Here is a 49654-nt window from a genome sequence, read left to right as displayed (position 1 = left end):
CGCCTGTAAAATATGGCCTTTCAAGATATACAGGAATCCTGAGTATGGAAGGGGTGAGGAGGCCTACTACTCCCACAAACTGGGCGAATTCTACGTTTACGTCGATCAGAGGTGCCCAGGGATAAAGCTAGGCAGACCCACACCTCGCCTCGTGAAAGCCGTGGAGGAGGCCATAGAGGTCTGGATTGGCGTCAGGAGGGATCAGCTATACACTACGGCCTCCCTTCCATCTCTAATCAAAAAGTTTTAACAAGTTTGCGAAAAATATGATACGGAAGGTTTATTAGTTACTGCCGGTAAGTTCTCCTTGCCGGGAAAGGGGAGGAGTAGGCGGTCGGGGTTAGCCTTGACCGCTGAAGTTCCGGTCGCCTCGGGAGGGGCGATCGGAAGTAACCCGGCCGGAAGGTCGGGGATCCCCCCGAAAGCAATTTTCGGGTTTATTCTAGCTGTAGACTCCACAGTGCCTCGATGTTGTTGAGTCAGCGCCTCAAGTGTTTGCGCGTTAGTAGTCCAATTCGTCATTACGTACTCCTTTAAAACATATTTCATCACGTAATACCGATGAGCTCGGTAGTCACAGTTCGGGTTCCGAGAGAGCTGAAAGAGAAAATGAAGAAGCTGAAAGTCAACTGGAGCGAAGAAATAAGGAAGTACATAGAAGAAAGGGTCAGAGACTACGAATTACTGGAGATAATAGACAGAGTTAGGAAAGAGGCCCGAAAAAGGAAGATAAGGACGGATTCAGCTCGACTCATCAGAGAGGACAGGGAGAGCAGATGAAAGTCTTGGATTCATCTTTTCTCGTTAAGCTGTTGCTGGATGAGGAGGGATCCGATGAGGCCGAGAGATCCATCAAGGCTGGATATTAGGTGGTGAAAGGGTATGCACCCTCAATCTCGCACTGCCAGAGTCCGCCAATGCCATATGGAGGAGAAATCTTCGGGGAGAGCTCGATGAAGAGGAGTGCAGGAAGGCTGTTGAGGATCTGCTCAGCATCCTTGAGTAGAATGAAAGTATATCCAGCAGGCGAGCTGATCATGGAGGCTCTGAGCATAGCGATGAGGTATGAAATTACGGTGTACGATTCTCTTTATCTGGCTCTAGCCGTCATGAGGGGAGCGGATCTCGCTACATTCGATCAAAAACTGAGAGATGTGGCCTCAGAGGTTGGGGTGAAGACATTCCCCCTGGATAAAGTAGAGCATTCACCATATGGGAAGTGCATCCTCCCTGCCTTGTCCTTAGATTAGATCGGAACGGCTGAATACTGGGAAGTCACCCTACATTCCCGTATTATGCCTTGTAATCAGAGATCATGTCTCTAGATGTACTTAAATAGGTTGAGATAGGCCTCAGTGCTGAGCTCTATCACTCTACCTTCATCTACGTAGGTCACAAGAATCCCATTGAGCTTGGCCCTCCTCAGCAGCTCCATGGGTATGGGCGGATTTCTATAATACCTGTCCAGCAATTCCTTCCACTTCCTCAGCTCTATCTCGGACCTAGCGTGGGGCGGGGTGAGGAGGAAAGGGGGTATCTCCATCAGATAGGTGGGGGGCGCCGCTAAATAGAATCTATCCGCGTGCTGGCTATACCTAGCGATCTTGCTTGCTATCCTCGCCCTGCAGAAACTGTCGGGATCCAAGGCATGGTCTGGAGGCACGAAGCCTGTCTCCACCTCTACTATCACCTTCCCCCCGTTCGTGCCCATCACATCGCATCTGATGTCGTTCACTTTAACCTCCACATCCACCTGATACCCCTTCATGATCAGGTGAGCCGCTATCACAAGCTCCATGGCCGAATGATTTATCTTCACGGCCCCAGCTATGTAGAGGTCAGTCAGCCTGTCGATAAGAGGTCTCAGCCTGCCGGTCGGTAAACCTCCCCTCCTCTCTATCCTCTTGGCCAGCTCCTCCAGATCGGACCTGAACCTCCGGGTATCTGGCACTGGATTGTCGAGCCAATATTACTTATTACCATACATGATTGGCATAACCCTTACACCGTATCAGCCATTATCCACACAGTAAACTATTTGCTGATTCCATGAGTTCAATACATCACTGAGAGAAAAACTAGAGTCTGCCTGAGGGAATTCTGAAAAGGAGCATGAGCAGGTGAGTTGCGGCCCTTCCTCACGCCAACCAAGTTTAAACTCATAAAATAATCCCCAGATGCCGATACCGCGTGTAAGAGCACCTATTCTCTCCGACCAGGTGATCTCAATTACCCGATCAGACTAGGTAGGAAGGGTCCAACCTTCTCACTTCGGGAACATTATCGTAAGCGTTATCAGAGGCCACTATTTTACCATCATACAGCATGGCTGTGGCACAGTGCAGGGAATCGAAGTAGGTGAGGAAATACTTCTCTCTGAGTGAGGAGGCCTTCACGATCACCTCGGATGTTAGGGGGGCCTCTTCTAAGTTGGGGATCAGTTTGAAGGCCTCTATATCTCCTCTAATGTCTTTCTCACCGTATCCGCGGGATCTCAGCACCAGCTCGTACTCCAGAAGGGCTGAAGAGGCTAACTTCATTTCCTTCAACCTCCCCGAGGCGATAGCCTGAAACAGCCCGCTTGCCACCTCGTGCAGCTTGTCCGATTTGTTGACCAAGGCGATCAGCATATCCAGCTCAATTACCGGCATTCAGCTCCCTCTCAATGAGACTATCAGCAGTCTCCTCAACTCTGTCGTAGGTTAGATCTGGATCATCGTACTTCCCCTTTAAGTGCTTCAGCGGGTCCTTCACGATTCGCACTCTTATGATCCCTCTACCCTCCACCTCCCATATCATGAGATCTCCCTCCTCTATTCCAGCTTCCCTCCTCACCTTCGAGGGTACGTTGGTGAGCCCCTTTCTGCTGACCTTGCTTACTCCCATCAAGCCCACCTTCGTTCTAGGAAATTTTAATTTTTCTAAGAAACTATTCAGGTGATAAGACCGGAGATGCATTGGATTCTCGGGACCTCTGCTGCCCACTTTTAATGGATCACTGTACTAGGCCAGGATGGCCCGCACCAAGATAGTAGCGACAATAGGCCCGGCTTCCTCCACCATGGAAGTGGTAAAGGGGATGATAGCGGAGGGCATGTCCGTTGCTAGAATGAACTTCTCCCACGGCACCCTAACTGAGAAGGCCAACCACATAGACTTGGTTCGTAGAGCCGCTCACGACCTTGGACTGAAGATAGGACTTATGTCCGACCTTCAGGGACCGGAGGTCAGAACCCACATGGGGAGGAAGGAGCTGAAGGTAGAGGAGGAGGATGTGGTAACGGTCAGCGGGAAGGAGGGCTTGGGAGAGATCAAGATAAAGCCTTCCAGCGTCCTCAGAAACTTGGCAGAGGGGGACGAGTTATTCATCGATGAAGGTAGGATCAGGCTTGTGGTGGAGGAGGTCGGAGATGTCCTGAAGTGCCGGGTGGTCCATGGAGGAGTGATAAGGGACAAGAGGTCGGTACATGCCTCTAAGCCCTTCGACCTCAAGGGGCTTACTGAGGAGGACAGGCTAGCCATGAAGCTCTCTGTGGAGAAGAGAGTAGACTTCATAGCCCTCTCATTCGTTAAGGCGGTGGAGGACGTTATAGAGGCCAAAGAGTTCTTGAAATCGCTGACTGACGATCCTCCTTCTCTAATAGCGAAGATAGAGACAAGAGAGGCAGTTGAGAACGCAAAGGAAATTCTGGAGGAGTCCTATGGCATAATGGTGGCCAGAGGGGATCTAGGCGTTGAGCTTCCACTGGAGGAGGTACCCCAGATCCAGAAGAGGCTGATAAGACTGGCTAACGAGGCTGCCAAGCCCGTGATAACCGCCACCGAGATGCTGGAATCTATGACCTCGAGCCCCGTCCCGACGAGGGCAGAGGTAACCGATGTTTACAACGCCATAATGGACGGGAGTGACGCTGTCATGCTATCAGCGGAGACGGCTGTGGGTAAGTACCCTGTGCTGAGCGTCAGGTGGATGAGGGTCATAGCAGAGAGCGCTGAGCGTTCCCTAACCCCGAGGATGGACTTTCCCCTCACTTCGAAGGCTGCTTTCATAGGTAAGGCGGCTGTGGAGGCGTCCGAGATGCTGAAGAGCCCCGTCATACTGTGCTTCACCTACACAGGATTCACCGCTAGGCATGTAGTGAGGCACAGGCCCAAGGCCAAAATACTAGCTCTCCTGAGCAGGGAAAAGACAAGAGGTTTACTGACCTTGAGCTGGGGAGTCGAGAGCCTCCTCGTCTCCCAAGACTTGGACGAGGCCGTGAGGCAAGCGGTTAACCACTGCTTGGAGAGAGGGGCGTTGGACATTGAAGATACCGTAGTTGTGACGTTCGGACATCCCCACGGGAGGGCCAAGACGAACTCGCTCAGGATACTCAGCGTCGAGGAGGTGCTTCAAGCGGGGGAACCGAATCCTTCCTCCACCACTGGCCCACTATCGTAGGCAAGCTTCCCCCTCAGGTAAACCTTCTCCACGACCCACCCCACCTCCCTTACGGGAGTGGACCTCGCCTTAGTGTATATGTCATCCCCCCTTATCGTCCACGATTCCTTCCTCAGGACGACTAGGTCAGCAGCGCTGCCCGGTGATATCTTCCCTCTCTTCAGCCCAAGGTGAGCCGCTGGCCTAGAACTGTACATGTCGATCACCCCGGCCGGGAAAATTCCCTCTTCTATAACTGTCATGAGCAAGGGGGCCATCAGGTCGAGCCAAGGGATCCCAGGAGGCATCTCCTCATAGGGTCTGGACTTCTCCTCTGGGCCGTGAGGTGCGTGATCCGTGGCTAGGAAGTCCGCCATCCCGGCGTGGACCATGCGCCTGAGCTCCTCAACAACCGGCTTGGATCTGAGCGGGGGATTGACCTTGGCTAGGGGCCCTAAAGTGGGTGAGTCCTCGATGCTGTACAGGATGTGGTGCGGCGTTACCTCGGCGCTCGCGTCCACACCCCTCACCTTGGCCTCCTGCACCAGTCTCAGGGTTATAGGGAGGGTGGAGTGGGCTATCCTAACCTTGGTGCCGTGCTTCTCGGCCAGCCAGAGGGCCCTCCTCACCGCCACATCCTCCGCAAGCTCCGGGTGGGCCCTCCAGTGGTCCTCCACCCTACTCGGCTTTTCCGCCTCCTGAAGGATTAGGGGATCCTCCGCGTGGACCACCACTACCTTTCCCAGCTTCGAAGCCCTTGAAAACACCTCATTGAGGTCGTTCATCAGGTCGGAGGGGAAGAGCTTCACCCCGGCCACGTAGCTCTCATCTGGAAGGAAGGGATAGGCTGTGTAGAGCATGAAGTCCACGTAGCTCTCCCTATCAGCCTCCTCAAGCTTCCTCCTGAGGATTTCTAGGTTGTCCACCCTCGGAACGTTGTTCGGCATGTCTACCACGACGGTCACACCTCCGTGCAACGCGGCGAGGGACTCGGTCCTCCACTCTCCCTTGTGCCTCTGCCCTAGGCCCCTCATGTGGACATGGAGGTCCACGAAACCGGGGAGTACGACATCAACCTCATTACAGGGGACATCAGATGCTTTGGAGACCTTGAGAATGGTGGACCCGAACTCGACACAGATCCTCTCAAATCCCAAGGAGGGCAGATACGCGAGACCACATAGGCATGTCATTTCTATTACACCCTCTCATCCGAGCAGTTCATCTAGAGAGGGCTCCCAGAGGGATTTTCCTCCCATCGAAATCCCTCCAGTACTTCCCGAAGTCCTCGGAGGCCATCAATACAGCACCATCGAAGACAGGACCGTCTCTACACACCAGGAGGCCCTGTGGATCGAGGACGCACGCCCCGCATAGTCCAACGGCACACCTGATCAACCTCTCCAAAGAAGCCTCCACCCTAATTCCTCTCCTGACCGCCTCGGATACCACCTTCACCATCATCGCCTCCGGCCCAGCAGTGTAAACGAAATTCAACCCCTTATAGTCTATGTGTTCCGTGATGAATCCGCTGAGCCCGTATGACCCGTCATCCGTGCTCACCACAAGCCTGTCCGAGAGATCCCTCATGAGGTCTTCGAGCATCACCTCCTCCGCGCTCCTGAACCCCGCGTAGAACTCGATCCTCACCCCCCCTCTGCTCGTGAGTGCGTCAGCTAGATGTATGAGGGGAGCTATGCCGTAGCCCCCTCCCACGAGAGCGACCTTCCCCTCAACCTCGGTGGTGTAGCCCCTGCCGTAGGGCCCCCTTATCCAGAGCCTATCTCCAGCTTTAAGAGAGTGGATGGCCGAGCTCACCTTCCCTACCCTAGCCACCAGTAGCCAAGTCTCCCCGTTTCCCTCCCTAGCCACGCTGACCGGTATTTCCCCCACCTTGGGGACCCAGACCATCACATACTGACCGGGCAGCGCTCCGATCTCGCCTTTCAGCACAATCCTCCTCACCCTCGGGGTGAGGGGCTCGCTTTCAGCTACTGTGTGGGGTCTATGTCCCCGCAAGCTGCGCAATGACCTCTTCCTCCGTCAGGTACTCACCGCAATACTCGCAGACCAGCTTAAGGGGCTTCCTAGATATCACCCTGAACGATGGATGGACCGCTTCCCTAGGAGCATTTGTTACGCATTTGGGGTTTACACACCTCAATATTCCCTCTATCCTGTCAGGGAGCTCTACCTTCCTCTTCTCTACAACTTCGTAATCCCTCACTATGTTGATCGTGGCAGTAGGTGCAACCAGCGCTATCTTGTTCACCTCCTCACTGCTGAGTTCCCTCCCCTCTACCTTCACGATGTCCTTCTTCCCCAGCTTCTTGCTGTAGACATTCATCACCATGGATACCATGTAGCCCTCCTCCCCCGTGATCCCCAAGATGCGGAGGACCTTGAGAGCCCTTCCGGAGGGGATGTGGTCTATTACGGTACCGTTACTTATCCTCCTGACCACCAACTCCTCACTCATGGTACCACCTCCCTCAGCAGGGCCATCCTGATGGGGACCCCATAAGCGGCCTGCTTGAAGTAGAGAGCGTGAGGCGTGGAGTCCACATCCAAGGCAATCTCATCTACTCTCGGGAGGGGATGTAGGATTATCATGTCCTCTTTAGCATTCTTGAGCAGGGCAGCATCGATTCTGTAGCTCCCCTTGACCCTCTCATACTCGGCCGGGTCGGGGAACCTCTCCTTCTGTATCCTAGTCACATAGAGGACATCCAGTTCCGGTAGCACCTCCTCCAAGTTTGAGAACTCCCAAGGTATTTTCAACGTGTCTAGGAGCTCCTCTTTTGGGCGCAAGCTCTTAGGAGCTATCAGGTACACCTTCTTAGGTGAGTAGAGGTTCAGGGCTCTGAGGAAGCTGCTCGATGCCCTCCCGTATCTGAGATCACCCAAAACTCCGTACACCAGATTATCTATTCCTTTTTTCTCCCTCCAGACCGTGTAAAGATCTATCATGGCCTGCGTGGGATGCCTTTTCGACCCGTCCCCGGCGTTTATTACCGGGGCCTTGGCCAGCTCCGCAGCCAGCTTGGCAGCTCCCTCCAGACCGTGCCTCACGACTATCACGTCAGCGTACGCGTCGAGCATCCTTATAGTGTCGGAGAAGGTCTCCCCCTTAGCTATCGAGGTGCCCTGAATGGCATCGAATCCTATGTACCCACCCCCCAGCCTGAGGGTAGCGGTCTCGAAGCTGAGCCTCGTCCTAGTACTGGGTTCGAAGAAGGCTAGGGCCACCACCTTCCCCTTCAGCTCGTCCCCCTCGAACTTGGAGGAGGCTATTCTGAACAACCTCTCCAGATCATTACGGGTGAAATCCAGTATGGAAAGAACATCCTTCCCTCTAAAACTCAATATCCCACCTCTTCAAGGTAGATCTCCGCATATTTCCTCTCCTCAGGGGAGAGATCCGGGAGAACGGACCTGACTATATCGGGGAGGGTAGCAATGCTCCTCAACTCTACGTCCAACTCTTCCAAGGACTCTCTCGCACCCTGAAGCCTGTCCACCACGACCCAGGCCTCCCTGACTGCAGCTCCTGCCTCCCTGACCGCCTCAACGGCCCTCCTAAGTGACCCACCGGTGGTCGCCACATCGTCTATCACCACGTACTCCCGTTCGCTCACCACCCCTTCCATCCAGCTCATTGTCCCGTGTTCCTTTCTCTCCTTCCTGATGTAGATTAGGGGCTTGGAGGTTAGCAGGGCCACCGCTGTGGCTAGAGGTAGGCCCCCGACCGCAACCCCGCATATCCCACCATCGCCTATCCTCCCAGCCAGCTCCTCTGAGATCGCTTTGAACTCCTTCGGGAATGAAGGAAGAGGCCTCAGATCCACGTAGATGGTGCTCCTCCGGCCCGAGGTTAGCAGAAAGTCTCCGAACTTGAGCATGCCCTTACTCACGAGGATTAGTCCTAACTCAGCGCTTTCCATGAAGGATCACCCTCTGAGCCTCCACCACACTCCTCGCGGCCTTAACAGGATCCTCGTTCCTCAGAATGGACCTGCCCACTATCTCGAAGTTCGCACCGGCCTCCAAGGCAGATCCTGGCTTGGCACCTTGGAATCCCACACCTGGGGAGAAGATCCGGACGTCGGGAAGCCTTCTCCTCGCCTCCCTGATCATCTCCGGTCTAGTAGCTCCGACGACGATACCCATGACGTTGAGTAGCTTCGCTTCCTCCAGCAGCTTAATGAAGTTCTCCCTGATGAGTTTAGCTTGGGGGTGACTCATGCCCGCCACTCCGATCAGTTCCAGTCCAGTCTCGTACCTCCTGTGCCCTGTGAACAGGTGTATTATAGCGGCATCCATGCCCATCTCCCTGAACCTGTCTAGGATGTGCTCGACCACATCAGGTATATCTGCCAGCTTGAAATCTGCGATCCAGTAGTAATGTTCGTGTCTACTCGCTAGCTCCGCTATTCCCTCCCATCCTATGGTCAGTGCTAGGGGAAAACCCACCTTCACGCCCACTACGTAGTCCCTCAGCCCATTAAGGAGTTCATCCAAGTCTCCAGATGGGAAGTCTAACGCGAGAATCAACCGGGAGTCCAGAAAAGAGGATCTCTCGAAGAGCTTGTTCCCTATTGGAACCCTTCCTTAGGTCCTTCTTCTAACTATATAAGTTGATGGGGGTTATGCCATCTCCGTCACATGGAGAGGAGGTCCTCCAACGCTGGTGTGGGGACGGTCATCTCCCTCTCTGGCCCGACCCCAATCATGACGGCTTTCGCGTTCACCTCTTTCTCCACAAATTCCACGTAGGCCTTCACCTCCTCAGGGAAGGAGTCCCAGCCCTCTCTGACGAGCTTGCCCCAATTCTCCACCCTCCAACCGTCGAGCTCCTCGTACACTGGCTTCGCCCTTTCAAGGGCTCCCACGTAAGGGGGAGCCACCCGGTACTCCTCACCATCTATCTCATAAGCCACGGCCACTTTCACCTTGTAGAGGCCCGAGAGGACATCCACTTTCCTTATGGCTAGGTAGCCTATTCCGTTGATCAGGGCCGAGTACCTCAGCATGGGCAAATCTAGCCAGCCTACCCTGCGTGGCCTTCCTGTGGTGGTGCCGTATTCTCCTCCCTTGTCCCTGATGTACTTAGCTAGGTCTCCAGCCAGCTCCGTGGGAAAGGGACCCTTTCCCACCCTAGTGGTGTAAGCCTTGCTGACCCCAACCACAGCATCTATGGCGAGAGGACTGACCCCCACCCCCGTGCACGCCCCACCGGCGATCGCGTTGGAGGAGGTCACGAAGGGATAGGTGCCGTGATCCACATCCAGCATTGTGCCCTGCGCTCCCTCGAAGAGGACGAACTTTCCCTCGGCTATGGCCGCGTTGACCTCCAAGTGGTCATCACCAACAAACGGCTCCAATACTTCCCTCCAGCCTTCGGCCCTTTCGATCAGCCGCTCGTAATATTCGTCCAGATCGCCCATGAGCACCCCAGCTCTCCTCAACTCCTCCTCTTTGATCTCGAGGACCTCCCTCAGCCTTTTGGGGAAGTTGGAGCTGAACAGATCACTGACCTTCAGTCCGGAGACCCTGGCCATCTTGTCTTGATAGGCCGGACCTATCCCCCTCTTGGTCGTGCCAAGCTTACCTCCAGCCAGCGCGGCGTCAAGTTCCTTGTGATAGGGAAGGAGAAGTGTGGCCTTCAAGGATATTAGCACATCGACCCCCTTCCCCCTAGATCTGAGGTCCTCGAGCTCCCGTATGAATACCTCCGGATCGAAGGCCACTCCGGCGCCGAGGACCCCTCTCTTACTCCTTACGACGCTGGAGGGCATCAGGTGAAGTTTGTACTTCTGCCCCTCCGCCACGACCGTGTGTCCCGCGTTGCTACCCCCGTTGTACCTGACGACGAGATCGGCCCACTCTGCTAAGTAATCCACCACAGCACCCTTGCTTTCGTCACCGAACTGCATGCCCACGACAATCACAGCAGGCATCTGCTATTACCTATCCGCGGGACCTGGATTAGATATAACTGTAGGGTCGGTTGAACCCCTCCACTACCTTGAGCCTCGAGGAGAATCCTACGGATTACCCTCATAATTTTTCCCTCAAGCCCACGAAGGGAGGCTATTTGAAATCGAGCACAAAGAGGGGAAGTACTGTGGGAAGGGAAACTCACTCCAAGAGCTCGCTGATCTCCAAGACCTCAAAACCCTCCAAGTTCATCCCTTTGGAGGCATCGTTGAGCATAGCGTAGCAGAACGGGCATGCCACCACCACAGCCTTCGCCCCAGCTTCTAGGGCTTCTTTTACCCTCTCCTTAGCCATGGTCCCCTCCCCGGTCTGGTACCAGTAGTTAGCGCCTCCCGCACCACAGCAGAAGGTGTTCGCGCCGTGTCTGTCCATCTCTCTGAATCCATTTACTCTCCTCAATATTTCCCTCGGCTCCTCCACCACCCCATTGAATCTGGAGAGGTTGCACGGATCGTGGAACGTCAGTTCCCTGTTGTGACCTACCTTCAACTGTCCCTCTCTCACCAGCTTAGCCAGCAGCTCCACATGCGAGACCACTTCCACATCCCAGTCCTCGACTACCTTGGGATACTCGTGCCTGAACACGGTGAGGCCGTGCGGGCAGAGAACTAGGAGCCTCTTCACTCCTAGCTCTTTGAAGAGCTCGGCATTGGCGAGGGCGAACTCTTGGAACATGCCCTCCTCTCCTAACCTCCTAGCAGGCTCGCCGCAGCAGGTCTCCATCTCCCCGAAGATCGCAATCCTGATGCCCACCTTCCTCAGCAGGTCTACGAGCCTAGAAACGATTCTCTTACCCACGGGATCGAAGGAGTACTGGCAGCCCACCCACAGGTAATAGTCGGGATCGTCGTCGCTCTCAATCCAGCTCAGCCTCCCCCTCTGCGGGACGGAGAGGGAGTTGTGGTATCTCCTCAGCCCGTTCAGCAGCTCACCCATCTTCTTGTCTATCCTGCCCTCCGCCACGAGAGAGCGCCTCCTCTCCATAAGGAAGATGAACGGGCTTATATAATTCGGGCAGGCCGTCGAACAGGCTCCACAGGAGACGCATGACCAGACAGCGTCCTCAGCCAGCTCGTAAGTGCCTCCCAGCAGTGAGACCTTCAATCCCTGAACCACGTCCTTTGGTGAGAGGGGCCTGCCCGTCAGGTTGGCGGGGCAGGAGTCGGTGCACCTCCCACATTTCACACAGGCGGCGAGCATGTACTTCTCGTACCACGGAAGTTCAGAGGCTTCATAGAAACCCAGCTTGATCTCCTCGACATCCTCCAGCTCCCGCAGCCTGAACGGTTCCTTCGGAAATCTGACGACCTCCTCCTCCAAGGAGGAGGTGAGGAGGGCGGTGAGGGAGTGGAGCAGGTTACTGTAGGGCAGATAGGCTACCATCGAGAAAGCTAGGAGGGCGTGACTCCACCACAGGCCCGTGTAGGAGGGGGGGATGAGGGGACCAACCGTTCCGGAGAGCAGGGAGCCCACGAGCGAATAATGGCTGGCAGCGTTAGGTTGAGCGTAGATCCTAGTTGATTCTAGGAAGAAACCCGTCACCCCTATATAGAGGAGCCCCAACAGGAGGACCTTACCCTCTCTATCCCTGGTGGGAAAGAATGAAAGGGCTCCAATTAGGAAGAGGATGCCGAAACTGTCCATTATCAGCTCGAAGGCTGAGTAGGTCCCGTCGAAGAGTATTCTGACACCGAGGTGCTCGAGGATATCCGTCTCGAGGAACACCGTGAGTGTGCCTAGAAACAGGACAAGGGTGCCCGCGAAGAGGAGCGCGTGAAAAAAACCTCTACCCCTCTCCAGAACTCTCTTCTGAGATAAGATCCTTATCAGACCCCTCCGCAGCTTTCTAAGGTCAAGCTCCTTCAACGCCCTGACCAGCTCGAATTTCCTCGAGATCCTCCAGAGGCCGTACAGGAAGATTAGCGCAAATGGTACGAGGATCGAATACATGACTACGGGGGTCCAGCTTGGGAGGAGGGGGAAGCTCTCTCTCACAACCAATGGTAACACCGTTTCACCAAATCAGGATAACTTTTTCATTTTTTCCTTCGTGAGAACAGGGTGAAGCTCCTTGGAGGCCGATGTGCTCGTTGTGGGAGCCGGTATCTTGGGACTGGCTACCGCTTATCACGTTTTGAGTAGGGATCCCGAGGTTAACGTACTCATCGTCGATAGGATGGGAGATGTGGGTCAGGGAGCTACAGCAAAGAGCGCTGCCGGCTTCAGGGCTGGACTCTTTACCTCCTCAACCAACAGGCTCCTATCCGACACATCCGTCGACTTCTACCTCTATGTCCAGAGGGAGGAGGATTACGACTTGGGGATGGAGCTAGTGGGCTACCTCATATTGAGGAGCAAGGAGCAGTTCGAGGAGATAGCCGACGTAGCCCACGCGCTGGAGAAGAAGGGGACCCTGAAGATCTACCGGAGGGCTGAACTGAAGAAGGTACTCGAGATGAACTACGAGTTCGACGGGGATGAGGAGGCCGAGATCCTAGGGGTGAAGAACGTAGACTACGGGCTGTTCGGTGTCAAATGCGGCTACATAGACGCTGACAAGCTTGCCTACTACTACAGAGACAAAATCAGAGAGATGGGAGGGAACTTCCAATTCAACACTAAGGTGGAGAGGATAATAGTAGAGCCCGAGATCAAGCTCGGCATCCCTAGGGAGCCTAGAGCCTGGCAGAAGGTGAGGTTCGCCGGCGTGGAGACGAACAAGGGGATAATGACCGCGAAGAAGCTCGTGATAGCTGCAGGCGGATGGACCCACCTCCTGCTCGATCCCCTAGGCATAGACTGCATTTCCAAGCCGAAGAAGAGGCAGATATTCACCTTCAGGCCCAGGACTGAAGCCCAGAAGGCTCTTCTGAACACGAAGGGGTTCAACGAGGAGGGCATACTCCCATTCACCTTCCTCCCGACCGGTCACTACATAAGGGCTGATAGGAGGGATGGAACCTTCTGGTTCGGTTTTTCGGACGAGATAAGGCCCTTCGCCCCAGACGAGGAGCCCGAGGAGAACTACTACTACGATAACATCTACCCGATAATGGTGAAGTACTTCCCGCAGTTAGAGGGAGCCAGGGTGGACAATATGTGGGCCGGCCTGTATATGCTGAACTCCGTCGATCACAATCCTGTGGTTTTCAGGAGATCAAACATGGTCGTGGCTACTGGAGCTAGTGGAAGCGGGATCCTCAAGGGAGATGCGATCGGCAGGATCGCTGCGGCTCTCCTATACGGGGAGACTTACGCCGATCTGTACGGCGGGGAGAAGATACCCACCAACAAGCTAGAAGTGGTTGGAAGATCCTTGGAAACGGAGAGCTTCGTCTTCTGATAATCCCTCACCCCTCTTTCATTAGAGAGCTCGCCAAAACTTCTATTGGTCGATCGTCCGTTCAACTATCTAAGCGTCCAAACTTTTAAGCTGAGCCGTCGGGCCCCCACGGAGGTGACTCCCTTGGTGGATATACTCGAAAGCCCCCCTGAGTTCAAGAAGCTCAGGCTGCCCGAGGAGGGCGAGAAGGTAACGGTTAAGAACGGCAAGCTGGTCGTCCCCGATGAGCCAATTATCGTGTATATAGAGGGCGATGGCATAGGTCCCCAGATCGTGAGTCAAGCCCGAGCCGTGATGGATGCGGCTATAGAGAAGGCTTACGGGGGTAAGAGGAGGATAGTCTGGTGGGAGGCTTACGCCGGAGAGAAGGCCATGGAGCTCTATGGCGAATTACTGCCCGAAGATACGGTGCTAGCGATAAGGTACACTGTCCTAGCCCTCAAGGGTCCCCTGACGACCCCCGTGGGCACCGGTTTCAGGAGCCTGAATGTAGCCCTGAGGAAAAAACTGGACCTATACGCCAACATAAGGCCGGTCCAGTACTTCGGCCAGCCCGCCCCTCACTGCCATGCGGATAAGGTGGACTTTGTGATATTCAGGGAGAACACCGAGGACCTTTATGCCGGTATAGAGTGGACTTACGACAGTCCAGAGGCCGAGAAGCTCAGGAACTTCTTGAAGGAAGAGCTGGGCGTGGAGATAAGGCGCGATGCCGGTATAGGGATAAAGCCCATCTCCATATTCGGAACCAAGAGGCTCATGAGGAAGGCGATGAGGTACGCGATAGAGAACGGGAGGGGCCCCGTCACCATCATGCATAAGGGCAATATAATGAAATACACGGAGGGCGCTTTCAGGAACTGGGCCTACGAAGTCGCTACAGAGGAGTTTAGAGAGTACGTGGTGACTGAGCAGGAGCTCTGGGAGCAGTATAATGGAGAGATGCCCGAGGGCAAGATACTGGTGAACGATAGGATAGCAGATAACATGCTCCAACAAATAATAACCAGACCTTGGGACTACGATATAATAGTAGCACCAAATGTCAACGGCGATTACATTAGTGACGAGGCCAATGCCCTAGTCGGCGGGATAGGAATGGCCGCCGGAATGAATGCCGGTGATTACATGGCCCTAGCCGAGCCGGTACATGGAACCGCTCCCAAATATGCTGGTAAGGATGTCGCGAATCCTACTGCCGAGATACTGAGCGGCTGCCTGCTTCTGGAGTACATGGGATGGAAGGAGGCCAGCGCTCTCATAAAGAATGCTATAAAGAAGGCTATAGCGGAGAAGAAGGTCACTCAGGACTTGGCTAGGCACATGCCCGGGGTCCAGCCGCTGAAGGCCAGCGAGTACACAAAGGTGCTAATAGATAACATAAGGGGCTCCTGAACAACTTCCCCCTTATCTTTTCGTATTGAAACGCTTTTTAAGGCATGCAAGTAGTTATAACCGATGAGGAAGCCTCTAACTATCATTCTACTGATCTCTTCCCTCTTCATAACGCTCATCCCAGTTAACGCTTGCATCCCCACGGGTGGGGTCATAGGCTCACTGTATGAGGGTAAACTGAAGCTAGACCTCATCTATCGGGCCTTCAAGGACATGGGTTTGAAGGCCGTTATATCTGAGGAGAGGATCCAAGGCCTCACGCTGAGCAGGGTAGAGGTGATGCTCGGGGATCTGGTCGGAAGGGGCAGGAAGGTACTGCATGGATACATCTACCAAGGTCACAAGAAATCACTGGTTCTAACTGAGACGGATGAGGGCCTCTCAGACTCCCCCCTCAAGTTAATGAAGCTGCTGCTCGTCTCGGCCGGTCTCGCCGAGTTAAACAAGTTCTCCAATCCCATTAAGAGTAGCGGTAACAGGATACCGCCTGCTGCCCTCGTGAAGTGGTTGAGGGAGGAGAAAGGGGTCGATGTGAAGCAGGAGACGCTCAGGTGCATAAGCGGAACCGTGGAGATCTGGGTGGAGGAGAGAGCTGTAGCAATCTTATCTAATGAGATAGACAGGAATCTCTCCTTCGGTGTGATCTCTAGGGCCCTAGGGGAGGTGGGTTTAGGTGCCGTCTGGCTCGATGCCACGGATCCTAAACAGGTAGCTAAGGTCCTGAACTATCCCGCGGTTATAGTCTTAGGAGGCCCTCTCAGCCCTGGATCCGGCTATGTAAGTGAGATTTATATGCCTAAGGACGATGCTATGAAACTCCTCCTCAGAATGAGGGAGGGTAGGAGGGGTGGCGTGATATCCGAGGATGAGCTCCCTATGGATAGGCCCCTGCTGGTGATAGCTGGAGTCGATAGGAACGACACGCGTGAAACCGCCCTGGCCTTCGCCTCCTCTGAGCTACCCTCTCGAATGAAGGAAGCCGTGCTCTCCCTTAAATATGAGAGGGAGAGAGGCTTATTCGAGCTTAGAGCTAGCAGTTCAGCCTCATGCGGATCTACGACTGGGAGGGATGTCACGGTAGCTGTTGGATACAACGACCTCCTCATCCTAATGAGGGAGGGCGCGCCCGACCCCTGCTATAGGCATGTGATCCAGTGGTATGAGCTTGACTTGGAAGATAAGGTACTCAGGATCGTGATAGACTTGGAGAGAAGCTCTAAAGTCTGCATACAGTGCTTAGCCGTCGTGGAAACGAGGATAAGTGCTGGACCTCTACCCGAGGGCGAGTGGACCGTCATAGTAGATGGATCATCGAGGAGGGTCGTGCTGGGATCATGAAGGGGTGCAAGGTTTGCGGTAGCGAGAGGATTAGCCAGTCCCTCTCCGTTTGCCTCGAATGCCTCAGGAAGAGACCAGGTTCTATAGAGATCGTGAGAGAGAGGAGAGAGAGGTGGAGAACCTCAACGGGCCTTCCACCCTATCCTCCGAGGGGAGGAAAGCTCAGATGCCCACTCTGTGTTAACGGCTGTGAGCTAGACGAGGGGGATAGGGGCTACTGCGGTACCGTGATCAACAGGAACGGGCTCAGGCCGCTGACAGGTAGCTGGAACTTGGCGATAGGCCTCTACTACTTGGATCCACTCCCCACCAACTGCGTCGCCACACCAGTATGTCCAGCGGCTACCTGCCGTGGATACCCGGAGTTCACCGATGTGTGCGGTCCGGAAATAGGAAGATACAATCTGGCAATCTTCTACGGGTCATGCAACCTAGATTGCTTCTTCTGTCAGAACGCAGAGCATAAGAGGATGGCGTCCATGGGAAGATCCCTCATGTCCCTGAGCTCCCTACTCAGGGAAGCCCTGAGGAATGATGTGACGTGCATATGCGCCTTCGGAGGGGATCCCAGCCCATGGACGCCACAACTCTTCTCACTCTACAGGAAGGTCAGGGATGCAGCGCCTAGCATCAAGAGGATGTGCTGGGAGACAAACGGGCTTCAAGATCCCGAGATATTCCTGAAGATGGCCGAGGCCTCCTTGGAGAGCGGGGGGATAGTAAAGGTGGACCTGAAGGCTTGGACTTCCGAGGTTTACGAGGCTCTCACTGGAGTGAGGGGAAGGGACAGGGTAGTAAGGAACTTGAGGGAAGCCTCAAAACTAGCTAAGATGAGGAACGATCCGCCTCTCATTGTGGTAAGCACTCTGATGGTTCCTTACTATATAGATCTGAGAGAGATAGAGAGTATAGCGGACTTTCTCTCGTCCCTCGATGCAGACATCCCCTATGTGCTCTTAGCCTTTCATCCAGAGCATCTAGCCAGAGATCTCCCACTCACCACCAGGGAGTTCGCTGAGGAGGCGGTCAAAGTGGCTGAGGAGTCCGGGCTGGAGGTCTACATCGGTAATGAGTGGCTCCTCTCCTGACCGCAATAAGAATATATTGGAATATCCCCACCCACTACCGATAACAATGAACAAGCTCCTCGTATCGGTACTGATAATCCTAGCGGCTCTATTCATCTTAGGACTCTATCTCTTATCAGAAATGACTGGAGGCACGTCATTCAAAGAGAGATATGCCTCCATAGACAAGCTAACGTTCTCTGTAGGTGAGGGGTCCATCCTGAAGCAGGAGCTGAGGATCCTCATGAGCTACGGCAATAGGAGTGTCGAGATCCAGAGAGTTAACAGGACGGTGAGGGTGGATGGGTTCTCGTGGCCCACCTACCACCTCTGCCCTGTCAACGAGACCGCCCAAGTTCCCTGTTATGATGCTCCATTCAGCCTGATAGCCATGCCCAAGGAGCTGCTGGGTGTCGACTCTATAGAACTCCCATTCAATGTAGGTAGGGGAAGAAATAGGATATCCCTCAAGTACGAGGGAATAACGAACATAGACATGCCTTGGGGACAACATCCGGTCGTGAACTACACGAATCAGACAGCTGGTTATCCCCAACCAAACATAAACACCACCACTAAATTCTACTTCGACACTACAGAGGGCTACATGGTGAGGATAGAAGTAGTCATAACGGATGGGAACACCACATCTACAGCGATATTCCAACTCATGGACGTACCGAAGCTCAACGGACCGCTCGAGGTTAATAAGCCGGAGAAGTGGAACTGGGGGAGCCCCGGTGGGTGAAATTTCCGGTATGTCCGTGGAAAACTGGCTCCAGTGAGATCACCGCTAACAATCCCACGAGGCTTGGCGTCAGGGAAGAACCCCTAACTATTTATTTATTGGGGTCGAGTCCAGTGCGAGGAAGTGAGCGTGATACCCGAGGCCATAGACCTGCTCTGTATCCCCGTACTGATGAATGAAGTTCCCCTCAGACCTCTAAGAGATGACGAGGCACGCAGGATAGCGGAAGTAGCCCTCAAGACCCTACCCACCCTTAGGGACATGAAGGTGATCGTCGTGACCTCACTCTACTACGTCAGTGATCTCTTCAGCAGACCCCTGCTCGATGAGATCCCGGTCAACTCGGTGGCCTTGGCCGGCCTACTTGAGAGGAGGGGTAAGGGAAGTAGGGTATACGCGTTCAACCCTTTCACCTCTAACGGGCTAATCCCCACACCAAACGGGCTGGACGACGGCAGCGGGAGACTCACATGGGCAGTTATTCCAGTAGTGGCCTTCGGCGACGGTTATGTGGACTTAGATGAGTACTTTCTCGAGCAAGGAAATGTAGAAGGGGGCATAGAGGAGTTAGAGCGGGTACTAGCTGAGATCTACTCACTCTCATACATTAGGGTATTCCCCCCGGTGATGACCGAGGACCTACTAGAGGAGATAACTTTACTTGAGGAGGATACCTATCAAGACTTGGGAAGGGTCTCCTCGGCCGGCTAGGCGAGTGGGTCTGAGCTAAGGAGATCCCTCTCAGCCCTTATCTTTTCCTCCTCATAGGATGTAAGATCATCCACATCGTCCCTGAGGAGCTTCCTCCTAGATAATAGCTCTCGTCTAACTAGGTCTGGATTAGGAGCTCCCCTCCCCCTACTGTTCAGGATCTCATCCACTCTAGGAGTGTCAATCCCCAACCTCTCGCATGCTTGAAGTAAGTCCCATTCCGACTCTCGGAGGGCGGACGCGAGAATAGAATGGGCCTCCCTGTAGGTGATTCCCCTCTCCCTGACCAGCCTCTCAGCCACATCTTGGGCGAGGGTAGACGGGATAATCACCTCCCTAAATCGGATCCTCCTCATCAGATCGGCCATCACCCTCACCGACTCGGAGGCCTCCTCCACCGGCTTGAGTATATGCGGATTGGCCTCCTGCAGGTCGAGGTCATAACCGCTGGGGATCCCCTTCACCACGGTGAGCAGGGAGACGAGGGAACCAATTATAGTCCCGGCCTTAGCTCTGATGAGCTCCAAAGTAACCGGATTCCGCTTCTGGGGCATTATGCTGCTGGTGGATGCATGCTCCTCAGGTATCTCCACCAGCGAGAACTGGGGGGTAGACCATACTATTAGGTCCTCGGCGACCCTGCTCAGAGTGGCCATTAGGCTGGCCACTATACCGACAGACAAGGTGGCAAAGGTCCTGCTTCCTGTGGCCGATATGGTGTTGCTTTCCACCCCAGAGAAGCCAAGGAGTTCCGCTAGCCTGCCCCTATCTAGGGGTACTGAGCTCCCAGCCGAGGGCCCCGAGCCCAAGGGACAGAGATCCACAATTTCCCTCAGTACATTCCATATGGCCCTGTAATGATGGAATATCTCGTTCTCTAGGTAAAGGAGATAGTGAGAAGCTAAAGTCGGCTGTGCTGGCTGCATATGGGTGAAAGCTGGGATCTTGACGAGGAGGTGCTTCTCAGCCGAGTCGAGGAGAGATCTCCTAAGCCTGTTCATCTCCCACAGAAGCCCTATGAGCCTCCACCTCAGGGCCAACCTCAGAGCCGTCGCCACCTGATCATTCCTGCTCTTCCCGTAAGCCAACCAACCCGCAATCTTTCCCTCCCTCTCGAGGAGCCAAGCCTCGAGGGCCTCGTGGACATCCTCGTACCTCTCGGATAGTATCTCTTCCTCCCTATCTAAGGCTTCCCTGAGCCGCTGTAGGAGGGAGGATGCCTCTTTCGGCAAGACTCCCCTCTCAATCAGGTGGAATACATGGGCGTATGCCGTGAGTACTACAGCCCTGAAGATGGCCCTATCGGATTTCAGCGATGAGATGAACCTAGTGAGCCAGTCCGGCTGGTCACCTAGCCCCGGCCTTCGATACACCCCTCCTCGCCGCCCTAGCCATCAGGGTGTGTAGCCCCCAAGCCTGTATGAATCCCCTAGCCTCCTCGTCGGTGGGGTACCAGCCCTCATCGTATCCGGCAACCTCCAAGCTGTAGGAGGCATACTCCGATCTCCTCCCTACCACAATTGCGCTTCCCTTATATAACTTCAACCTGACCTCGCCGGTGACGAACTCGTTCATCCTCTTGATCATCTCTTGGAGACTCTCCCTCAGGGGATCGCCCCACAGCCCCTCGTAAACCAAGTTGGTCCATTCCCTATCAGCCACCTCCTTAAACTGCAGCTCCCTTCTCGTCAGTATCAGCTTCTCCAAGTCCTTATGGGCCTTCAGGATTACTACGGCAGCGGGAGCCTCATATACCTCCCTGCTCTTGAACCCTATGATCCTGCTCTCCATGTGATCTATCCTCCCTATACCATGCTTCCCAGCCAAGGAGTTAAGCTCGGCTATGAGCTCGCTCAGACCAAGCTCCTCCCCATTGAGGGAAATGGGAAGTCCCTCCTCGAATCCCAGTGTCAAATACTCGGGGTACTCGGGGGCCTTCTCCGGCGAGACCGTCCACTCGAAAGCGTCTTCGGGCGGCTCGTTCCAAGGATCCTCGACCGGACCGCCTTCTATGCTCCTGCCCCAGAGGTTCTGATCTATCGAGTACTTGCTGTGGCTTTCCGGTATCCTCAATCCCCTAGACTTGGCGTATTCAATCTCCTGCTGCCTCGTCCAGCGCCATATCCTAGTGGGTGCCACGACCTTGAGATCAGGATTTAGGGCTCTTACTGTTATGTCGAACCTCACCTGATCGTTGCCCTTGGAGGTGCAACCGTGCGCGACCGCATCCGCACCTTCCTTCTTGGCTATCTCGACCAGCTTGGTAGATATCAGTGGCCTGGAGAGGGCGCTGGAGAGGGGATACTCTCCCTCGTACTTGGCATTGGCCCTTATGGCCGGGGCCACATAATCTTTGACGAACTCATTCACCAAGTTCAAGCCATAGTGCTTGATGGCGCCGGCCTCGTATGCCCTCATCTCAACGTCCTTCAAATCGGTTCCCTGCCCGATCTCAGCTGTGAACGTGACTACTTCGACCCCCTGCTCGGTGAACCACTTTATGGCGACCGTCGTATCTAAACCGCCTGAGTAGGCCAAAACCACCTTGGAGATGCTCTCATTCAAAGGAGGAATCTCCGGTAACGCACACTACTCACCTTAGGGGTCGAATCTCAGCCTGATTATAAAGTTACCTGTGGGAAGCTATGAGAACATTCGACACGGAGGATCAGATATCTCATGTTTTGGTGCCGACAGGGCCGGATAGGAGCCACTTCCATAGAGGAATCAGTTCAATTCTCCTACCGCCCCACTCCTCTACACCCTCCTCTTCTCCCGTTATCACCTTCAGATTCTTACAACCGAGAGCCGTTGAAGCAGTAGAGAGAGCTGTGAATTCCCTCCTTCTAACATCGTGGTCAAGTGAGGCTGAGACCTGTATCAACTCTCTGATCTCTCCACCCTCTTTCACAACGAAGTCCACCTCCTTTCCCCGGGATTCCCAGTAATACACCTCCATGAGAGGTCTCCAGTAATACTTCCTCCTCAAGAGTTCCACCGCCACCAAGTTCTCCATCCTGAACCCGTCATCCTTCACGCCATATATGGTAGGGAATCCATTGTCCATGAGGTAGAGCTTAGGAATGGTCCTCATGGATTCTATATCGCTGGCCTCCAGCTTCCTGATGGGTAGAACGAATCCTACATCTTCTAGATAGGAGAAATACTCGTAAACCTTGTTGACGCTTATTCTGGCACCCATGGACAGAAGCATCGTATGAAGCCTTCTCACAGAGGATTTTCTGGCGAAGTTCCTGACTGTTGCCCTTATTAGCGCCCTCAAAGCACCCAACTTTTCTATCCCGTATCTCTCGACTAGATCCCGGTAGATCACGAGATCTAAGTATTCTTGGAGGGTTCTCACCTTCAGGATCTCGTCGTACATCACCAGCTCCGGAAAGCCCCCATACACCAAGTACTCCCTCAAGTAACTTCTTACAGCACCTCTATCGTCCTCTGTGAGTACTTGAGGGATGGAGAACCCCTTAAACAGGAGAAACTCCCTGAAGGAGAGGGGAAAGAGCTTCTGCGTCAGGCTCCTCCCCCTGAGGGTTGAAGCCAGTTCGTAGCTGAGCAATCTGGATGAGGAGCCCGTAACAAATATGTGGACGGACCTTCTCTCTAGGAGTCTCCTTACGAACCTCTCCCAACCCGGAACTACTTGGACTTCGTCTAGGAAGAGGTACATCTCACGACTGTGGGGATTTCTCGAGGCATATACCTCCACTAAGTACGAGAGGTCCTTGCTAGTAATCCCCTCAAGTCTATTATCCTCTAAATTTACATAGAGCAATTCTTCAAAGTTTTTTCCAGAATTCAAGTACTCCCCCATCGTCTGGTAGAGCAAGAACGTCTTTCCCGCTCTTCTTAAACCTGTTACGACTACTGCTCTTCCTCTGGGCCTAGGTAGGGAGACCTCCCTCCTCTTCAAGTCGGGAATTCCCAGTCTTAGGAACTCCTCTACCACCTCCTCTAGGGACGCCCTTATGCCCATATGTATCAGTAGTATATGACAAATTCCATAAATATATATTACTAGACTGAGAAACTTAGGTAACGCGCATGGTATCAGGCTAGCTCGCACCGAGCGTGAGTGATGGTATGAGCCCTCCTTCATATGATGACATAGCTCGACGAATGGCAGTCGCTCATGGCGATTTATCGTTAATCAATATCGGATAACGAATATAAGTTAACAGAAGCCAATTCATCTGATGCCCCCATGCGCACCAAGCTCATAACCGCAACAGCTGTTGTGCTGGTCCTAGTAATCACCTCTCTCCTCATGCTGGAGAGTGGGCCCGTCAGGGTCAGGATAACCACTACTACCAGCCTCTACGCCACAGGACTCCTCGACTATCTTGGAGATCAATTCAGGAAGGATCACCCCAACGTCGAACTTGACTTCATAGCAGTAGGAAGCGGTGAGGCCTTGAGGAGGGCGAAGCAGGGTGATGCGTGTATGGTCCTCGTGCATGCTCCCAGCTTAGAGAAGAGGTACATGGAGGAGGGGGCCATGGCTGAGGGACATATCTTCGCATATAATTACTTCATCATAGCCGGCCCTCCATCGGATCCAGCCAAAGTGAGGGAGGCTAAGTCGCCGATAGATGCCTTCAAGAGGATATATGAGGCCGGAGAGAGAGGAGAAACAAGCTTCGCCAGCAGAGGAGATAACTCCGGCACCCATGTCAAAGAGCTGAGCGTATGGAGAGCTGCTGGATTGGATCCCAAAGGAAGACCTTGGTACATGGAAACTGGGAGCGGGATGGGCGCGACCCTACTGGTGGCGAACGAGAAGGGAGCATATGTGCTCTCAGACATAGGCACATTCCTCAAATACAGCAAGGACGGTAAAGTTCCCGACTTGTTCATCCTGTTCGAGGGTGGCGACGAGCTCCTCAACATATACAGCGTTTACCTCGTGCCCTCCTGTGCTGGGGAAGAGGCCAAGTATGCTAGGGCCTTCACTGATTTCGTGGTGAGGGATGCCCAAGATCTGATTGCTCGCTACGGTATCTCCAAGTACGGGCAGCCCCTCTTCTATCCCGCAAAGGATAAGTTGGATTGGCTCAGGGAGAGGTGGCAGGCGCTGGCTGAAGGGTGATCCGGTGAGGGAGGTCTTGGAGATCGTAGTCAGGAGCTTGGTGGTGTCGGGAACGGCGACACTACTGGCCTCCACTTGGAGTATCGTCCTAGCTTACCTGCTTGTGCGATCTCCCAAGGCCTCCCGACCAATCATTCCCCTTCTAGAGGGCATGGTGGGCGTGCCCACCGTTCTGATAGGGCTCCTCCTCTATCTACTCCTCAGCAGGCAGGGCCCTCTCGGTGTACTGAGGCTACTCTACTCCCCCCAAGCCATAGTGATTGGGCAGGCCATCCTGATAACCCCTCTAATAACGTCAGTCGCCTACAGGGTCCTCACCCACTCTTGGGACATGTACGGGGAGCTGGCCCTCTCCTTGGGCGCTGCTGAGGGTCAGGCGGCCAAGATAGTGATATCAGAGTCCCTCTCAGGGGTAGCTGCTGCCGTGGTGATGGGCTTCTCTAGGGCTCTGGGGGAACTGGGCGTCGCCTTGATGGTGGGAGGTAACATAAGGGGTTACACGAGGGTCATGACCACCGCCATAGCGCTCGAGGTGTCCAAGGGGGAGTTTGAGCTGGCCGTGTCGCTGGGCATCATCCTGCTGCTCATACTGACCATGATCTCCCTCACCCTCAGGTTCTTGGGGAGGCTCAGAGAATGAACGGGATAGAGTTGAGGGAAGTCTGGTTCAGGTACCCAAGATCTAAGGAGTGGGCTCTGAGGGGGGTGAGCTTGGAGATCAGGCGGGGTGAAGTGCTCGCCTTGGTGGGTCCCAATGGTTCCGGGAAGACCACCATCCTGAAGTTAGCTGGGGGTCTCTACAGGCCCTCGAGGGGAGAGGTCACGTTCTGGGGATCGAATATATGGGAGGTGAATGGATCCAAGAGGCTTGAGCTAAGGAGGACGGTGGTTTATGTTCACGAGAAGCCTATCCTCCTGAGGGGAACGGCCTTGGATAATGTGACCTTTGCCCCTCTGCTGAGGGGCGTGCCTAGGGAGGAGGCGATCAAGATTGCGGAAGAGCTGCTCAGTGATACGAGCTCGGCCTACCTATCTCGGAAGGATAGGAGAGAGATGTCTGCAGGGGAAGCGCAGGTGGTGTCGATCCTCAGAGCAGTGGCTGCTGGCCCAAAAATACTTCTACTGGATGAACCTACGGCTCATCTTGACAGGGAGAAGAGGGTTATCCTGACGAACCTCATAGGAAAGTTGAGATCGGAGGGTATGGGGATAGTCATTGCCACTCATGACCACTTGCTAGCCCTGAGGACGGCGGACAGAGTTGTGATCGTTGAAAATGGAGTGGTAGGGTCCATAGGTAGACCTTCAGAGATCCTAGACTGCTGTTAGGGTATATCAAGCAAGAATGGATCATACGATTTTTGAGAAGCCATAGGACCCTCATTCTATCGGCAAGATCCTTCGACTTGGGTTTGAGTGCTTCAGCGAAACATACATAAATAAATAGTAAGTAATTACACAATAAAAAGTTGGTGGGTATGGGGACCTTAACCGTCGTGATACCCGATGATCTGCTCCGGAGGTTAAGGAAGCATCTTAAGGAGAGAGGGGCCGGAAGAGGAGCGCTGTCAAAGTTCGTCTCATCGGCTATAGAGAGGGCTCTACTAGAATCTGAGTTTAAACGAGTATTCATAGCTGAAGTGGGGGGAAAAGAAGTAGCTAGGGCACTTTCCCTCGAAGAACTCGCTGAGATTCTAAAATCCAAGGGTATTGATCCCAGTACCGTTACGGTGAGGGCCCTACCTCCCCCTAAGCCCTTAGCTCGGGCAGGTGCTAGGGTACTTGAGCGTGGTTGATCAAATCCCCTACATTAGAGTCAAATTCTACAATCCTCTCAGCGGGAAGGTATATCCTGAGTTGGGGGAGGAGTGGGGTGTTCTAGATACGGGATATGAGGGCTTCGCTCTGGTACCAAGCGAGGTTCTCCACAAGCTAGGTATAAGACCTTCTACCGAGAGGCACTTGGTCCTGCCGGATGGCAGAGTTATCAAATCTATGGGAGGTTATTCCACGCTTATCTCAGGTGATTACAAGGTTGACGGACTGCTAGAAAGTTATGAGGGGTTAAACGAGATCATAATAGGTGGAGAAGCTTTAGAAAGAGCCAGAGTGGAGATAGATTACTGCATTAAGTCCGTAACAGTGATTAAGTGCTGATTCTCCGCTTCACTTCAAAATACTTCATCTTCAGCGGATACCATCAGGAAAGTTCAATCCCTCTTTGAATCACTTTCTCTGGCGCTTCAGGAGCGCTATACACGTACCTGATTCTAAAGAGCTCCGCTAGATCCCTGTTAAGGGCACCGACATCCTCCTTGGACAGCCTATCCATGTGGTACTTTCCTAGGGCGGAGGTGAGCATCTTGATCTCGTTCTCCACGCTCTTCAAGTAGTTCACCACGCCCTTGGTGCAGCCCTCTCCCCTTACTCCCCACCTCAGGGCTATCTTACCCAGTTCCCTCAGCAACGGATTCCTGAAGAGCTCCCTCCTAATGAAAGTGGGAGCGAGGGGTATGCTGCCCATGCAGGCGTATACCAAGGGCCTCCCGAACGCCACCGCGCTGGCTCCCAGTGCTAGGGATTTGACCACGTGGGAGCCGTCATACAACCTGCCCGATATTATGAGGCTGGTCCTTATCTCCCTATCTCTAGCCCTCGTGATGGCCCCTAGGCAGGCCACGGTGGGGAGGCCCAAGTCCCTCATGCCAGCAATGGGGCTCATCCCAGTTCCTCCCTCCTTACCATCTATCGTTATTGCGTCCACCCCCTCCCTGCTCGCTATCTCTATCACCCTATCCAAGTCCCTGTAAGGTCCCGTCTTCAGGAACACCTTCACGCGGGGGAAGTTGTTCTTGATTAGCCTGATCTGACTGGCCAGTATGTCCTCGGTAAATGTTCCAGGTGCTGAATGCCTCTCGTAGTAGTCCTTGACCACCTTCTCCGGGTCCTCCGGTATGTAGTAGTGATCCTTTATTCTCAGGGCCACCTCCCTGCTGACTAGCACCTCCCCGCCTAAGCCGGGCTTGGCGCCCTGTCCCGCCTTGATCTCGAAGGCTATCAACCCCTCCTCCACGTATCGATCGAAGTCCGGATCCGTGTAGACCTTCTCCCAGAGCTTCAGATTCTCATCCTCGACGCTCTGCTGTATGACGAGCCCCCCGTACCCGTCTTTCAGGTTCTCCAAGTAGGCCAAGGCCCTCTCCTTGAATGATGGCTGTTTGGTGAGCCTCTCATCGTATCCCCTGATGGCGGCTATGTTCTCCCCAAGCGAGTAGACGACGCCCATCTCGGCGCATCCCCTAGCTATCTTGGGACCTATCAGGTTGGCGATGTGCGTGCCCCCCATGGCCGCGCAGACGACGGGCATCCTCACCCTGAACCCGCCTACAGAGGTTTCTGAGCTCACATCTGTGTAGAGGGGCTCCCTGAGGAGCTCAATCCCCTTTTCAAGCCTCTCAGGCGTGAACTGGGGCGGAAGCAAGACTATGTCATCTAGAAGGAGGAACCTCCTCGGCCTCGTATAGACGTCAGCTCCGAAGACGTTGTAACCGAACTCGTCCTTGGGAGGATAGACAGCTTGCTCACCCAGCTTGGCCCTCCTAAATATCTCGTCTATCGGGTAGTCGGTCATGGCGAGTGCACCCCCGGTATCTTGGGAGCCGGTCTGGCGAGGTGCACGGACGGGAGATCGCAGATGTATTTCACCAATCTCTCCATTCCTATACCGAATCCCGCCGTCGGCTTTCCGTGATCGCGGAGGAACTGGAGGTACCAGCGATAGAGCTCGGGGTTCTCGTTGGTCTCCCTCATCCTGGCGAAGACTCTCGACACCTCGTACTCCCTCGCCGCGCCTGAGGAGAGCTCCCCGTGACCTTCTGGAGCGAGCAGGTCGAAGTCCATCAGTATGCCCGGTTTGTCAGGGTATTCACGGTCGTAGAAACCTCTCGCCCCCCTCGGATAGTCGTGGATGAAGAAGGGCTGGTCGTGTATCTTTGACAAGTACCACTCCCACTCCCAGGGAATCTCGGCCTTGAAACTAAGCCTATCCTGCGGTCTCTTGACGTCAAACCTGCTCTCCAGCTCTTTGAGGACCTTATCATCCTTAGCATGCTTCATCAGAAGCTCTACCGCTTCTCTATGGGTCATCCTCTTCAAGGGGAGCTTCACATCTGGTAGGCTCTCCCTCTCAGAGCCGAAGAACTCCCATATCTTTCGGAGGCGGTCCTCGTACCTCTTCATCTCATCGATAACGTGCTTGAGCAGCCTCTCTGCTATCTTCATCACTTGGAAGTGATCCGCATCCCTGACCTCCAAGTCTATCTGGACGAACTCCACGAGGTGGCGCCCGGTCTTGGCGGCATCTATCGGTTCATGCCTCAGGTTTGGGTAGAAGAAGTAAATCTTACCCTCCTCCATTGCCGCGGCCAGGAGCTGCTTATATAGGATACCGCTCCTCATTAACCTGTACTCCCTGCCGTAGTAGGGGATCCGGAACTCGAACGCGCCTCTCGTGCCGGGATCCGTTACTGGACCAACCATTATGGGATCGAACTCCACAAAGCCCTCTCCATCCAAGAAGTCCCTCACGGCCTTGGCTATGAGGTGCCTGAACCGGTAGACTTCCTGCATGACGGGATGGCTCACTATCCTGAATATGTCCTCAGCGAAAGCTTGGGGTTCGAGGGGCAGCTCGAGCTTCTGAGACGTGCTCATCCCGCCGTCATCCCGGCCGACAATAAAAAAATTACTATCAGTATGACTTTCACTAGTGAAATAATAGGTATAAAAGACTATAAACTCACAGTTATCAGGTATAATATCCAATTAAATACGATACAATGGGGTCGAACTGACTTTATAAAGGGAGCTTTCGATATACCGCTATACTAATATAGGTATAGGGCTATAGAGAGAAATCGGATGATGGGTAAAGTAATCTCGGTTAGGGAGGACACCTACAGGAGGCTCAAATCTCTCAAGGAGAGAATGAGGGCTAAAAGCCTAGGTGAGACCATAGACAGGCTTATAGACGAATATCTGAAGAGGAAGAGGGAAAGACTGAAGGATCTCGTCAGGAGCTCGAGACTGAGTGAAGAAGAGGCCGATAAAGTTGAGGAGATCGTCAAAGAGGTCGAGTCACGTGAGTGGTGGTAACGTCGTTTTGGACACATCCTTCCTGATCGAACTGCTGGACAGAGGCCGGGAAGAACTCGTTGATCTGATCGCTGAGTATGAGAGGATAATGATCCCTGGGTAGTGGCCTACGAATACCTCTTCGGCCACTATCTGGCTAGAGGATCTGATGCAGCAATGGGTAGGAAGGATCTACTTCACGAAATTGGGATGATCGTGGAACCAGACCAGGACATCCTGGTCAGGGCCTTAGAACTTGATACCAAGCTGAGGAGGAAGGGGAGACCGATACCCTTCAGCGACATATTGGTGGCCGCCACCGCGTCCGTTTCAGGATCGGATCTAGCCACCATGGATAGGAAGCACTTCAACGGACTCGGGATCAGGTTGATCCCCTGACGATCTCCTGAACTGTCTCGAGACCAAGCTTAAGGATGTTATCAGAGGCCTAGTTCTCTGAAGGGTCTCATGCCCCATGATTCAGGAGTCACCACGTAGATGGTCAGCAGCTGCAACAGGCTAGCTATCAATATAAGCAGGAAAGCCCTGACCCAACTTGTGTCGTACCAGTACTTAGCGACCAGCGTCCACACCAACAGGACTGAGGCTACTCCGAAGAGGGACGGTAGCGGCAGTGGATGAATCGTGACCACTCTCACGACGGTGAGGTAGGCGAGGCCAGACAGGAAGTTTCCCGTGACTACAAGGCCCATCAGGGAGAAGAAACCTTTCCTCTCTTCCATGACGAATATCTGAGCAACCCAGAAGTAGAAAGCTTGGGCGGCTATGGATAAGAGAGCGGCGAGGATAAAACCCAGCATCCCGGAGAAGGCTCCGCCTACGGCATGATGAACCATTCCCAGTCACCATGGTAGAGCCCATACCGCCCATTTAAGGTCAGAGGGCGCCCGCACGGCGTCTACCACTCACTCCAAGTAGGTGAACCCTCTCAGGAAAACTTTAGTAGTTTGACGAAAACACAAATACCTATGGGACATCTGGAGCAAATCGAGGAGATACTGAGGGAGGAAGGGATCAACTACAGAAGGGTGGAGCAGGCCATCATATCATCCTTCCGGGAGGGCGAGGTCTCCTACAACATCATCGTTCTGGCCGATGAGGACATGACTGTGATCGTGGGGAGGACCGATCCACCCCTCATCCCTACGGCCGAAATGGCCAAGGTGCTGCTGGAAGAGAATTTCAAGATGAACTTCGCTTCCTACCAGCTGAGCGAAGATAATGAGGTCATAGTAACGTCCTTCTTGAGAAGCGAGTGCATAGGGGTGTCCTTCAAGAGGAACTTCTACATAACGCTCACGTTCTTACGGAAACTGGGTGAGAACCTTGCTTCTTGACGAGATAGAGTCCATGCTCAGAGAAGCGGGCCTGACTCCCCTCAGGGAGGAGGGCATGCTCGTGCTCATGATAGGGGAGGAAGGGAAGGATGTGGTCATCTACATAGTTGCTGAGGAGGAAAGGGGCGTCGCTTACGTCCTGGCCACCGCTTACCCACCCCTGAAGGCGGAGGGAAGGGAGCTAGATCTCATGAGGACCTCTTGGGATCTCGTGGACAAGGGAATACCGTGCAAGGTCGCTGTGGACAGGGGCTCTGCGGTGGTGGAGATGGACCTAGACAGGTGCCACCTGAAGAAGGACTATCTCCTCGAGAGTATATACTACGTGGCGGAGAGCATGCTAACCCTCTTGGAAAGGATGACCCATGTTGGTGAAGGTTCGAGTGATACCAAGGGCTAAGAGGGAAGAGGTCACCCTCGAAGGCGACTTCCTAGTGGTTAAGGTCAGGGAGCCTCCCGAGAGGGGGAGGGCCAATAAAAAGGTAGTGGAGCTTCTGGCCAAGCATTTTGGCGTGCCCAAGTCGCACGTGGAGATAGTGAAGGGTCGCAGGTCTAGAGAGAAGCTGGTGAAGGTGGGCGAGTGAATGAATGCCCTCGTGGAAGCAGCCTTGGCGGGTTTAGCTCCTTCGCGTAAGAGGAAGTACAGGCTCGTTTTTACCTCCTTCTTGGAGATGGTACCATTAGAGGAAGCTAAACCGATTCATGTGAGGATATGGGCCTCTAAGAGGGAAGAAGAGGTGAGCAGACGCACCTTAAAGCAGCAGCTTTACATGCTCAGCAGGCTCTTCAAGGTGGCGGGGAGAAAGGACTTGAGCGAGGAGGCCAGGGCCCTCGCGAAGGAGATAAGGGTCCCCCCTCCCCTTCCTAAGGTCAATGAGGACCTTCTGAAGACTTACGAGGAAATAGACGGTATACTCTCGACGGCAAAACCCCTCCAGAGGGCGGCAATAATGATGCTCGCAGAGACTGGCATGAGAGTGGGCGAACTGGTCTCGTTAAGATGGGAGGATGTGGACCTAAACGGGAAGAGGGCTAGGGTGAGGGGGAAGGGAGGAAAGTTAAGATACGTCTACTTCACCGAGCGCACCGCTGAACTGCTGAGGGAGCTACCTAGGAATGGGAACGGAAAAATCTTCCCTGTGACGGACCGCACCATCAGGAGGTGGGTTTCCGAGCTGCTGAAGACCCATCCCCACGCTGTGAGGCACGCCTTCGCGGTCTGGTTCCTCTCCAAGGGAGGGAATCCCCGAGTATTACAGCGCATCTTGGGACACAGCAGCCTTCGAACCACCGAGATATATTTGGATCTGGCCCAGAGCCTCGTGGAGAGGGAGTACAGGAAGGTAGCTGGGAGGGGATGAGGATTCCCACGGTTTTTAAGGTCTACTCTCCAAACGGCGTATGAGTAAATCCCCTGTACTCGCTCTGATACTCGCGCTAGCTCTCCTATTACCAGTTCTACCGGTCCACGCCCAACCCATGGGCAAATACCGGTATTACGTAGACGTAAAGGGACCCGGAAACTACGAGCTAGCGGTGGATATAGTGAATCACGGTTTCCCGTCCAATGGGACCCTGAACCCCCTCTCCGTCGAGGTGATCGCCCCGGATGGATCTCCCTTACCCATATCGACGTCTTTCGAGAAGGAGACCGTGATAAAGTGGGAACTCGAGCACAAAAATGCTGCCTCCTTCATCGTGAACGATGAACTCTGTTTCTTTGCCACAGGACCAGATCCCTCCATCAAGGTTATGGTTGACAGGTCTGCCCTCGACGATGCGATGGGATTCGCTTTCTCGGCCAAGGGCAGGTTCAGAGTGGCGTTGAGGGATGCCTCCCTCATGAGGGTCGTCTCCGAGACTGAGGTTTCCTCAGATGGCTACACCGATGTATTCTTGGGGTATTCCCGCTCCTTACTGGAGAGAGATAGACCCTACGCCTTCTTCATATTGCCCGGCCCCGAGCTAGCTTGCATGTCAGATCTCAAGCTGGTATCGGGGAATCTCCTGATCAGGTGGAGAGCTGACTCTCCCGGGGAATACGTGATCACCTTAGACAAACCTCCGGCCAATTCCAAGAGGATAGAGATAACCTCAGCGAAGAGGGTAGAGCCCAAGAGGGTGGAAGCATTCGTAGTAGTGCCGTCCTTCCCGAGTAACTTAAGCGGAGTGGTCGATCTATCTGTGGAGGTGTCGGGCAACCTCTCACCCGTCACGAGGGTGCAGGCCAGGCTCGACTATGAGGGGCAGTATAACTGGACCGATGATAAGGGCGTGCTGATAGATTTCAAGCCCTCAGGCGGATCGTGGAGGGCCAAATGGGACACTCTAACCACTTGGGACGGGAGACACGTGATGGTGATAAGGGCATATGACTCCAACGGCGGGTACGCGGAGTTCAGGAAGCTCATCTGGGTCGAGAACATCAGGAACGGGACTAGACTCTTCCCTGATAGGAACGCATTCTCATTCATCGTTCTAGGAGATAACAGACCGTCCGGAGGTGCGAAACAGCCGGAGGTTTACAGGCAACTGTTAGAGTACATTATCGAGGAGAACGCGGATTTTTACGCTAACGTGGGCGATATAGTCTACAGCGGAGAGCTCAGGGAGTATGAGGACTTCGTGAGGATCACCAGCGCGATAAGGATGCCCCTCTTCATAGCTGAGGGCAACCACGAGAACCAGATCGGGAAGATCGCTCAGAGGAACTTCATGTCATTCTTCGGCAAGCTCTTCTACTCCTTCGATTACGGGAACTCCCACTTCGTCTTCCTGAACGCCAATGTGCCCGGCTTCAGGTACTCGATGAGTGACGAGCAGATAGAGTGGTTCGCGAAGGACTTAGATGCTACGGAGGCGGAGCACGTCTTCATCTTCATACACCAACCCATCTATCCCTATGCCCACGGGATCGAGGACAAGTCAGTTCTCGAGAGGCTCAGAGCAGTGTTGAGACTCCATAAAGACAAGATAGATGCCATATTCCAGGGCCACGAGCACATGTACTACAGCGGTGAGAATGAGAGCATCAAGACCTTCATCTTGGGAGGTGGGGGCGCCGAGCTGGATAACCAGTATCCCAAGGAATACCTCTTCTTCCACTATATGGTGGTGAGAGTGAACGGAGGCGATGTGAGCTACCAGCTGGTCAAGCCTCCTGTGCTGGAGGTCAACGATCTACCCGATGTGGTAGATACGCCCTCGCTCGAGGTGAGGGGTAGGGCCCAGCCCTTCGCCTTGGTAAAGGTTAATGGCCAAGAGGTCAGGCCATCGAACATCGGGACCTTCTCTTCAACAATCAGCCTTACTCCAGGGGAGAACGATGTCATAGTGGAGGCCCTGTACAACAGCACGAGGTTGGAGAGGAGGTTCAAGGTGACCTATCTCCCTCACGCCCAGATTCTACTTCCGGATGAACTGGAGGGGAACACAGGGGTATCGATACGAGTGACATGCCGTGGAGGGCCTGCTACCGGTCTTTTAGTCTTCAACGGGACCGTATATGAGCTTGAGAATGGCGAGACTAGACTGAAGGTTCCTGATATCGGTGAAGAGATTCAGGTCAAGGTAGCCGCCTACGCCGAGGGCTGCTTCCCGTCAGAGACGTACACTTCCGTTAGACCGAAGCCTCCATTCATATTAATCGGTGGCGTGGTGGCACTAGCGATTCTAATCGCGGCTATCCTCCTATACAGGAGGAGGTTTTCAGCGCGACGATGAACTTGGATACCGATCTCCCCTCACTTTTTGGTACCTTTAGATATCATCCCATAAGCACGATTAGCTGTGGTTATCCAGAAGGTCTTTGGCGTATAACGGCGAGCTATTATAAATGGAACCCTAGAAGGAGGTTGATGATGAAGAGAGCGATCATACTACTTCTGCTGTCGATGCTCTGTCTGTATATCCTCTCTACCTCCGCTTCCGGGTTCGAGGCCCCGATCTATGGGGGAGGGACCTTCAAGCTCTCCGATTACAGGGGAAAGATCGTCGTTCTCATATTCAGTCAGCCCACCTGCTCTCACTGCAAGAAGTTCATACCCTTGCTTGCCGATGCTTGGAGGACCGACCCCGAACTCTCCAGTGGTCGTTACGTCGCGGCCGTCGCCATGTATTCACCCTCTAATCCTCAGGCTGTACTGCCAGCCTTCAGGAGCTATAATCCTCCGTCCAGTTGGATCCTCCTGAAGGTCTCGTGGTCCCATTTCCTCTACTTCGGCATCCAGTACACAGCCACGGTGGTGATAATAGACCCATCTGGCAACCTATTCGCCAAGATAGAACCTGAAGACGTCCCTTATATCCCTGATATGGTCTCATTCACCGTTGAGAAGGTCAAGGAGGCCTATCACCGACCGGTAGATCTAGAGGTGGACATCCCGGGCAGGGTGGGAGTGGGAGAGCCCCTGGTAGTTAGCGGGACCGCCTTCGGAGTGAACGGCGTCAGGATAGTCTTGGTTTCTCCTGATGGGGTTGAGGAGGAATACTCAGCCACGGTCTCGTCAGGACACTTCCAGATATCCCTTACCCTTGCGGAGCTTGGGGAGTGGATCGTGAGGGTGATCGCTGGCTCCGCCGTCGAGGAGCGCAAGGTCAGAGCCGAGGTGTCATCTAGTGTACATTTCAGAGTCCTCTACGGAGAGCATGACCGTGAGGCAGCCTCGATTCTAGGTATGGAGACTATGAGATCCGGGGATGAACTGCCAGACGGCGACCTCATAATCCTCGGCGGCCCCAAGGCCAATGAGCTAACGGCTCAACTCAATGAGGAACTGGGAATAGTGGTGGACATCAGCGGGTCGAGAGGGATCATCAAGGCGAGAGACCGCGTGTGGAGGTTTCAAGTGGAGTACGGCCGCTCAGACTACGCCCTGATCGCATCCCTTGAGAGATATGGGAGGAGGATAGTGCTGGGAGAGGGCCTCACTAGGTTCGGAACCCGGGCGGCGGCGATCAAGATAGCAGATGGAGAAATCGACGGAGTCATCATAGTTAGGTGGGTGGACGATAACGGGAACGGAGAAGTGGATCCGGAGGAGGTCGAGGTCATCTTCAGGGGATCATGGCCTTGACACGTACCTGTTGCCCTTCAAGTAGAACCTAAAGGGTAGGTCCGCGTGCCTGCCAGCGTAGTCCACCCCCACCCTCTTCGTGGCCACTATCTCCCGCTCGTCTACCCACCTGTACTCCTCGAAGTAGAGAGGTCCGTCCCCGACGCTCAGGCCGTTCATATTTAGGGTAATACCCAGTGCCTTGGTGAGCTTCCCAGGGCCAGAACACAAGTTCCTCACATCATCAGTTCCCCTGTTCCCCTTCATGAGATCCACGCCCTCCACGGGCTCCAACGCCCTTATGAGGACGGCTGTGGGCTCTTCGGGTGGCGCAGTTGTTACATTCAACATAGCGTAGCCGTGAACTGGGTAGATGTAGAACAGGCCGCATCCCTCGTATAGAGGCCGCATCCTAGGCGTCCTCTTTCCACCGAAACCGTGAGAGGCCCTGTCGTTTCTCCCCAGATAGGCCTCGGTCTCCACCACAACTCCAGATATCCTGTCCCCATCAAGTTCCCTGACGAGCAGCTTTCCCAAAAGATCCTTGGCCACGATCACGGGATCCCGGCAGAAGAAACTCGTCTTGAGGCGCAAGGTTCAACCCCTACTTACGAGGTAGCTGAGATTCAGCGTATAAGTTAGTACCATATCTCCCACAGTAGGCAGGGATACATTGGGCCTGTAGACCTTCACCGTCTTCCCCCTATATCTGTCACTGCCAACCGTAATGAGGAAACGCTCTATCATCTTAGGTAGGACATCCCTCCAGAGATAGGCCTTGTCGATCCCTAGGACATGGGAGATCTCACTCAATGTCAGGCCTTCCTTGGACTCCCTCTGTAGGAGGGACTTAACCAGCTTTCTCCTGTCGAAGATCTTAGACCTCAGACCCAGCAGCTCTGAGAGCAGTATCACGACCTTCTTCTCATCTAGTCCATAGAGCCTATCTATCGCCTCCTTGGCTGTGAGGGCATTCAGAACTTTTATCTCCACAGGAGAAAGCTGATCCACGTAAAAGAGGTCTCTCTTGCTCAGGGGTGGAGCAATGCCCATCACAGCGAGGGCTTTGAGGGCCCTTACCATCTCCGGCAGGTGATCTAACTGGCTCAGAAAGTGAAGGGCCTTCACGAAGGATTCATATCTCCTCTCCAGTTCCAGCCCCTCTGAGATCGCTGAAAATGCTGCAGCCAGTTCTATACCTGAGATCGCAGGATCTGACCACACACGAGGGTTGAGGTAGAATATCCCAGCAACTATCAGATCCTCCCTTAAACACATTAAGGGGTTCCTGTAGAGGTATAGAGCGAGAGCCGCTAGTTTCGAGGCCGTGAGCAGGGTCTCCCTATCCCCCTCCCATTTAATCTTGACGGATTTTCCGAGAGTACCGATCTTCACTTCTCCATTATTCAGAAACTTCAGATTAATGATCCAACCATTTATTGGTTCAGAGCTGAGGGTAACGCCCAAGCCGAAGCTGAATGCGGTCTCCTCATTTTGATCTTTGGTCAACACATTCCAATTCTCACCTAGCCTCTCCGCCAATATCGAGGAGACCGGCTTCAATGGCTCAGCCTCATTGTCGGAGAATTCCCTTACTATGTACGCCGAGATGTAAAATGCATCATCAATCTCTTCCCTATTCCCCCTATGGGTCATCCTAAAATGGAAGCAGCCCTCACCTCCATAAACATTGTGCTCCGACATTTTTTTCAATTATAACCGAAAGAAGAGAAAACCGATAGATAAGAAAATATGTGAAGGAGAAGTTACTTTACAGGGGGATTGGGCGGAGCTATTGGCCCGATCATCATATTCACCAACCTCCTTCCTTCTTTACTACCTACGTAGACCAAGCCTATATGGCCTGTATCTGCTCATTTTATTTAGTAGACTGATGAGAACACTCATTACTGGTATAATAAGTGATATCACAACAGATCTCATTTGAAGAAAAACTTTATTAGCTCTAACGACACTAATTGGTGTGCAACAGGAAGGACTTGAAAAAAATGAGGATCTGACTAAACTTTTCAAAGAGGAGGTTAAGAAGATCCAAAAAGAACTGAAAGCTAATCCTGTAAGGAGGATCCCGAAGAGGGTTATGCTAGCAGATGTTAAGATAGAGAAGAACCTTAGGAGCGGTGTTAAAGAGGAGGGCGGCGATCTTCTCATAAGCAGAGACCTTTCGCCTGACAAGGTAGAAGCAGTAATCAAGAGAGAAGCATTCATTCTTTTTTTACCCCCATCGGGTTTCCCCCATATCTACGACTTGGCGTGGGCATACTCTAACGCCGACCCATCTTGGTGGTTAGAGTGCACTCAGAAGGTAGAACTGCCCACGGCCCCTCCCTACTACGCACCCAAAATATTCCAAGTCTACAGTCTTAGGGAGAGGATTAGTATCATTAAAAGCGTCACGAAAGCAATAAACTTGATTTACTCCAAGAAGGGTGAAAAGTTCGGGCTGGACGATTACTTACTTCTCCTGTTGATAAGCAGGAGTTATCCATCCCTAAGATTATCAAAAAGAGAGCTTCAGGTCCTAAAATCCTTAATCCATGTGACTAAGACCCAAGACGCTAAGTTGGAAAATTTGGCTAAGTATACGGGCCTCTCGCTCGCCTCCATCTCTAGAGCTTTAAGAGACCTCATCAGTAAGGGGATAATACACGGTCCCTATGCTGTCTCCCCGCTTAAGATGGGGCTATTGACGTACATAATGGAGCTCGAAGATCCTCTCCCTGAAGAGGTAAGTTTCCTGAAAACTTTCCCATTTACATATAATGTCTATGTGTCTGAGGGGAATACATACTATGTTCTCTTCCTGGTACCTCTCAAGTATGAGAGGGCCTTTGTCAAATTATCCGGGAGTGGTCTCCGTATAGGGAAACTAACTCTCTTCTCGTTTGATCTCCATTCTTTAGATGAGATCCGGCCTGAGGAGGTACTGGGGCTCATGGTCGATGGTTACTCTGGGTCACCAGATACCCCTCCCACATGGAGAGAGGTCTATAGAGGGAAAAAACCCCCAATAAAATTGGATAAGAGGGATGTCTTAGCGCTCAGTGTGATCAACAGTAAGGGCAAGGCCTCTAGGTCCTACCTAAGGGGGATCGGCGTACCTAATGCAGCGGAGAGGTTCGCTAAATACAGGAGAAACGGGCTCGTCGTTAAAGGATACTTTCCAACAGGAGTAGGTCTCGGGGAGGCCCTTCTGGCGAGATTCGATGCCCCATATAAGGACTTCCTGAGGATAGGCGAGGCCCTTTCCAAGATATCATCGCCTATCATGTTTTACACAGAGGGTCCCCTCGCGGGAGTAACCAGCGTCATCTTGGTCAATGAAAGGATTCTGGGGACGCTCATCAAATCCCTGAGAGCCCTCTTCAGCGATCAGCTGGTAAAAGTCGAGCATCTGCTGGTTGCGGGCCCATCCAACTGGCGGATACCAGTTGATCTTTGGAACGAGGAGGAGCAGACTTTCGAGATGGATGTAAACTCACTGTTCGAAGCCTTCTCCAGTAGACTGGAGGATGAAGTTAAGGAGCAGCTCCTGGGGTGATCATGGGCAGTATCTCCCTCAGCTCTGCCAACAATGAATGAACATCCTCCTCCTTGATTCTAGCCATAGTGGCGACTCTCAATATCTTCCCCTTCAGGGGACCCTGACCTCCCGCTACCATTATACCCCTCTCCGCAAGCTTTTCCCTAACTACCTCAGGCTCGGGGACCCTGAAGGAGGTCACAGTGTCTGATAGCTTGCCTAATTCGCCGGGATTAGCGAAAAGCTCAACTCTAAGATCCTCCAATCCCTCCCTAAGTAACTTAGCCATCCTCCGGTGCCTGAGGAATCTAGCCTCAAGTCCCTCCGAGTGTATCTCTCGAATCGCGGCCCTGAGAGCCGAGAAGAGTGGGAGCGCCGGGGTAAAGGGTGTCTGCTTGAGGTTACCCATAATCAAGCTTCTGTACCTCTTCAGGTCGAGGTAATAGGGGGCTTCCCCATAGCCGTCCCACTCCCGTATCATCACGGGAGCCAAGCCAGGTGGGGCACCTATGCACTTCTGGACTCCTCCTATTAGGGCCTTAGCTTCCCATTTATCTCCCCTCACCTCAATACCACCTATAGAGCTCACAACGTCCACCACAAGATCTACTTCTCTATCTGACGCTAGATCCGCTATTAGGTCCATGTCATGCTCGACACCCGTTGATGTCTCATTGTGGACGACCACGAGGAGGTCGGCACCGTTTAAAGAGGCTTCCAACTTCTCCTGAGGTGGGGTCCCGCCCCACTCCGACAGGACCCTCCTGACCTCCTTGGCGTAAAGCGACGCTATCTCGGCTAGCCTCTCTCCGAACTTACCGTCGACTACGGCGACCACTTCCTTACCTCTCGCGAACCCCGCCAGTGCCGATTCGAGACCAGCTGTGGAGGATCCGCTTATGACAACGACATCCCCATCAGCACCGAAGAGGGGCTTCATCCCCTCAATGATCTCACCGTACATCCTCGAGAACCCCTCTCCCCTGTGGTAGGGCATCGGCTCACTGAGTGCTTTCATAACCTCGGGACTCGGATTTACTGGTCCAGGAATGAAGCTAATCGTGGAACCACTTGCCAAGGATCCCAAGCACCTCCCTAACGATCCTCCTGTCCGATTCCCTCGTGTTCCCGCCTATATGAGGCGTGAGGACGACGTTGTCCAGATGGCTTAATCTATCATAGGCATCCTCTCCGAAGGGTGGCTCCTTAGGGAACACATCGAGGGCCGCTCCAGCAAGCTTACCACTCTCCAGGGAGTCAATAAGGGCTTCCAGATCGACGAGCTCCCCCCTACCAACGTTGACCAAGTAGGCCCCCTCCTTCATGAGAGAGAGCTCCCTCCTCCCTATCATTCCCTTGGTCTCCTCCGTCAGGGGTGAGGCGAGGACTACTATATCACTCTCTTTGAGCAGATCGTCCAAGGGCTTCCCCCCGTCCTTGTACTTGTCGTAAAAGCTTACCTCCATCCCCACGGCCCTGAGCAGGCTGGCTATCTCTGATCCGACTACACCCATGGAAATTATGCCGACCTTCTTGCCGGAGATCTCGAATCCCTTAAGCCTCCTTTTGGCCCACTCTCCCTCTCGCATTCTCCTATCTCCCAGACTGATGCCCCTGGCCAGATCGAGAATGAGGCCCAAAGTGAGCTCAGCCACAGCCCTAGCCCTCACAGGAGCTCTTTCTACTATTATGGCTCTCCTCTTGGCCTCTGACACATCTATATGATCCAGACCATGGGTCGCGGTGATCACGAGCTTGAGGCGGCTCGCCTTCTCAAACTCCTCGGATCCTAGGCTCCTACTAGTCCTTACCACGATGATCGTGGCCTCATCCAGCCTGTTCCAGTCTCTAGTAACTTCTCCTAGGTTCTCTAGCTTGTTATCTAGCTCCTTAGGGAGGTTATCAGCTAATAGGAAGAGTTCCTCCCTATCTGGACTCATTGAGAAGTATTGCCCTGGAGCAACGTGGGTGACGCCCTTCAGCCCCGTGGCCACGTCGCTCATTACGACCAATCTATCTTTGAGTGTTCTAGTGACCCTCATCGCTGCTGTCAGGGAAGAACCGAAGTCGTCGTGCGGGTTCAGCAGATCTCTCAAGTACCCGGCCCTGAATACCGGTTCAGATGCTGCGAGAAAGTCAGGTTCAGTCAGTATGGATGCTGTGGGCGCCAGCCCCCATCCTAGGGAGGCCAATACACCCTTCTCTCTCACCTTGGGGAGCCAGCTCAGTTTCTCACGCGGAATCGCTAGCTCGTAGAACTCTTCCTCCCTTACACCCGACAGGATCTTGGCTAATCTATCCACGCAGGGCTTCCAAAAGTAGGAGCAGTCACTTAACTCTCCAAAGGACACCACCTCGGAGGTGCGAAAGGCTGACACCTCCAAGGAAGGCCCCATCTAACCTAAGGGCGATGAGACCTCCCATGAGATCACCTCTGCATGTGCACCCCCGCCACTATTTAAAGGTAATCCGCAAGTCCCCTTGGATGCCGTCCCATCACCGTCCCGCGCGCATCCCTAATCTATCCCCCCCTCATCGATGAGGGGGGTGAGATCGTGCGGAGAAAGCTCATCCTGATCTTAGCCAGTATCTCGCTAATAGCTCTGCTGACTCTCCCCGTGTATGCCCAAGCGGGTAAAGAGGAACTAGCTAGGAAATTGATACGGTCGTACGAGAACGTCAAGTCCTTTCTCCAGAGCATAATGGGTAACCTAAACGATGAGGCAGCCAGCAAGGTTGAAGATGCCTTAGCTAGGGCCGATCCCCTGATCGAGGAAGCTAATGCACTTCTCTCCTCCGGAGATTACGGATCTGCGGTTGAAAAGGCTAGAGAGGCCCTTTCAGTGATAAGAGATGTGCTGAGGGATATCAAGGATGTCAGTGTGATAAGGGAGGGAGGAAGGCTCAGGATGACCATTGGGAGACTGAGCAGGGCAGTAGCTAGGGTTGAGAGAGTAATACAAGCCTTGGAGAACAGGGGAGTGAACACCACGAACTTCACTTCCCAATTGGAAGAGGTCAAGTCGCTCTTGGAAGATGCCAAATCGCTCCTCAAGTCAGGAGACTTAGAGGGGGCCCGTGAGAAAATAGAAGAAGCAGTCAACGATCTGAGATCTCTCTACAGCGATGTGAGGGAGGCTGCTAAAGAGCATCTCAACTTAACCAAGGAGAGGGCCCTCAACAGGGTAAAGAGAATCGAGAGGGCCTCCGAGAGATGCATCGTCAGGCTTGATCTGATCCACAAGAAGCTGTTGAGGGATAACAAGACGGAAGACGCTGAGAAAGTACTGAAACTGAAGAATAGCATCGAAAGAGCCCTGCTTTCTCTGAAGAGGCACATCGAGAATGGCCAGAGGTTCTTAGCGCTGGAAGACGTCAGGCAGCTTTTCAGGTACCTCAGGGTCTGCCGCAGGCTAGGCACCTGACCACATAATTTTTTCCCTTCCCCCGGAGGGACATCCCGATGAGGCGGGGTCTCCCATCATCACTACTTGCAACAGTATTGACAGTAACGCTGATCACAGCCGTGGGAGGCCCGACGAACGCGGTAATAGAGGTATACCCGGATGGGTGGTGTACTGTCAGCATCAGAGCGCCTGTTCAGGATCCTATAGTCGAGATCCCGCTTTTGGGGCAGCCTACCCTCTTATCTGTCGTGGACGAGGAGGACCTCCCCCTCAACTACACGCTGGACGGCGGCAAGATCATAGTGGATGCCGAGGTGGCCGACGAGGTCAATGTGACCTACGAGACCCAGAGCCTGACCTATAAGAGGGGACTAGTCTGGAGCCTGAACGTATCCGCCACATCGTACTCGCTCATATCAGTCAGATTAGTGGGAGATCCCGATGTAGTAGGACTCTCCAAGACCCCCGTTTCCATACGGGAGGGGCCCTCCTACTTGGAACTGACGCTGGAACCTCCTTTCACCCTAGATTACGTTTATACGACCCCTCCTAGGGAGGATAAGGGGAGGAATGACCTCCCTTATTACCTATTGGCCCTATTGCCGGCTCTAGCTGTAGTCCTTGTTCTCTTGAACAGCAGGTCCCGTGGTAAGAAGTTCGAGCTGGATTCAACGGATATGATGATCCTTAATTCGCTTGCTGAGGGTGAGAAGAGCCTCTCCACCATAAGGAAGGAGCTATCCCTCCCCAAGACCACTGCTTGGAGGAGGATGAGGCGATTGGAGGGCAAAGGGCTCGTAGAGGTGGAGCGAACTAAGTCTGGAAGCCTGGTACGCCTGTCCAAGCTGGGTAGGGATGTACTCAAGGACAGGGGGAGCGGCCGTTAGGGAAAGGAGATATTAAATCGGGGGACCACTCTCATGGTGAAGTTCATTTCAAAGATCAGGAGGGAACTCCTCATAGTCCTGCTCAGCTCCTTCCTAGCTGGGATGACGATCTCTCTCTACCAGCCGATATGGCCTTTCTTAGTGGAGGAGGCCGGTGTCGACGCCGCTACTTACGGGATCATAGCCTCCGGTGCCAACCTCATGGAGTTCGTCTTCAGGTGGGCCTTCGCCGCCTTCGCCTCGCCCTCACTAACCTTCCTCATCGGCTCTCTGGGCATATCCATCTCCTCGGGTCTACTGCTGGCGGACGTATCACCTGCCGTGATCTTCGGTTCTCTAGCCCTAGCAAGGATGGGTAGGGCGCTACACATAATGGGGAGGAATCAGGTCACCAGCCTACTATTCAAGGAGAAGGTCGGGACCGCCTTCAGCTCAGTGAGGGTCTCGTGGCAGATAGGAGCCATCCTCGGACCAGCTGCAGGCGCGCTCTTGGTAGCGATGGCTACTAGGGACTCGGTCCTCGCGCTGGGCCTGTTCTTGGGGCTGATCTCTACTGCGCTGATCTCTCCTATGATAAGGGAGTTCGGGGTCAAGGGAAAGGGGAAGATCTCCTTCTGGAAGGGATCCCTCACTCCTGAAATCAAGGGGATAGTGGCCCTCACCATAGTCAACAACTTCGCGAGGAACTCCTTTCTGCCATTCCATCTGGTCATGGCCCCTGTAATTTTCGGAGCTGGCGTGGAGCACGTGGCCATGGCTGCGGTCATCGAGACCCTGACATCAACCTTGGCCGGAATACCTGTGGGATGGCTCTCGGACAGGGTGAAGGACAAGAGATCGGTCCTCGCCCTCTCAGAGCTCTTCATGGTCTCTGGGATAGCGGTCTACATCGTGCCGAACGCGGGCATACCTGGCTTCCTCATCTCAGCCTTCCTTCTGGGGTTGGGTATGTCGAGCTACGCCCCCATAGCCACTGCCACGGTGTCTGAGATGGCCCCTGAAAATCCGCAGGACGCAGTGGCATTCCTCTCAACGGCAATATCTTTCTCTAGGCTGCCTGCACCACTATTGACTGGTGCGCTCATAGCGGCGTTCAGTTACTCTGCAGCCTTTGGATTCTCGGCAGCCTGTCTAGCTTTCGTGGGCATATACATGGCTATTTCATCGATCCAATCTATGAGGATGACCTGAACCCAATTTAAGACCACTCACGAGATTCACAAAAAGTTGAAAAAACGGTCGGTATGTGACTGTAAAAACACGGTGATCTGGAAAAATTCGAGGGGAGGTCAGCTGACGCCGAATTCTAGCAGCTCTCCTAAGCCCACCACCGGTTCCCTGATTCCAACCTCCCTGAGGACAGCCCATAAGGTCGCGGAGTTACTGGATATCACGGGCTTGCCTAGGTCCACCTCTAGGGCCTCTAGAACCTCAAACGTCCTGAAGTTGGTGCAGCTTATGAAGAGGCCGTCGGCGTCGTGGTGGAAGGCTGCCTTCCCCAACCTGTAGGCGACCTCAGGCGCCTGTCTCCCTATCTCTATGTTGTCCTCTATGCCCAGACCTATCATGGAGACGACCTTGAACCCGTTGCCCTCTAGGAACTCCTCTTCCTCCTTGTTCACCTCATCTATGTAGGGAGTGGCCACGGCCACGCTCTTCACATCCAGATGGCGGAGGGCTTCCAGCACCGCTGTGGCTGTAGCAACGGCCTTGACCCCGGTCATCCTCTCTATCTTATCCGCTATCCTCTCGTCATAGCCTACTCCACCGACCAAGCTCCCAGTAGTGCATCCGTATGCTATGACGTCAACGCTAGCATCGGCTAGCATGTCAGCGGCTAGCTCCACATACTCCTCCATCTTCTTGAGCTCCTCGACATTAACTTTCCTGAGCCTGACCCTGGCTACGTGAAGTGAGACTCCCTCGGGGAGTACACTCCTGAACTCCTCCTCCATGGTCGTGTTGGAGGAGGGCACTATGAGACCGACCCGGGCCCTCCAACCGTACATCCTCACAACCCCAGATAAGCTCTCTTCACGTCTTCGTCCCTTAATAACTCCTCACCAGTTCCGGATTTAACTATTCTCCCGGTTTCTAGGACGTACGCCTTGTCGGAGAGCTTCAGTGCCTGATAGACGTTCTGCTCGACCAGCAGGATGGTGTATCCCTCTTCCCTGAGTTTCCTAACGAGGTTAAGGATCATTATGACGAGCTTGGGCGCCAGGCCGAGCGAGGGCTCGTCTAACATCAGGATCTCTGGCCTGAGTATCAGTCCCCTGGCTATGGCGAGCATCTGCTGCTCCCCACCGCTGAGCGTGCCAGCCAGCTGGTTCCTCCTCTCCCTGAGGATGGGGAACAGATTGAACACCTCCTCCAGCGTGTCCTGAAACTTCTCCCTAGCCCTCTTAGTGTAGGCAGCTGCTCTCAGGTTCTCCATAACTGTGAGCCTCGGGAAGAGCTGTCTGCCCTCTGGGACGTGGGCTATCCCCAACTCCACCCTCCTATGAGGTTCTTCCTTAGTGATATCTCGGTCCTTGAAGGTTATAGTCCCGGACTTGGGAATTAGGAGTCCAGATATGGTCTTCATAATGGTGGTCTTCCCGGCCCCGTTTGCGCCGACTATGGAGGTTATGGTTCCTCTGTCCACTTGAAAGGAGACGCCCCACAATGCTTGGGCGTCGCCGTAAAACACATCCACATCCCTGACGTCCAGGAGACTCATAGTTCCTCCCTCCCCAAGTATGCCTCTATCACCCTTGGATCGCTAGCTATCTCCTGCGGCGTCCCCTCCGCTATCTTCACTCCGTAGTCCATCACGATTATCCTCTCCGAGATGTTCATAACGGCCCTCATCACATGCTCCACCATCAGGATCGTCACCCCTGACTCGTTTATCTCCCTGAGCAGCTTCAGCAGTTCATCCACCTCCGAGGGATTGAGCCCAGCCACGACCTCATCCAGCAGGAGAAGTTTTGGTTCGGTCGCTAACGCTCTAGAAAGCTCGAGCCTCTTCTTCTCAGGCAGGTTCAGGGAACCGGCCCTCATGTTCCTCTTCTCGTAGAGGCCAGTGAGCTTCAGCACCTCCTCTGCACGCTTTCTTGCCTCATTCACTTCCGGGTGCCTCAGCAGGGCGCCGATCGCAACATTGTCGAGAACTGTGAGGTTTGACAGGGGCTTCACTATCTGGAAGGTGCGGCCCACTCCCAGCTTGGTTATCTCGTAGGGCCTTCGCCCCGTGATGTCCCTACCATTGAAGAATATCTTGCCCTTGTCGGGCCTGTAGTAACCGGAGATCAGGTTAAATAGGGTCGTCTTTCCCGCACCGTTGGGTCCGATGAGCCCCACTCTCTCCCCCTCATCCATTGAGAAGGAGACGTCATTGACCGCTATCAGCCCGCCGAACCTCTTCACCACTCCCTTGACTTCCAGCAGGCTCATTCCTTTCTCACCTCACCAGTCTCCCTTCCCTTCCTCAGGTAGCCCCTCTTCTCGAGCCAGCCCATGATGCCCTCCGGCGCGAGTAACGATATGGCTAACAGGATCACGCCCAGCACGAAGACGTGGAGCCCGTAGAACCTCGGGAACCTAGACACTATGTAGACCCTCACGTACTCGCTTATGGGGACGAACACGAAGGAGCCGACTATGGGACCGATGAAAGAGTATATGCCTCCCAATATGCCGGCTATGGTTATGTAGACGGAGACGGATATCAGGTCGAAGACTGCGAATGGGTCGACGAACCTGAACCTGACCGTGTATATCCCCCCTCCTATGCCAGTGAAGAGGGCGCTGAAGAACATGGCCACCATCTTGTACTTGAACGGGTTGATCCCTAGGCTCATGGCCGCGTCCTCGTCCTCTCTTATAGCCTGCAGGTAGTAGCCTATCCTGCTATTCACCAACGGATACAAGACTAGGAGCTCGAGCCCCAGCAGACCTAGGGCCAGGTATATGTAGACGTAGGAGCCTGCGTACTGCAGATAGTACAGCTTCTGCTCTTCTGGAACTATGGGAGACTGCAGGCCAGCTGATCCCCCAACATAGTCCCAAGAAATGAAGATGAGCTTGAATATCTCGCCCACAGCTATCGTAGCTAGAGCGAACCAATGGCTCCTCAGCCTGAAGAGCGGAACGCCCAGAGCTAGGCCTACTAGGGCTGCCACCAGTCCTCCAACGAATATGCCCACCCAAGGCGTCACCCCGTAGTAGAGCATGAGGATCATGGTCGTGTAAGCGCCGACGCCGAAGAACACCGCGTGCCCGAAGCTGAGCTGTCCGGTGTATCCCTCGAGCAGGTTCCAAGCCATCGCCATTATAGAGAACATGAGGCAGAGGAGCATGGCGTTGGCTGCGAAGGGAAGGTCCAGCTTCCAGAAGATCAGGGGAGCCACCAGCATTACAGCAGCCACGACCGCGAAATACTGGCCGTTTCTACCGCTTAGCCCCTCCTTCATGAATTGTAACATGCTCCATCACCTCTGTTCTGTCCCGAAGAGCCCGGTAGGCTTCACCAGAATTATGGCGATGAAGAGGAGGAACGCAACGACATCCTTCAGCGATGGGGAGATGAAGAGAGCGCTAACAGACTCGGTGACTCCAATTATGATCCCACTTATGTAAGCGCCGAAGACGCTCCCGAATCCGCCGAACACCACCACTATAAATGCTATGAGCGCGTAGAATCCACCCATCTCAGGGTGTATCGGGAGGAACGTGGCGACCAAGGTGCCACCAACGGCAGAGATCCCTACCCCGATGCCGAATGCTATCCAGTACATCTTCCTCACATTTATACCCATAAGATAGGCGGCCATCCTGTTCTGGGAAACCGCCCTCAAGGCGACTCCCGTATATGTGGTCTTCAGAAAAACGTAAAAGGCCACGGCCACTCCCAAGGACACGGAGAAGGCTATTAGCCTGGGGAGCTGGAGGCTTACCGTCCCGAACCTGTATATCACGTCCGCGTAGGGGACGTAGATCCTCTTTGTGTAGGGACCGAAGGCGGCCTCAGCGCCGTACCTGATCATCAAGAGCACAGCGAACGTGGCGGTGATCTGGCTAACCATGGGAGCGTCTAGGACCCTCTCTATCACCACCCTCTGGGTGAGCACCCCCAGCGCGAAGGTCGCTAGGAAAGAGAGGGGAACGCTCAGTAACGGATCCACCCCAGCTAGGGTGAAGGCCCAGTACGTCACGAAGGCCCCTATCATCATGTAGTCTCCCTGAGCGAAGTTTATCACGTCCATTATGCCCCAGATAAGCGCAAGACCCATTCCAACAAGGGAGTAGACGCTCCCTATTAGGATACCGCTGACTACCGCATTGGCAACGTAATCCAGACCTATCAAAGCCGACCCTCCGCAAAAATAGGGATGGGGAAGTTCAGCCCCTCTCGCTCCACTTGGGCATGGGGAACACGGGTTCAGCAGTCGCGAACTCCTCAGGGAAGACGGTATGGTACTTCCCGTCCTCCATCATCTGGACGACTATTCCCTGACCGAGAGTGTTCTGACCAGTCGAGTCGAACTTCACTCCCTTCCAAGGCATAATCAACTTGTCTCCGGGGATGTTCAGACTCGCTAGTGCGTCCCTTATCGCCTTCCTGAACTCCTCCAAGTTGGCAGGGCTGGCCTTCTTACCGGCCTCCTCCAGAGCGTAGTAGAGCACCCAGGCGCCGGTGTAGTCCCTGGCGGAGTTACCGTTGAGGTCCACTCCGTACTTCGCCTTGTACCTACCGTTCACCTCCTTCAGCTTAGGTATCTTCTGGCCGAGGTCCCAGTTGAAGACTTCCCTGCTGAAGATGTAGAACCCGTCCTTGCCCACCTGCTTGACGTAGCTCGGGTTTATGAAGCCAGCGTCCTGAGCCAGTATGGCCTTCGGGTTGAAGTCCCTCTGCTTGGCGGTCTGGACGAAGAGTATGGCGTCCTGCACGTAGCTGGCTACCAGCACTAAATCGGGATTGGCTGCTTTCAGCGTGTCTATCTCGCTGTCCATGGAGGTTATCGTAGCCGCGTGGTAGCTCACTACTTTCACTATCTGGTATCCGGCCTCGGGGAAGTACTTCTGCCAAGCCTTGGCGGTGGCGGTTCCCCACTCGGTGTCCTCGTGTATTATCGCTATCCTCTTTATCTGGTTACCG

The 49654-nt window shown here is 53.9% G+C and carries 54 protein-coding genes; 27 read left to right on the top strand and 27 right to left on the bottom strand.

Going from position 1 to position 49654, the window contains the following annotated elements:
• The 3 genes from QI197_05655 to QI197_05645 all read left to right on the top strand — a co-directional run.
• The coding region (locus QI197_05655) for a hypothetical protein (GenBank protein MDK2372846.1) at positions 1-250 on the top strand (250 nt) is incomplete at its 5' end.
• 311 nt (positions 251-561) lie between these two features.
• Entirely contained in the window at positions 562-780 is a 219-nt protein-coding gene (locus tag QI197_05650) for a hypothetical protein (protein MDK2372845.1), read from the top strand.
• A gap of 173 nt (positions 781-953) precedes the next feature.
• Positions 954-1250, top strand: a complete 297-nt coding sequence (locus QI197_05645) for a type II toxin-antitoxin system VapC family toxin (GenBank protein ID MDK2372844.1) — start codon at positions 954-956, stop codon at positions 1248-1250.
• Positions 1251-1321: 71 nt separating this feature from the next.
• On the opposite strand, the gene QI197_05640 is transcribed toward QI197_05645, so the two are convergent.
• The 3 genes from QI197_05640 to QI197_05630 all read right to left on the bottom strand — a co-directional run bounded on the left by QI197_05640 (position 1322) and on the right by QI197_05630 (position 2886).
• A complete protein-coding gene (locus QI197_05640; GenBank protein ID MDK2372843.1) occupies positions 1322-1951 on the bottom strand; it encodes a hypothetical protein in 630 nt (209 codons plus the stop codon).
• Between the two features lie 286 nt (positions 1952-2237).
• Positions 2238-2651, bottom strand: a complete 414-nt coding sequence (locus QI197_05635; protein ID MDK2372842.1) for a PIN domain-containing protein — start codon at positions 2649-2651, stop codon at positions 2238-2240.
• Positions 2638-2886: an AbrB/MazE/SpoVT family DNA-binding domain-containing protein gene (locus tag QI197_05630; protein MDK2372841.1), complete on the bottom strand. Its 249-nt coding sequence runs from the start codon at positions 2884-2886 to the stop codon at positions 2638-2640. The genes QI197_05635 and QI197_05630 overlap by 14 nt, the downstream gene beginning before the upstream one ends.
• Before the next feature lie 127 nt (positions 2887-3013).
• Between QI197_05630 and pyk the strand changes: the two genes are divergently transcribed.
• Positions 3014-4441, top strand: a complete 1428-nt coding sequence (gene pyk, locus QI197_05625; GenBank protein ID MDK2372840.1) for a pyruvate kinase — start codon at positions 3014-3016, stop codon at positions 4439-4441.
• Here pyk and QI197_05620 read toward each other — a convergent pair.
• The 8 genes from QI197_05620 to QI197_05585 all read right to left on the bottom strand — a co-directional run bounded on the left by QI197_05620 (position 4393) and on the right by QI197_05585 (position 12415).
• The gene (locus tag QI197_05620) at positions 4393-5613 is read right to left on the bottom strand and encodes a dihydroorotase family protein (GenBank protein MDK2372839.1); all 1221 of its coding nucleotides are present in this window, start codon (positions 5611-5613) and stop codon (positions 4393-4395) included. The two genes, pyk and QI197_05620, sit on opposite strands and share 49 nt — an antisense overlap.
• Positions 5614-5641: 28 nt before the next feature.
• Positions 5642-6448 (bottom strand): dihydroorotate dehydrogenase electron transfer subunit, encoded by an 807-nt coding sequence (locus QI197_05615; GenBank protein ID MDK2372838.1) that lies wholly within the window; start codon positions 6446-6448, stop codon positions 5642-5644.
• Positions 6426-6899, bottom strand: coding sequence for an aspartate carbamoyltransferase regulatory subunit (gene pyrI, locus QI197_05610; protein ID MDK2372837.1), 474 nt, complete (start codon positions 6897-6899; stop codon positions 6426-6428). Before pyrI ends, QI197_05615 begins: the two co-directional genes overlap by 23 nt.
• Positions 6896-7786: an aspartate carbamoyltransferase gene (gene pyrB / locus QI197_05605; protein ID MDK2372836.1), complete on the bottom strand. Its 891-nt coding sequence runs from the start codon at positions 7784-7786 to the stop codon at positions 6896-6898. The genes pyrI and pyrB overlap by 4 nt, the downstream gene beginning before the upstream one ends.
• The gene (gene pyrE / locus QI197_05600) at positions 7783-8364 is read right to left on the bottom strand and encodes an orotate phosphoribosyltransferase (GenBank protein MDK2372835.1); all 582 of its coding nucleotides are present in this window, start codon (positions 8362-8364) and stop codon (positions 7783-7785) included. The genes pyrB and pyrE overlap by 4 nt, the downstream gene beginning before the upstream one ends.
• On the bottom strand, positions 8351-8974 hold the full coding sequence (locus tag QI197_05595) for an orotidine 5'-phosphate decarboxylase (protein ID MDK2372834.1): 624 nt from the start codon (positions 8972-8974) through the stop codon (positions 8351-8353). Before QI197_05595 ends, pyrE begins: the two co-directional genes overlap by 14 nt.
• Positions 8975-9081: 107 nt before the next feature.
• A complete protein-coding gene (locus QI197_05590) occupies positions 9082-10380 on the bottom strand; it encodes an adenylosuccinate synthase (protein MDK2372833.1) in 1299 nt (432 codons plus the stop codon).
• A 181-nt stretch (positions 10381-10561) separates the two neighbouring features.
• The gene (locus QI197_05585; GenBank protein MDK2372832.1) at positions 10562-12415 is read right to left on the bottom strand and encodes a heterodisulfide reductase-related iron-sulfur binding cluster; all 1854 of its coding nucleotides are present in this window, start codon (positions 12413-12415) and stop codon (positions 10562-10564) included.
• A gap of 76 nt (positions 12416-12491) precedes the next feature.
• Between QI197_05585 and QI197_05580 the strand changes: the two genes are divergently transcribed.
• The 6 genes from QI197_05580 to QI197_05555 all read left to right on the top strand — a co-directional run bounded on the left by QI197_05580 (position 12492) and on the right by QI197_05555 (position 19022).
• The gene (locus QI197_05580) at positions 12492-13763 is read left to right on the top strand and encodes an FAD-binding oxidoreductase (GenBank protein ID MDK2372831.1); all 1272 of its coding nucleotides are present in this window, start codon (positions 12492-12494) and stop codon (positions 13761-13763) included.
• Positions 13764-13886: 123 nt separating this feature from the next.
• Complete coding sequence (locus QI197_05575; GenBank protein ID MDK2372830.1) at positions 13887-15158, top strand: NADP-dependent isocitrate dehydrogenase; 1272 nt, start codon at positions 13887-13889, stop codon at positions 15156-15158.
• Between the two features lie 63 nt (positions 15159-15221).
• Positions 15222-16496 carry a hypothetical protein gene (locus QI197_05570; GenBank protein ID MDK2372829.1) on the top strand — a complete coding sequence of 425 codons (1275 nt, stop codon included), beginning with the start codon at positions 15222-15224 and terminating at the stop codon, positions 16494-16496.
• A complete protein-coding gene (locus QI197_05565) occupies positions 16493-17584 on the top strand; it encodes a radical SAM protein (protein ID MDK2372828.1) in 1092 nt (363 codons plus the stop codon). The genes QI197_05570 and QI197_05565 overlap by 4 nt, the downstream gene beginning before the upstream one ends.
• Positions 17585-17630: 46 nt before the next feature.
• Positions 17631-18311: a hypothetical protein gene (locus tag QI197_05560; protein ID MDK2372827.1), complete on the top strand. Its 681-nt coding sequence runs from the start codon at positions 17631-17633 to the stop codon at positions 18309-18311.
• A 129-nt stretch (positions 18312-18440) separates the two neighbouring features.
• Complete coding sequence (locus QI197_05555; GenBank protein MDK2372826.1) at positions 18441-19022, top strand: hypothetical protein; 582 nt, start codon at positions 18441-18443, stop codon at positions 19020-19022.
• Here the strand turns inward: QI197_05555 and argH are convergent.
• From argH to QI197_05540, 3 genes are all read right to left on the bottom strand, one after another.
• Entirely contained in the window at positions 19019-20395 is a 1377-nt protein-coding gene (gene argH, locus QI197_05550) for an argininosuccinate lyase (GenBank protein ID MDK2372825.1), read from the bottom strand. The genes QI197_05555 and argH overlap by 4 nt on opposite strands.
• Positions 20370-21587, bottom strand: a complete 1218-nt coding sequence (locus tag QI197_05545; protein MDK2372824.1) for an argininosuccinate synthase — start codon at positions 21585-21587, stop codon at positions 20370-20372. Before QI197_05545 ends, argH begins: the two co-directional genes overlap by 26 nt.
• 112 nt (positions 21588-21699) lie before the next feature.
• Entirely contained in the window at positions 21700-23016 is a 1317-nt protein-coding gene (locus QI197_05540) for an ATP-binding protein (protein MDK2372823.1), read from the bottom strand.
• A 228-nt stretch (positions 23017-23244) separates the two neighbouring features.
• On the opposite strand from QI197_05540, the gene QI197_05535 reads away from it, so the two are divergent.
• The 5 genes from QI197_05535 (at position 23245) to QI197_05515 (ending at position 26286) form a co-directional block, all read left to right on the top strand.
• The gene (locus tag QI197_05535) at positions 23245-24129 is read left to right on the top strand and encodes a substrate-binding domain-containing protein (GenBank protein MDK2372822.1); all 885 of its coding nucleotides are present in this window, start codon (positions 23245-23247) and stop codon (positions 24127-24129) included.
• 4 nt (positions 24130-24133) lie between these two features.
• Positions 24134-24769: an ABC transporter permease gene (locus tag QI197_05530; protein ID MDK2372821.1), complete on the top strand. Its 636-nt coding sequence runs from the start codon at positions 24134-24136 to the stop codon at positions 24767-24769.
• Positions 24766-25458 (top strand): ABC transporter ATP-binding protein, encoded by a 693-nt coding sequence (locus QI197_05525; GenBank protein ID MDK2372820.1) that lies wholly within the window; start codon positions 24766-24768, stop codon positions 25456-25458. The genes QI197_05530 and QI197_05525 overlap by 4 nt, the downstream gene beginning before the upstream one ends.
• A 149-nt stretch (positions 25459-25607) precedes the next feature.
• Positions 25608-25925, top strand: a complete 318-nt coding sequence (locus tag QI197_05520; protein MDK2372819.1) for a hypothetical protein — start codon at positions 25608-25610, stop codon at positions 25923-25925.
• Positions 25912-26286, top strand: a complete 375-nt coding sequence (locus QI197_05515; GenBank protein ID MDK2372818.1) for a hypothetical protein — start codon at positions 25912-25914, stop codon at positions 26284-26286. Before QI197_05520 ends, QI197_05515 begins: the two co-directional genes overlap by 14 nt.
• A gap of 43 nt (positions 26287-26329) precedes the next feature.
• On the opposite strand, the gene QI197_05510 is transcribed toward QI197_05515, so the two are convergent.
• Together QI197_05510 and QI197_05505 are read right to left on the bottom strand one after the other, a co-directional pair.
• A complete protein-coding gene (locus tag QI197_05510) occupies positions 26330-27760 on the bottom strand; it encodes a glutamate synthase-related protein (protein MDK2372817.1) in 1431 nt (476 codons plus the stop codon).
• Entirely contained in the window at positions 27757-28842 is a 1086-nt protein-coding gene (locus QI197_05505; protein MDK2372816.1) for an asparagine synthetase A, read from the bottom strand. The genes QI197_05510 and QI197_05505 overlap by 4 nt, the downstream gene beginning before the upstream one ends.
• Positions 28843-29052: 210 nt before the next feature.
• Here QI197_05505 and QI197_05500 point away from each other — a divergent pair, with 210 nt between their 5' ends.
• Together QI197_05500 and QI197_05495 are read left to right on the top strand one after the other, a co-directional pair.
• The gene (locus tag QI197_05500) at positions 29053-29283 is read left to right on the top strand and encodes an antitoxin VapB family protein (protein ID MDK2372815.1); all 231 of its coding nucleotides are present in this window, start codon (positions 29053-29055) and stop codon (positions 29281-29283) included.
• Positions 29284-29385: 102 nt separating this feature from the next.
• Entirely contained in the window at positions 29386-29661 is a 276-nt protein-coding gene (locus tag QI197_05495; GenBank protein ID MDK2372814.1) for a hypothetical protein, read from the top strand.
• Between the two features lie 41 nt (positions 29662-29702).
• On the opposite strand, the gene QI197_05490 is transcribed toward QI197_05495, so the two are convergent.
• Complete coding sequence (locus QI197_05490) at positions 29703-30119, bottom strand: hypothetical protein (protein MDK2372813.1); 417 nt, start codon at positions 30117-30119, stop codon at positions 29703-29705.
• 132 nt (positions 30120-30251) lie between these two features.
• On the opposite strand from QI197_05490, the gene QI197_05485 reads away from it, so the two are divergent.
• The 6 genes from QI197_05485 (at position 30252) to QI197_05460 (ending at position 35695) form a co-directional block, all read left to right on the top strand.
• Positions 30252-30620, top strand: a complete 369-nt coding sequence (locus QI197_05485; GenBank protein ID MDK2372812.1) for a hypothetical protein — start codon at positions 30252-30254, stop codon at positions 30618-30620.
• Entirely contained in the window at positions 30610-31020 is a 411-nt protein-coding gene (locus QI197_05480) for a hypothetical protein (protein ID MDK2372811.1), read from the top strand. The genes QI197_05485 and QI197_05480 overlap by 11 nt, the downstream gene beginning before the upstream one ends.
• Positions 30986-31204: a DUF167 domain-containing protein gene (locus tag QI197_05475; GenBank protein ID MDK2372810.1), complete on the top strand. Its 219-nt coding sequence runs from the start codon at positions 30986-30988 to the stop codon at positions 31202-31204. The genes QI197_05480 and QI197_05475 overlap by 35 nt, the downstream gene beginning before the upstream one ends.
• Complete coding sequence (locus tag QI197_05470; GenBank protein MDK2372809.1) at positions 31205-31981, top strand: tyrosine-type recombinase/integrase; 777 nt, start codon at positions 31205-31207, stop codon at positions 31979-31981.
• Between the two features lie 40 nt (positions 31982-32021).
• Positions 32022-34343: a metallophosphoesterase gene (locus tag QI197_05465; GenBank protein ID MDK2372808.1), complete on the top strand. Its 2322-nt coding sequence runs from the start codon at positions 32022-32024 to the stop codon at positions 34341-34343.
• 137 nt (positions 34344-34480) lie between these two features.
• Complete coding sequence (locus QI197_05460; protein MDK2372807.1) at positions 34481-35695, top strand: redoxin domain-containing protein; 1215 nt, start codon at positions 34481-34483, stop codon at positions 35693-35695.
• Here the strand turns inward: QI197_05460 and QI197_05455 are convergent.
• Complete coding sequence (locus QI197_05455) at positions 35684-36268, bottom strand: DNA-3-methyladenine glycosylase (GenBank protein MDK2372806.1); 585 nt, start codon at positions 36266-36268, stop codon at positions 35684-35686. The two genes, QI197_05460 and QI197_05455, sit on opposite strands and share 12 nt — an antisense overlap.
• A 3-nt stretch (positions 36269-36271) precedes the next feature.
• Entirely contained in the window at positions 36272-37330 is a 1059-nt protein-coding gene (locus QI197_05450; protein MDK2372805.1) for a hypothetical protein, read from the bottom strand.
• 445 nt (positions 37331-37775) lie between these two features.
• Here QI197_05450 and QI197_05445 point away from each other — a divergent pair, with 445 nt between their 5' ends.
• Positions 37776-39236 (top strand): hypothetical protein, encoded by a 1461-nt coding sequence (locus tag QI197_05445; GenBank protein MDK2372804.1) that lies wholly within the window; start codon positions 37776-37778, stop codon positions 39234-39236.
• On the opposite strand, the gene QI197_05440 is transcribed toward QI197_05445, so the two are convergent.
• The gene (locus tag QI197_05440) at positions 39214-40236 is read right to left on the bottom strand and encodes an aminotransferase class V-fold PLP-dependent enzyme (protein ID MDK2372803.1); all 1023 of its coding nucleotides are present in this window, start codon (positions 40234-40236) and stop codon (positions 39214-39216) included. The two genes, QI197_05445 and QI197_05440, sit on opposite strands and share 23 nt — an antisense overlap.
• A 37-nt stretch (positions 40237-40273) precedes the next feature.
• Entirely contained in the window at positions 40274-41569 is a 1296-nt protein-coding gene (locus QI197_05435; GenBank protein ID MDK2372802.1) for an NAD(P)-dependent oxidoreductase, read from the bottom strand.
• Between the two features lie 204 nt (positions 41570-41773).
• Between QI197_05435 and QI197_05430 the strand changes: the two genes are divergently transcribed.
• The 3 genes from QI197_05430 to QI197_05420 are packed head-to-tail and all read left to right on the top strand — an operon-like array spanning position 41774 to position 44703.
• Positions 41774-42643: a hypothetical protein gene (locus QI197_05430; protein MDK2372801.1), complete on the top strand. Its 870-nt coding sequence runs from the start codon at positions 41774-41776 to the stop codon at positions 42641-42643.
• Positions 42644-42681: 38 nt separating this feature from the next.
• A complete protein-coding gene (locus QI197_05425; protein MDK2372800.1) occupies positions 42682-43512 on the top strand; it encodes a winged helix-turn-helix transcriptional regulator in 831 nt (276 codons plus the stop codon).
• 33 nt (positions 43513-43545) lie between these two features.
• Positions 43546-44703 carry an MFS transporter gene (locus QI197_05420; GenBank protein MDK2372799.1) on the top strand — a complete coding sequence of 386 codons (1158 nt, stop codon included), beginning with the start codon at positions 43546-43548 and terminating at the stop codon, positions 44701-44703.
• Positions 44704-44801: 98 nt separating this feature from the next.
• On the opposite strand, the gene QI197_05415 is transcribed toward QI197_05420, so the two are convergent.
• The 6 genes from QI197_05415 to QI197_05390 all read right to left on the bottom strand — a co-directional run.
• The gene (locus QI197_05415; protein MDK2372798.1) at positions 44802-45521 is read right to left on the bottom strand and encodes an aspartate/glutamate racemase family protein; all 720 of its coding nucleotides are present in this window, start codon (positions 45519-45521) and stop codon (positions 44802-44804) included.
• A 2-nt stretch (positions 45522-45523) separates the two neighbouring features.
• Entirely contained in the window at positions 45524-46234 is a 711-nt protein-coding gene (locus tag QI197_05410; protein MDK2372797.1) for an ABC transporter ATP-binding protein, read from the bottom strand.
• Positions 46231-46950 carry an ABC transporter ATP-binding protein gene (locus QI197_05405; protein MDK2372796.1) on the bottom strand — a complete coding sequence of 240 codons (720 nt, stop codon included), beginning with the start codon at positions 46948-46950 and terminating at the stop codon, positions 46231-46233. Before QI197_05405 ends, QI197_05410 begins: the two co-directional genes overlap by 4 nt.
• A complete protein-coding gene (locus QI197_05400; protein ID MDK2372795.1) occupies positions 46947-47981 on the bottom strand; it encodes a branched-chain amino acid ABC transporter permease in 1035 nt (344 codons plus the stop codon). Before QI197_05400 ends, QI197_05405 begins: the two co-directional genes overlap by 4 nt.
• Before the next feature lie 6 nt (positions 47982-47987).
• Positions 47988-48863: a branched-chain amino acid ABC transporter permease gene (locus tag QI197_05395; protein ID MDK2372794.1), complete on the bottom strand. Its 876-nt coding sequence runs from the start codon at positions 48861-48863 to the stop codon at positions 47988-47990.
• A 34-nt stretch (positions 48864-48897) separates the two neighbouring features.
• Positions 48898-49654 (bottom strand): ABC transporter substrate-binding protein (locus QI197_05390; protein MDK2372793.1); only part of this gene is annotated, 757 nt, incomplete at its 5' end.

This window comes from Thermoproteota archaeon, from assembly GCA_030130125.1.
GTDB lineage: Archaea > Korarchaeota > Korarchaeia > Korarchaeales > Korarchaeaceae > Korarchaeum.
This window is presented reverse-complemented; position numbering and strand designations above follow the sequence as displayed.

Bases quoted from the DNA above. Each gene is read 5' to 3' on its own strand.
- QI197_05650 (MDK2372845.1), top strand. From the start codon at position 562: ATGAGCTCGGTAGTCACAGTTCGGGTTCCGAGAGAGCTGAAAGAGAAA.
- QI197_05405 (MDK2372796.1), bottom strand. From the start codon at position 46,950: ATGAGCCTGCTGGAAGTCAAGGGAGTGGTGAAGAGGTTCGGCGGGCTG.
- QI197_05465 (MDK2372808.1), top strand. From the start codon at position 32,022: ATGAGTAAATCCCCTGTACTCGCTCTGATACTCGCGCTAGCTCTCCTA.
- QI197_05520 (MDK2372819.1), top strand. From the start codon at position 25,608: ATGGGGACCTTAACCGTCGTGATACCCGATGATCTGCTCCGGAGGTTA.
- QI197_05415 (MDK2372798.1), bottom strand. From the start codon at position 45,521: ATGTACGGTTGGAGGGCCCGGGTCGGTCTCATAGTGCCCTCCTCCAAC.
- QI197_05620 (MDK2372839.1), bottom strand. From the start codon at position 5,613: ATGACATGCCTATGTGGTCTCGCGTATCTGCCCTCCTTGGGATTTGAG.
- QI197_05475 (MDK2372810.1), top strand. From the start codon at position 30,986: ATGTTGGTGAAGGTTCGAGTGATACCAAGGGCTAAGAGGGAAGAGGTC.
- QI197_05485 (MDK2372812.1), top strand. From the start codon at position 30,252: ATGGGACATCTGGAGCAAATCGAGGAGATACTGAGGGAGGAAGGGATC.
- pyrI (MDK2372837.1), bottom strand. From the start codon at position 6,899: ATGAGTGAGGAGTTGGTGGTCAGGAGGATAAGTAACGGTACCGTAATA.
- QI197_05645 (MDK2372844.1), top strand. From the start codon at position 954: ATGAAGAGGAGTGCAGGAAGGCTGTTGAGGATCTGCTCAGCATCCTTG.
- QI197_05420 (MDK2372799.1), top strand. From the start codon at position 43,546: ATGGTGAAGTTCATTTCAAAGATCAGGAGGGAACTCCTCATAGTCCTG.
- QI197_05535 (MDK2372822.1), top strand. From the start codon at position 23,245: ATGCGCACCAAGCTCATAACCGCAACAGCTGTTGTGCTGGTCCTAGTA.
- QI197_05460 (MDK2372807.1), top strand. From the start codon at position 34,481: ATGAAGAGAGCGATCATACTACTTCTGCTGTCGATGCTCTGTCTGTAT.
- QI197_05540 (MDK2372823.1), bottom strand. From the start codon at position 23,016: ATGGGCATAAGGGCGTCCCTAGAGGAGGTGGTAGAGGAGTTCCTAAGA.
- QI197_05590 (MDK2372833.1), bottom strand. From the start codon at position 10,380: ATGCCTGCTGTGATTGTCGTGGGCATGCAGTTCGGTGACGAAAGCAAG.
- QI197_05440 (MDK2372803.1), bottom strand. From the start codon at position 40,236: ATGAAAGCACTCAGTGAGCCGATGCCCTACCACAGGGGAGAGGGGTTC.
- QI197_05635 (MDK2372842.1), bottom strand. From the start codon at position 2,651: ATGCCGGTAATTGAGCTGGATATGCTGATCGCCTTGGTCAACAAATCG.
- QI197_05400 (MDK2372795.1), bottom strand. From the start codon at position 47,981: ATGTTACAATTCATGAAGGAGGGGCTAAGCGGTAGAAACGGCCAGTAT.
- QI197_05525 (MDK2372820.1), top strand. From the start codon at position 24,766: ATGAACGGGATAGAGTTGAGGGAAGTCTGGTTCAGGTACCCAAGATCT.
- pyk (MDK2372840.1), top strand. From the start codon at position 3,014: ATGGCCCGCACCAAGATAGTAGCGACAATAGGCCCGGCTTCCTCCACC.
- QI197_05560 (MDK2372827.1), top strand. From the start codon at position 17,631: ATGAACAAGCTCCTCGTATCGGTACTGATAATCCTAGCGGCTCTATTC.
- pyrE (MDK2372835.1), bottom strand. From the start codon at position 8,364: ATGGAAAGCGCTGAGTTAGGACTAATCCTCGTGAGTAAGGGCATGCTC.
- QI197_05445 (MDK2372804.1), top strand. From the start codon at position 37,776: ATGCTAGCAGATGTTAAGATAGAGAAGAACCTTAGGAGCGGTGTTAAA.
- QI197_05510 (MDK2372817.1), bottom strand. From the start codon at position 27,760: ATGACCGACTACCCGATAGACGAGATATTTAGGAGGGCCAAGCTGGGT.
- QI197_05630 (MDK2372841.1), bottom strand. From the start codon at position 2,886: ATGGGAGTAAGCAAGGTCAGCAGAAAGGGGCTCACCAACGTACCCTCG.
- QI197_05490 (MDK2372813.1), bottom strand. From the start codon at position 30,119: ATGGTTCATCATGCCGTAGGCGGAGCCTTCTCCGGGATGCTGGGTTTT.
- QI197_05500 (MDK2372815.1), top strand. From the start codon at position 29,053: ATGGGTAAAGTAATCTCGGTTAGGGAGGACACCTACAGGAGGCTCAAA.
- QI197_05425 (MDK2372800.1), top strand. From the start codon at position 42,682: ATGAGGCGGGGTCTCCCATCATCACTACTTGCAACAGTATTGACAGTA.
- QI197_05570 (MDK2372829.1), top strand. From the start codon at position 15,222: ATGAGGAAGCCTCTAACTATCATTCTACTGATCTCTTCCCTCTTCATA.
- QI197_05450 (MDK2372805.1), bottom strand. From the start codon at position 37,330: ATGACCCATAGGGGGAATAGGGAAGAGATTGATGATGCATTTTACATC.
- QI197_05470 (MDK2372809.1), top strand. From the start codon at position 31,205: ATGAATGCCCTCGTGGAAGCAGCCTTGGCGGGTTTAGCTCCTTCGCGT.
- QI197_05565 (MDK2372828.1), top strand. From the start codon at position 16,493: ATGAAGGGGTGCAAGGTTTGCGGTAGCGAGAGGATTAGCCAGTCCCTC.
- QI197_05505 (MDK2372816.1), bottom strand. From the start codon at position 28,842: ATGAGCACGTCTCAGAAGCTCGAGCTGCCCCTCGAACCCCAAGCTTTC.
- QI197_05410 (MDK2372797.1), bottom strand. From the start codon at position 46,234: ATGAGTCTCCTGGACGTCAGGGATGTGGATGTGTTTTACGGCGACGCC.